The following is a 53229-nucleotide window of genomic DNA, read 5'->3' on the forward strand; positions in this document are numbered from 1 at the left end:
TGCGCCGCGGCATTTCCCGGGCCGGTTGGTCTCGCGTGACACGGCTCGCAAGCGCACGATGGACGCATGGACGGACGCGACGCACGCGACGTACAGGCCGCGCGGGATGAGCAAGCCGAGCGCCAGGCTGAACGCATCGTGCCGCACGACGGCCCCATCGGCGACGCCCACGCAAGCCTCGAGCACGCCGGTGACGCCCACGCCGCTCACGCCACCGACCCGCACATCAGCGCGCTACGAGCCGTCAGCGCACCGGCGCGCGTGGCCGAGCCCGCCGAGGGGATCAGCGCGGAGGAACTCGCTCTCGCGGCCCGCAATCACGGGCTGCCGCTGGAGGCGCTGCGGTACGAGGTCACGCCGCCCGGACTGCACTACGTACTCGTCCACTACGACATCCCCACCGTCGACGCCGCCGGCGCAGAGGACTGGACGCTCGCCGTGCGGGGCCGCGTACGCACACCGCTGACCCTGGACATGGCGACCCTGCGCTCGTTCCCGGCCGTCACGCACCGGGTGACGATGGAGTGCGCGGGCAACGGCCGGGCCCGGCTCACCCCGCGGCCCGTGAGCCAGCCCTGGCTGGTGGAGGCGGTCGGTACCGCCGACTGGACCGGGGTCCCGCTGCGTACGCTGCTCGCCGAGGCCGGAGTCGAGCCGGACGCCGTCGAGGCCGTGTTCACCGGCGCCGACCACGGCGTGGAACGCGGCGTAGAGCAGGACTACCAGCGCAGCCTCCCCCTCTCCGACGCCACCGCCGACGACCCCGAGGTGCTGGTCGCGTACGAGATGAACGGCGCCCCACTGCCACCGCAGCACGGCCACCCCGTACGCCTCGTGGTGCCCGGCTGGTACGGCATGGCCCATGTGAAATGGCTCCGCGACATCACCCTGACCAGCACGCCCTTCACGGGATTCCAGCAGACGGTCGCCTACCGCTACCGCCGGTCGGCCGACAACCCCGACGACCCCGGCGAACCGGTCACCCGGATCGCCCCGCGGGCCCTGATGATCCCGCCGGGCTTCCCGGACTTCATGTCTCGCACCCGCGTCGTACGCCCCGGCCCCGTGCCCCTGGAGGGCCGCGCCTGGTCGGGCCACGCCCAGGTGACGAAGGTCGAGGTGAGCACGGACGACGGCGACACCTGGACCGAGGCCGCTCTCGAGGACGAGCCCGACGACAAAGGGCTCAATGGCAGCGCATGGGCGTGGCGGAGCTGGCGTACGACATGGACCGCCGCCCCCGGCACCCACGTACTGACCGCCCGAGCCACCGACGCCGCGGGCCACACCCAACCCCTCGACCAGCCCTGGAACCGCGGCGGCTTCGGCAACAACCTCGTCCAGCGGATCCCGGTGATCTGCCTGCCGCGGGGCGACTGAAGATCGTGGAACCACAGGAGCTCTGGAGACATGGCCACCAAGACAGGCAACAGCGACAAGGGCACTACGTCACAGAAAGCAGCCCTGGCCGCCCTCGAGGGCGGCCCCGACGACCTGCCCGAGAGGATCGTCCCCGTCACGGCCCCCGCAGGAGAGGACCTGAAGATCCTGCACCGCGGCGGCTACGAACACTTCCGCCCGACGTCACGACGCCAGGACACGGCGGAGGGAAAGCTGCCGGTCTACGAGTGGTGGGAGCGCACGGAGATCGCCGAGTAGACGGTCATAGGCGGGCGGTCAGGCGTCGAGGACCTGGTGCTGTCCGGCGGCCCTCTTCACAACCGGCTCCTGGACGCTCCACGGAAAGTTGATCCACTCATCGGTCCGCCTCCACACGTACTCGCACTTCACCAGCGACTGCGACTTCTCGTAGATCACGGCGGACCGCACCTCGGCGACATGATCGAGGCAGAAGTCGTACACGAGCTTCAGCGTCTTGCCGGTGTCGGCAACGTCATCGGCGATGAGCACTTTCTTATTGGTGAAGTCGACGACATTCGGAACGGGCGCGAGCATGACGGGCATGTCGAGAGTCGTCCCGACTCCCGTATAAAACTCCACATTCACCAGGTGAAGATTTTTGCAGTCGAGCGCGTACGCAAGCCCGCCCGCGACGAAAACACCCCCACGGGCAATGGAGAGGACGAGATCGGGCTCGTACCCGTCATCTGCGATGGCCTGCGCCAACTCCCGTACCGCCGCACCGAACTGCTCGTAGCTGAGATTCTCGCGTACGTCGCTCATGCCGGCCCGCCGCCCTCAGACCTGGGTCCGATGGAAGTTGAGGAAGGACCGCGAGGCGGTGGGCCCGCGCTGGCCCTGGTAACGGGATCCGTACCGCTCGGAGCCGTAAGGGAATTCGGCGGGCGAGCTGAGCCGGAACATGCACAGCTGGCCGATCTTCATTCCCGGCCACAGCTTGATGGGAAGCGTGGCGAGATTGGACAGCTCAAGGGTGACGTGCCCGGAGAACCCAGGGTCGATAAACCCGGCGGTGGAATGAGTGACAAGCCCGAGCCGCCCTAGAGAACTCTTCCCCTCGAGCCTCGACGCGAGATCATCGGGAAGCGATATCACCTCATACGTACTCGCCAGCACGAACTCCCCGGGATGCAGGATGAACGGCTCGTCCCCGTCGGGCTCGACGAGCCGCGTGAGGTCGGCCTGCTCGATGGAGGGGTCGATGTGCGGGTAACGGTGGTTCTCGAACACCCGGAAGTAGCGGTCGAGCCGCACGTCGACGCTCGACGGCTGCACCATGGAATCGTCATACGGATCGATCCGGACCCGCCCGGAGTCGATCTCGGCCCGGATGTCCTTGTCTGAGAGAAGCACGACCTGAGGATACGCAGAGCGTAGGGGCCCGCCACAATCCACGGACTGTCCGAGGACTGTGACGGGCCCCTACGAGGTGTAGCTGCGGTTGCCGCTCACCACTTACCGCTTGCCGTCCGGTTACCGCTTCTCCATGGCCACCGGCACGACGCTGCGGAGCCGGGCACAGCGCGGACAGCGGATCAGCCGGCCGGGGCCGAGCCGCTCGGCCTGCTGCATCGGAAGCGAGGCGGTGCTGAACACGTGCCCTTCGGCACAACGGACGACGGTGCTGCGTTCCATCAAGTCCTCAGAGTCCCTTCCCCAAGAGCCGCGTCTGACTGACGTGAAACGCCACATTACGGGACGAACGGAACGGCCCTCCAGGCGGCACCCCGCTCCCGCCCACACCCTCTCCCACCCCTCCACCGTACGCCCCAACTCCCGCCCCCCGCAGCCCTGTCCACCCCCTGCCCATCCCCTGAAACCACCACAGGCCCCACGGCTTCGGCGCCGGGGGCCTGGCATGAGGTACAGTGAATCCGCGTTTCCGACGCCGCTCAGCTGGCGTCTTACGCGGGTGTAGTTTAATGGTAGAACATCAGCTTCCCAAGCTGAGAGCGCGAGTTCGATTCTCGTCACCCGCTCCAGATTGAAACCCCAGGTCAGCGACCTGGGGTTTGCTTGTTGTCTAGTCCAATTTGGGAGCGGTGCGCCCTCTGCGTGCCCTAAGTCGCGGAAAAGCGGCCACCCCACGGTGCCAATCCCCTCGCGCTCTGCGGGGTGAGCCTGATGTGGCGGATGACCTTTCGGTGGTGTGTGTAGGCGATGTGGAGGGCGCCGTCCGGTGTCTGCGCTATCGAGGGATAGGACAGTTCGCGGTTGAGGCCGTCGCGGGAGTTGTTGGTGAGGCAGTAGCCGTCGCCGGTCACGAGGTCGGCGCGCAGCGGCCAGGTCAGGCCGCCGTCGGACGAGAGGGCGAGGCTGAGCGGCGCGCGGGGGGCACCCCAGAACGCGGTCGAGGGGGTCTGCCGTACCGCCGTCGTCACCGAGCCGTCCGGGGCCTTGCCGTCGGCGAGTGAGCCCGTGTCGTCGATCTCGTCGTAGAGGGAGACTCGGCGGGCGGTCGCGTCGGCGGCGCTGCTGTGGTTGTAGACGAGGGCCAGGCGGCCGTCGGCCAACGGGATGTACTGGATCGAGGAGTTGTTGTTCGGCAGACCGAGCGGCTGCGGCTCGCTCCAGGTGTCGCCGTCGTCCAGCGACACGGACCGGTGCACGGCGTCGGCGCGGCGGCTGCGGTAGAGGGCGAGCAGGGAGCCGTCCGGCAGCCGGTGGACGTTCATGTGGACCAGGCCCGTGGAGCCGGGCACGGGCTGCTCGGACCAGGTTCCGCCGTCGTCGTCGCTGATCATGACGGCGCTGGTGTCGAGGTCGCCCGACCACTTCTCGCCGGGGGCGGTCCGACAGCGGAAGACGGGCAGCAGCAGGCGGCCGGTGGGCAGGACGACAGGTGGCTGGCGGACGAAGACGCCGCCGACGCCCGGGGTCGCGGGGAACAGGGTGCGGGTCGCCTCCCAGGTCGTGCCCTGGTCGTGGCTGACGCGCAGCCGTACCTCGGCGGTGTCCTGGTCTCCGCCGCGCTGGGCGGTGTGCAGCAGCCACAGGGTGCCCGAGGGCATGGGGAAGAGCACGGGGTTCTGCTCGGAGCGTGCCGGGTCGTCCGAGAGGCGGACGGGCTCCGTCCATGTCGTGGTGCCGGGCGCGAGCCTGGAGAACCACACGCTGATGTCCGCCATGCCCTCCTGCGTGCCGCCGAACCAGACGCAGCCGAGGTCCCCGCCGGGCAGCACGGTGAGATTGGCGGCGTGGCTCTGCACGGTCGGTGCGGGCAGCGTGGTGTCGGTGCGGTCGAAGCCGTCGAGGAGCCGGTTCGTCACAGTGCCTCTCCAGAGGTCCGGGCAGCGGCCAAGTGTTGGCGGGCGGTCTGTTCCAGGTGCACCAGGTCGCAGGCGACGGTCGCGAACGTGAAGCCCTCGGCGAGGCGCTTGGCGGCGCTCGCCCCGTCCGGGTTGTGGATGCCCGCGGCGATTCCGGCGGCCGCCGCCGCCTCGCGTACGGTGCCGAGCGCGTCCTCGAAGGCGTCGGCCAGGTTCGGGTCCGTGGAGGAGGCGCCGCCGAGGGCGATGCGCAGGTCGGAGGGGCCGACGTAGACGCCGTCGAGGCCCGGCGTCGCGCAGATCGCCTCGACGTCGGCGAGTCCTTCGGCCGTCTCGATCATGGCGAGGACGACCGTGGTGTCGTGCGTGTCGGCCGGGTCGGGGCCGATCCTCAGCGCCGAGCGCATCGGACCGTAGGAGCGCCGGCCGAGGGGCGGGTAGCGGACCGCGGCCACGGCCTCGGCGGCCTGCGCGGCCGTGTCGACCAGCGGCACGATCACTCCGGTCGCGCCCGCGTCGAGGGCACGGCCGATCGGGGCGGGGTCGTTGGCCTCCACCCGGACCAGGCCGACGGCCGTGGAGCCCCGGCTGTCGATCGCGAGGAGGTTGTTGAGCATGCCGGAGTAGCCGAAGAGGCCGTGCTGGGCGTCCAGGGCGACGTAGTCGTAACCGAGGCGGGCGATGCGTTCGGTGGCCACGGGCGCGTCCATCAGGCACCAGTAGCCGAGCAGTTGCTCGCGGGCGCGCAGGGCGGCGGTGAACTCTGCGGGGGTCATGGGCAGGTGTTCCTTCGCAGGGGGCGGGGGCGGGGCGGGGGCGTCGAAGTCGCGTACGGGCTCAGCGGTTGTAGGCGGGCATGGGGCCGCGCAGGCCGGCGCCGACCTCGTCACAGGCGGCGGTCACGTCGGGGGGCAGCGGTCCGGCCTGCGCGGCGGCGAGGTTGGCGCGCAGGTGCTCGGTGCGGGAACCGCCGAGCAGCAGGGCGTCGGTCGAGTCCCGGTCGAGGAGCCAGCGCAGGGCCAGTTCGGCGAGCGGGACGCCGGCGCCCTCGGCGATACGGGTCAGGTCGGCGACCGCGGCGAACAGGCGCGGATCCCAGTAGCGCTGCCGGTACATGTCCGCGAGCCGGGAGTCGGCGAACCGGCCGGCCTCGGGGGCCTTCTCGTAGCGGTGCCGTCCGGTGAGGAGGCCGCCGCCGAGCGGGTTGTAGACCATGGTGCGCAGACCGGTGACGGCTGCGTACTCGACGTACTCCTCCTCGATCCGGCGGGCGAGCAGATTGTGCAGCTGCTGGGCGACGACCGGGCGTGGGGCACCCACCTCGTCGGCGACGCGCACCAGTTCGGCGATCTGCCAGGCGGCGTAGTTGGAGACGCCGAGCGCGAGGACCTTCCCCTCGGCGACGAACTCGGCGACGGTGGCGAGGGTCTCGGCGAGGGGTGTGGCCCGGTCGGGCTGGTGCAGATAGAACAGGTCGACGCGGTCGGTGCCGAGTCGCTTGAGGCTGCCTTCCAGGGCGGCCCGCAGGCCGGGGGCGGACAGCGGGGCGTGCTCTGCCTGGTCGGGGTGCGGCATGCCGGCCTTGGTGGCGAGCACGATCCGGTCGCGGTGGGCGGGGAGCAGCTCGGCGAGGATGCGTTCGCTCTCGCCGCCGGCGTAGCCGTTCGCGGTGTCCACGCCGGTGATGCCGGCCTCCAGCGCCGTCGCGAGCATGTCCGCGGCGCCGGCCCGGTCGACGGTGTCCCCGAACGTCATGGTGCCGAGGACGAGCCGGGACAGGGGCACGGGTACGTTCGGCAGTTCGATGCCGGTGGTCACTTGCCGGTTCCTTCCGGTGGGGCGGTCAGGGGGGTGTGGGGCGGGCGCGGCTCCGGCGATGGTGTCGTCGAGGCCGCCCGGGTGCGGGGTTTGAGTCCCCTGATCGCCGTGGGGTCCAGGGCGGCGCGGCGCAGCGCGCGGGTGTAGGGCTCGGCGGGGGCGGCGAGGACGTCGGCGGTACGGCCGCGTTCGACGATCTGTCCCGCCTTCAGGACGACGACGTCGGTGCTGATCTCGCGTACCACGCCGAGGTGGTGGGCGATGACGATGTACGTGATGCCGGTCTCCTCCCGCAGTTCGCGCAGCAGATCGAGGACCTGGGCCTGCACGGACACGTCGAGGGCCGAGGTGGCCTCGTCGCACACCAGCAGGTCGGGTTCCGAGGCCAGGGCGCGGGCGATGCCGATGCGCTGGCGCTGTCCGCCGGAGAACTCGGCGGGCCGTCGTTCGAGTGCCGTGGCCGGCAGCCCTACGCGGTCGAGCAGTCCGGTGGCGCGGCGGCGCCGTTCGGTCTTGTCCTTCACACCCGCGACGCGCAGCGGTTCTGCCACGATCTCCAGGGCGGTCAGGTGCGGGGCGAGGGATCCGTAGGGATCCTGGAAGACCATCTGGACGCGGCGCCGCAGCGGCCTCAGGCGCCGCTCGGGCAGCGCGGCGAGGTCGGTGCCGTCCAGCACGATCCGCCCGGAGGCGGGCTTGAGCAGCCGTACGATCGCGCAGGCGATGGTCGACTTGCCGCTGCCCGACTCGCCGACGACGGCGAGTGAGCCGCCGCGGGGCACGCTGAAGCTGACGTGGTCGACGGCGCGCACGGGGCCGGCGGGCGTGGGGTAGTCGACGACGAGGTCCTCGACGGCGAGAAACGCCGACGCGTCGGCGGCGGCCGTGTCGGCCGCGTCCGGTGTCACTGCTGGCCGGCTCATCGGGCGGCCCTGCCTTCCTGCTCGGGCTGGGCGGTGTGGTCGTCGAGCCCGTCCTCGTCCCAGGGCCCGAGGCTCGGGACGGCCGCGAGCAGTTTCCCGGTGTACGGGTGTGCGGGCCGCTCGACGATCTGCTGCGCCGGCCCCGACTCGACGAACCGGCCCTCCTTCATGACGTGGATGCGGTCGGACACCAGCCGGGCGACGCCTAGATCGTGGGTGATCATCAACATGCCCACGCCGGTGCGTTCCTGAAGGTCCATCAGCAGGTCGAGGACGCTCGCCTGGACGGTGGCGTCCAGGGCGGAGGTGGGTTCGTCGGCGACCAGGAGTTGCGGTTCGGCGGCCAGCGCGACGGCGATGAGGATGCGCTGGAGCATGCCGCCGGAGAACTGGTGCGGGTACGCCTTCCAGCGCGTTTCGGGCTTGCTGATCCGTACCTGGTCCAGCAGGTGTGTGCCGCGCTCGCGGGCCTCGGCCCGGGACAGGCCGGGGTGACGCAGCCGGAGGGCCTCGCCGAGCTGCCGACCCACGGTGTGGACGGGGCTGAGCGCGGCCATCGGGTCCTGGGGGATGAGGGACACGGTACGGCCGCGCGCCCGCCGGGCCGCCCCGGGGTCGGTCACGACGTCCTCGCCGCCGATGCGGGCGGTGCCCGACAGCACGGCGAGTCCTTCGGGCAGCAGCCGCAGCACGCCCATCGCCGTGGTGGACTTGCCGGAGCCGGACTCCCCGATGAGCGTGACGGTCTCGCCGCGTCCGACGGTGAAACTCACGCCGTCGACGGCACGGACCACGCCTCGATGGGTGACGAGTTCGATCTGCAGGTCCTCGACCTCCAGCAGGGAGCCGGAGGCCGGCAGCTGGGCGCCGGAGGCCGGCGAGGTGTCGCTGGTCATGGCTCAGGCTCCCTTCGCGGGCTTTGTCGTACGGATGCGGTCGCGCAGGCCGTCGCCCAGGAGGTTGACGCCGACCACGAGGAGGGCGATGACCAGGCCGGGGAGCGTGACCAGCCACCAGGAGGTGGTGATGTAGTCCTGGCCGTCGGAGATGATGCGGCCCCAGGTGGCGAACGGCCGCTGGGGTCCGGCGCCCAGGAAGCTGAGGGCGCTCTCCAGGAGCACGGCCTGGGCGAGCAGCAGCAGGACCACCAGGCTCGCGGGGCGCAGGACGTTGGGGATGATGTGCCGTCCCAGGACCGACCAGCTGCGCATACCGAGCAGACGGGCGGCCGCCACATACGGTTTCTCGCGTTCGACGAGGACCAGGGAGCGGGTCAGCCGGGCCACTTCCGGCCACTGGGCGATCGCGATCACGCAGGTGATGACGGTGACCGACGGGCCGAAGAGGGCCACGACGAGCAGCAGCATCATCAGCAGGGGCAGCGCCATCTGGGCTTCGAGGAGCCGGCTGACGACCGTGTCGATCCAGCCCCCGAAGTAGCCGGCCGCCGAGCCCGCGGCGATCCCGATGAGCCCGGAGACGACGACGGCGAGGATGCCCACGGTCAGCGACACCTGGCCGCCGTGCAGGATGCGGGAGAGCAGATCGCGTCCGAGCTGGTCGGTGCCGAACAGGTGCCCGTCGGTGAGCGGCGGCATCCGGCGCCCCGCGAGGTTCTGGGCGTCCGGGTCCGGCAGCGGCAGCAGGCTCGCGAGGGCCACCGGCAGGGCGACCAGCGCGGTGCACACGGCTCCCGCCCACAGCTTGAAGCGGGCGCTGCGCCGCTGCCTGGTGGCGGTGGCGCGGGCCAGGTGCCGGGCGGTGACGGCACTGGACCGGGTGCTGCCGGCGGACGGTGTGAGTGTGGCGGACATGGTCAGGCCGCCTTTCCGAGTCGGACCCGCGGGTCGAGGAGCGGGTAGGCGAGGTCGACGAGGAGCTGGACGAGGATGGCGAGGGTCGCCGTGACCAGGACGGTTGCCTGGATGAGCGGGTAGTCGCGGGTCTCCAGGGCGCGGACGACGAGGGAACCGACGCCGGGCCAGCCGAAGACGACCTCGACCAGCACGACGCCGTTGAGCAGTGCCGCGAAGCGGGTGCCGACCGCGGTGACCAGCGGGACGGACGAGTTGGCGAGGGCGTACCGCCAGGTGAGGGCCCGTTCGGAGACACCGCGCGAGCGGGCCACGGTGATGTACGGCGAGGCGAGTGCCGTGGTCATCTCGCGGCGTACGAGCCGTGAGACGAGGGCGAGTTGGAGGATCGCGATGGTGAGGGTCGGCAGGACGAGGCCGCTCCAGGAGGTGAAGCCGGAGGCGGGCAGCACCGGCAGCAGCACGGCGAAGACGGTCAGCAGCATCACGCCGGTCCAGAAGTCCGGCATGGACTGTCCGGTGATGGTCAGGACGTTGGCGCCGAGTTCGCGCGAGGTGTCGGCGCGGCGGGCCATCCACACGCCCAGCGGGACCGCGACGGCCACGGTGACGGCGATCGCCGCGAGGGAGAGCGTGATCGTGTACGGCATGCGGTCCAGGACCACGCTGAGGGCGGAGTCGCGGAAGGAGAAGCTGGTGCCGAGATCGCCGTTCAGCAGGTCGCGCAGGAAGATCCCGTACTGGGTGATCAATGGCTTGTCGAGGCCGAACTGGGCGCGGATCCGCTCCAGGTCGGCGGTGGTGGCGCTCGGCGGCGCGTATGCGGCGGCCGGGTCTCCGGGGGCGAGCCGGACCAGCACGAAGACCGTGGAAATGGTCAGGAAGACGGTCAGCAGGCTCTGGCCGAGACGGCGGGCGAGGTACTTCGTCACGGCTCAGCCCTCCAGCCGTACGGCGGTCAGGTCGTAGGAGTTGATCGGCAGCAGCCGGACGCCGTCGACGCGGGCGCGGCGGGCGAGCACGGTCTTCGGCACGAAGGCCCACATGGCCGGCCAGGTGTCCCAGACGGCGTGCTGGGCGGCGGCCAGCTTGCGGTCACGGGTGGCGGGGTCGGTCTCGGTGGCCGCGTCGGACAGCTGTCGGGCGATGGCGGGGATGACGTAGCCCATGAACGCGTCACCGGTGCGCTCGTCCTCGGCCGTGCCCGCGTACATCGCCTGCAGCATGGTGGTGGCCTGGCCGGTGGTGCCGGGGAAGCCGTTGCCGATGACGTCCCAGTCGCCTCCCTTGCCCTGGCGCCACTTGAGGATGTCGCCGCCGGGCTCGAACTGCTGCAGGGTGGCGCGCACACCGACCTCCTTCAGCATCTCCGCGACGGCCTCCATCACGGAGGCGTCCGCGGCGAACTCGCCCGACTCCCAGATGATTTTGATCCGCAGCCTGTCGGCGCCCAGGGACCTGAGCAGCTTCCGCGCCCGTGCGGGGTCGTGGGCGAAGCGGCCGGTGCGTTCGGCGCCCTGGAGACTGAGGGGGACGACTCCCCGGGCCGGCTCGGCCGAGTCGGTGAGCACGTCCCGGACGAGGGACTCGCCGTCGATGGCGTACGTCAGCGCCTGGCGCACCCGGGCGTCGGCGAGCGGGTGCTTCTTCGGCTTGCGGAAGTTGTAGAAGAGCTGGCAGATCCGCACCCCGGCCGTCTGCTCCAGGTGCACGCCTGGCAGCCCGGTGAGCTGTTCGGCGGAGTCGGGGGTGATGGTGTCGATGACGTCCAGTTCGCCGCTGCGCAGGGCGACGACCCGGCTCGACTCCTCCGGTACGAAGCGGACCCGGACCCGTTCGACGGGCGGCCGCCCGCCCCAGTACTCCGGGACGCGGGCCAGGGTGTACTCGCCCGCGCCGCTGTTGGCGCCGGTCACCCGGTAGGGGCCGGTGCCGACGCCGGAGCGGAGTTCCTCGGGCCGGTTGTCCTTCGCCGGGGTGATGAGGATGTTGGCCATCAGCCGGTCCAGGATGGGCACCGGTTCGCGGGTGTGGAGCAGGAAGGTGCGTTCGCCCGTCGCCTCGACCTCGGGGAGTTCGGGGAACAGGCCGAGGATGAACGAGCCGGCGACGTCTCCGTACAGCCGCACCGCGGTGGCCACGTCGTCGACGGTCACGGGCCGGCCGTCGGAGTAGCGGATCCCGTCGCGCAGCCGGACGCTCCAGGTGGTCGGCGCGGTCATCTCGAACCGGTCGGCGAGGACCCGTGTGAGTCGCATGTCCGGACCGATGGCCGTGAGGGCCTGACGCACGGCCCGCTGCACGGTCACCGCGGCGTCGAACTGGTTGAGCTTGTTGTCCAGGCTGACCAGCGAGCGGTTCAGCCCGAGCGTGAGGGTGCCGGGGCCGGGGGCGCCGGTGGGTCCGGCGCAGGCGGCCAGCGGGGAGAGAGCGAGACCGGCGCCGCCCGCGGCGCCCCAGCGCAGCAGGGTGCGACGGCTGGGCGTCTCACTCGGAGGAGTTCGGGTCATCGTCGACCTCTCGGGGTTTCTGTGCGGCGACCGGCTCGGGACGGCGTCCGGTCCCGCAGGAGGCCGTCGGTTGCCGTCGGTTTCTGTCGCGCCGGAAACCGTTCCACGGTTGCGCGGATCACGCAAGAGGTCTCGCGCACATCGCGCAAGATGTGCCATCATCGAGCGCCGAGGCCGCCCCGCGTGTCTCTCTCCGACCACCGGCCCAGGAGGATGATGTGCCCTTCCCCTCCCCCGCCCCCCGCCGAGACGAGCGGGTCGCGCGACGTGTCCTCGCGCTCGCCGACGACCTGTCCGGGGCGGCGGAGACCGCGGTGGCGCTCGGCCTGCCGGGCCGGATCGTGCTCGGTCCCGCACCATGGGACCCGCCGCAGGACGGCAAGGCCGTCGTGGTCGACCTCGACTGCCGGTGCCTGCCCGCGGCCGACGCGGCCCGGCGCGTACGCGAGGCGCTGCGAGCCGTGCCCCCGGACGTTCTGGTGCTGAAGAAGGCCGACTCACTGCTGCGGGGCAACCTCGCCGCCGAGACGGTCGCCTGCGTGGACGGCGCCGAGGGCGTCGTCGTCGCCACCGCCCTGCCCGCCCTCGGCCGCACGGTCCGCGGCGGTGTCGTCCATCTCGACGGCGTCCCCCTGCACACCACGGACGCCTGGCGGGCGGAGAGCACCGCGCCCCCGCCCTCGATCTCCGCCGCGCTCGGGGACGCCCGTACGACGCTCGTCCCGCTGGAAGCGGTACGGGGCGACGCGTTGCCCGCCGTGCTGCGCGCGGCGATCACCGCCGGACACCTTCCGGTGTGCGACGCCGAGACGGACGCCGACCTGGACCTGATCGCCGAGGCGGCGCTCGCATGCGGGCCCGGCGTCCGCCTGACGGGCACGAGCGGCCTCGCCGCCGCGGTCGGCCGCCTGCTGAGACGTACCGAGGGGACGCCGGCCGCAACCACGGCGGGACAAGCGGCTCCGGCTCCGGCCGGGGGACGCCGGCAACGGCCCCTTCTGGTCGTCGTCGGCACCGCCGATCCCTCCGCGCCTGCGCAGATCGCGCAACTCACGGAGCGCGGCGCCCGCCATGTATCCGTGAACCCCGACGTCCTGGACTCCGGCGTCATGAACTCCGACGTTCTGTCGCCCCCGGCCGTACCGCATTCATTTGACGACGTGTCAGACGATGTCACCGTCCTCAGCATCGACAGCGGCCCGGGCATCCGGCCCGGTTCGGCACGCCGTCTGGTGTCCGCACTCGCTCGCCTCGCCGCCGCCCGCGCGGGCGAGGCCGACCTCGTCCTGACGGGTGGCGAGACCGCCCGCCGCGTGCTCGACGCGCTCGGCGTTGCGCACCTGGCGCCGCTCGGCCAGATCCACCACGGCGCCGTCCACGCACTCACACCCGACGGACGCCATGTCGTCACCCGGCCCGGCAGCTTCGGCGACACCGACTCCCTGCTGCGGATCGCCACGGCGCTCCGGCCGGGCCTCCCCCACGTCCCCCACCTCCCACCGCAAGGAGACCTCCCGGTGAACGCGATCCCGACCGCCGACAACCACCGTTCGCTGCCGCTCATCGCGGTGACCATGGGAGACGGCGCGGGCATCGGCCCCGAGGTGATCGTCCCGGCGCTGCTGCACCCGGACACCCTCGCCCGCTGCCGTCCCGTCGTCATCGGTGATGCCGGGCGGCTGCGGCAGGCCGCCGCGATCCTGGGTGTCGACTGCGACATCGTCTCCGTGACCGGCCCGGGCGAGGCCGAGTTCCCACCGGGCCGCGTCAACGTCGTGGACCTGGACCTGCTCCCCGCCGACCTGCCCTGGGGCGAATTGTCCGCCCTCGCCGGCGAGGCCGCCTACCAGTACGTACGGGTGGCCGCGGACCTCGCGTTGAAGGGCGCCGTGCACGGCATCTGCACCGCGCCGCTCAACAAGGAGGCCCTGCACTCCGCCGGGCATGTCTACCCGGGCCACACCGAGTTGCTGGCCCACCTCACCGGCGTGGACGAGGTGTCGATGATGCTGTCGACACCGCGGGTGAAGGTCATTCACGTCACCACCCACATCGGCCTGATCGACGCCGTACGGCGCATCGAGCCGGGCCTGGTCGAGCGCACGGTGCGCCGCGGTCACGACGCGATGGTGCGGGCCGGTGTCGCGAAGCCGGTGATCGGCGTCTGCGGCATCAACCCGCACGCGGGTGAGAACGGACTGTTCGGCTACGGCGAGGAGGAGGAGAAGATCGTCCCCGCCCTCGACGTGCTGCGCGCGGACGGCATCGACGCCCGCGGCCCCCTCCCGGCCGACACGGCCTTCTTCCTCGCCGGGCGCGGCGACTACGACCTGATCGTCGCGATGTACCACGACCAGGGGCACGGCCCGGTGAAGGTGCTGGGCATCGAGGCGGGCGTCAACCTGACCGTGGGACTGCCCGTCATCCGCACCTCGGTGGACCATGGAACGGCCTTCGACATCGCGGGCAAGGGCGTGGCCGAGGCCGGTAGCATGGTCGAGGCCGTGCGCCAGGCAGCCGAGATGTCGTCCGTAGCGGTCCGCTGAGACCGCCGCCCGCAGTCCGCGCAGAGAAGGACTCCACGACAGATGCCTCCCCTCGGATCCAAGGCCCGGCGCGAACGGATCCTGTACGTGGCCACCACGACCGGCCTCACCAGCGTGGAGGAGTTGTCGCGACGCTTCGGTGTCACACCCTCCACGATCCGCCGCGACCTCGCCAAGCTGACCGCCGACGGCCGGCTGGCTCGCACCTACGGCGGCGCCATGGCCCTGACCGCCCATCCCGAGGCGTCGCTCCGGCAGCGTACGGGCGAGGCGTTCGAGGCGAAGCGGGCCATCGCGCGCCGCGCCGCCCTCGAGGTGCGCGCCGGTGAGACGGTGCTGCTGGACGCTGGATCGACCGTGGGCGCCCTCGCCCACGAACTGCGCTCCGCGAAGGAACTGACGGTCGCGACCACGGGGCTGACGGCCCTACAGGAACTCTCCGACGTCGAGACGGTGCACGTCGAGTGTCTCGGCGGCACTCTGCGGCCGCTGAGCCAGGGCTTCGTCGGTCCGCTGACCGAGGCCGCACTGGAACGGATGACCTTCGACCGGGTCTTCCTCGGTACCGACGGCATCTCGCCCGAGCACGGCATCTGCGAGGCCGACCTGCGCCAGACGCGGCTGAAGGAACTGATGGCCCGCCGCGCCGACCATGTGTACGTCCTCGCGCACGCGGCGAAGCTCGGCCGCCGCCCCTTCCACGCCTGGGCGAAGCTCCCGGCCGGCTGGACCCTCGTCACCGACGACGGCGCCGACCCGTCGATCGTGGCCGAGTTGCGCGGGCGCGGCATCGAGGTCGTACTGACCGAGGTGCCGCCGTCCACCGAGCCGGAGCACAGGACGTCGCCCTCATGACCTTGACGGAGAGCGCCGAGCACGCTGGCACGTGGGCCGGGCGGGTGTGCCATGACTGAGACACGGCACGCCCTGGTCACCGGGGTCAGTTCGGGGATCGGTGCCGCGATCTGCGGTCGCCTGCTGCGGGAGGGATGGCGGATCACCGGGATCAGCCGCCGCCGTCCGGCGCCACATACCGGGCTGACCTGGCTCCCAGCGGATCTGGCCGAGCCCACCGCGCTGGTCCGGATCCTCGACGGCGTACCCGCCCCTGACGCCATCGTGCACGCCGCCGGGCTCCAGCGCTCGGCACCGCTGGGCGAACTGTCCGCCGACGACGGCGAACTGATGTGGCGGGTACACGTCCATGCCGCCACGATCCTCGTCGACACTCTCGCCGACCGGCTGCCCGACGGGGCCCGCGTGGTCCTCGTCGGCAGCCGCACCGCGACCGGCGTGCCCGGCAAGAGCCAGTACGCCGCGACCAAGGCCGCCCTGCCCGCGCTCGCGCGCTCCTGGGCCGCGGAACTGGCCGTCCGTGGCATCACCGTCAACGTGATCGCCCCCGGCCCGACCGACACTCCGATGCTGTCCGACCCCGGCCGCGCCCGCACGCCCCCGGCACACCCGCCCCTCGGTCGGTTCGTCTCTCCCGACGAGGTCGCCGGCCTGACCGCGTTCCTCCTCGGCCCGGACGGCGGAGCGATCACCGGGCAGCAACTCGTCCAGTGCGCCGGGGCCTCACTTTGACATCTGCGCGCCGGGATGTTGCTGCTGGGCGACCGGAACGTCGCCGCCGACCTGCTGAACCGCTTTGCTGCCACCGGCGCCAGGCCGAAACGCCCGGTTTCCATGCCGAGCCGGAAGACGGCGGTGTCTCCGTAGCCGCCGTCGGCCACGGCGAAGGGGACTTCGACGTCCCAGGACCGGGTCTCGTCGATCATGTCCAGGGCCAGTTGCCACTTCTCGACATGGCCCACGTCCAGCGGGATGCCGCACCGTTCACGGCGGGCCGCCTTGGCGGGATCGGCCTGCGGCGAGGTGGGATCCCAGCTCTTGGGGAGGAACAAGCGCCAGTCGATCGCCGCCGAGACGGTGTCCGAGGCCAGGTGCAAGGACACGCCCGCCTGGCAGTCGGTCACCTTGCCGGCGGTGCCGGCGTATTGCCGCGACACACCGGCCGACGCGTCGCCGTCCTGGATGTGGTGTCTCATGAATTGGTTCCACGGCGTCCTCGAACGTCAGCTGCGCTCCGGCGTCGGCCGAGTTCTTGATGTCGACATGGATCAGGTCGCCGACGCGGTCGTGCTCGTAGCGGATGACGTCGCGCAGTTGCTCGCCGGTCGGCGGGTCGAGGTCACGCAGGCGGTTGAGTCCTCGCCGCACGAGAATGCGGTACACGGTGGCTGGCGCGACCGTGACGCCATGCAGCCGCTTGAGGTCGGCGGCAAGGCGAGTGGGCCCGTGCTTGGTCTGCCGCCGCAGCGCTTGCCAGGTCCGCGATGTCCTCTGGGCTTCGGCTGGGGCTGCTGGCCGGCCGGGAGAAGTGATCCAGCAGACCGTCTTCGCCGTGCGCTTGCCAGCGGGCGTACCACTTCGCCAGGCAGCGGCGGGACATCCCGGCCTCAGCGGCGACGTGCGCGATCGGACGCCCAGCGGCCACACGTTCGTGTAATCGGCGACGCCCTTCCGGCGTCAGCGGGAAATTGGGATGCCCCGCCATATCAGCCCGTCCTGGTCCCAGATGTGGCACTCATCCGTTTCAGCATGCACCTGGGCACTGGCAATGACCCCGCACCGAGGGCGCGCGACGGTCAACGTGCATCGTGATCATTCTCAGGCGCGAGCCGATCGAGTCGCACGCTGATCCCCGGCCCGTGGCTGTCCGGGGGTCATCCGGTTGAATTTGCGCACGAGCTTGTCGAAGGTCCGGGCGGGGAGGATGCGGCGCAGCACTTTGAGGCGTGGGGCAAGCGAGCCGGCGGGATAGCTCAGTTTCGGCTTCCGGTCGGTCGCTGCCGCGACGACCACCTTGGCGATGACGGCGGGATCGTCGCCGCCCCTCAGCCCCTCCTGTATCACCTCGTCGTAGATGGCCCGTTGGTGGGCGTATACCGGCACAGGGGTGTCGGCCTGCACCGAATTCGCGTCGAACGGGGTGTTGAGGGGGCCGGGCTGGACGCGCAGGACCCGAACGCCATGCTCGCGGATCTCGTGGTCCAGGGACTCGGTATAGCCCTCGACCGCATGCTTGGTCGCGATGTAGACGGACATGAAGGGGTTGCCGACGAACCCGCCCAAGGAGGAGATGTTGATGATGCGTCCGCGGCCCCGGCCGCGCATGTGCGGCAGGACGGCCTTGGTCATGCGCATGAGGCCGAAGACGTTCACATCGAACACGCGCTGCGCCTGGGCGACGGAGATTTCCTCGGCGGCGCCGTCGATGCCGAGCCCGGCGTTGTTGACCAGGACGTCGATCCGCCCGAACCGCTCGATCACCTGCTGGACGACGCTGCTCACCGAGTCGTCGCTGGTCACGTCGAGGGCGAGGAACGTCACACCGCCGCTGGAAGTGCTCCCCGACGTCTTCCGGCTCGTCCCGACCACGTCGAACCCCGCCTCGGCGAGTGCGTGCGCTGTCGCCTTGCCGAGCCCCGAGGACGCGCCCGTCACGAGTGCCACCGGCCGATTTGCTGTCATGACTACCTCCCGAAGCTTTCACATTACGATCATAATGTCATGGAGGCCTGCTCGGGACAACCCTGATCGCGATCGCCGACATCCCCGCACCTGCTTCAGCCGTGTACGCCCCTGGCCGCTGCGCACTCGCACCCACGGCCGTCGACCCCGTACTCGTCCCGGACCGCACCCCCGCCGTCCACAAGGAGAGGCGAGGGAGGTGATCCGTACGCCGCGCAAAATCGGTCGTCGCTGAACTTGCGCCCGCAGTCCGCGCAGACGGGGCGCCGGGCTTCGCGTGCCGCGGCTTCCTGTTCTTCGCGGCGCCGTTGCTCTTCCCTGGCGGCCTGGCGGCGGTGGGCGAGAGCGGCGTCCCGGCGGAGGGTTGCCGATCGCGTCCAGCAGCCGCTCGCGGTGGTCGCGGCCGAAGCGCCAGAACGCGGGCCCGGCCGGGCCGTGCTCGCGCAGCCGCTCCAGCGCGGTCGCCACGATCGGGATACAGCCGTCGTAGGAGTGGAAGCCGTCCTCGCGGTCCCAGCTGCCTTGCCAGTGCGGACGGGTGAGTTCGGCGACCTTCGCCATCTGGCTCTTGGCGGAACGCTTGCCGACCTGGTGGAAGACGAGCAGGACAGGCGGGTGCACACGCTCGTACGGCAGGACCAGGCACGGGCGGCGTGGGCACAGTGTCCTCGCATTTCTCCGGCACCAGGGCCGGGGTGGGCGGCTGTTCGCCCATCCCGCGCGCATCCGGCGCGTGCGGGACGGGTGCCACCCTGCGGGATCACTCCTTGTCCGCGACCTGTTCACTCCGGCCTGCGGTGTCCGTTTTACCCCTTGACCACCCCTTAACCGGATGGTTCGTGCCAGGGAGCACAACGCCACCCCAGCCCAACTCGCTCTGGCCTGGCTGCTGCGCAGCGCGCCGAACATGCTGCCCATCCCCGGTACTTCACAAGTGGCCCACCTAGGAGAACGTCGCCGCCGGGACGATCAACCTCAGTGACACTGCTTACGAAGCGCTAACCGAAGCAGTCGGCCGACTCGCCCCAGGCTCCGGCCGGGCCGAGGCCCCAGGTCCGCACCTGTCCGGAGACCAACTCGACGCCCGGCAGAGGTGAGTGGGACATGGTCGAGCCTCCTCTATGCCTTCCCAGTCCCCTCCACGGTCAGCACGATCTTGCCAGTGGTGCGACCGGTCTCACCCAGGGCGTGGGCCTTGGCGGCCTCGGCGAGCGGGAAGGTGGCCTCGATGCGGGCGCGCAGGGCGCCGGTCTCGACGAGGTCGGCAATGGCCTGCATGCCGGCGCGGTCGGCCTCGACGACTCCGGAGACGTCCCAGCCCAGGATCAGGGGCAGGCCGTTGGCGCTCATGGGCTGGGCGCGGTTCCACCAGTCGGTCGGGTTGACGCCGGCCGCGCGGACGGCGACCAGGATCTCACTCAACCCCGGTACGGGCCGGGGAAGTTCGATCTCCTTGAGCACCTCGGGGAACCGTGGGTGTCCTGGCGGATGGCGCGCATGGTGGCGGTATTGGGGTTCGTCATGGGTCCAGCGTCGCGGTCGGCCACTCCCAGGTGTCATGGCGTGAATGACAACTTCCAACGGGATCACGCCATAGCGCCAGGACGGAGGCAGGCGATCTAGCGGACGATCTCGTACCCGCCCTGGTCCAGGACCGCGACTGAGGCGAACCACGCGGGATCGTCCTGGTCGGGCTGGATGACGACGAACGTGTTGTCCTGGGCACCCTCGGGGAACGGTTCAAGCCGGCCGTGCCCCTGCGCAATCTGGTTGCGGCCGGACGCCTGGGCCGCAAGACCGGCCACGGCATCTACCGGTACGACGAGGCCGGGAAGTGCCTCGACGACGGCTCGGTCTGACCGTGATGGACTCAGTGTTCCCCACTCCTGCTGAAGGGGCCGGGCCCGCGTTCCCTCAGCGCTCCGCCGCATCGCCTGCGAGAACGGGGCGCCGAGCGTGAAGCGCTCGGCGCCCCGGGCACGTTCACGCATTCAGCAGTTCGTGGTCGGCTAGGCGTCGCAGGCGCCGTCGTGGGTGGTGCGGACACGGGCCAGGAGTGAGCGCAGGGTGTCGCGCTCCTGCGGGGTGAGGTCGGCGAAGAGCTCGTCCTCGACGCGGCCGATGGCGGCGTCGAGCTTGGTGACGGCGGCCGTGCCCGCTTCGGTGATCTCGACGATGTGACGGCGGCGGTCGGCCGGATCACGGCGCCGTCGTACCAGATCGCGGTCCTCCAGCGCGTTGAGGAGAGCGACCAGGACGCTGGGGTCCACGCCCAGCCGGGCACCGAGGTCGCGCTGGCCGAACCGACCGCCGTCGAGGTACATCAGCACGACGGCTTGGCGGGGCGTAACCCCGGAGGCGGTGAGTGCCTCACGGATCCAGGTGTCGGTGGCGCCACCGTGCCGCGCCAGGAGCAGGGCGAGGCGGGAGTCGGGACCGGCGGATCCGGGGGTGTCGTCGCCGATGGGGGAGCTGACGGGAGCGCTGGTGGCGGGGGCGGTGCCCCCGGATCGTTCGCTGGCCATGGTCCGACCGTAGCAAGTCAGGAAACAGTCGGTTGCAGTAAATCATTGAAGCACTTACATTATTTTCCGCGGCTCATCGCTTGCCGCCCTGTACTCCCGGACCGATCGACGGTCCCCTTCTCCCTCCGGAGTTCTCCGTGTTCATCGCCTATGTCGTCCTCGCTGTCGTGCTGTCCCTGGTGCTGGTCTTCTCTGCCGTTCCCGACATCACCCGCGACCCGAAGATCACAGACGGACTCAAGGCGCTCGGGGTGCCCGACAGCTGGTTCGTGCCGCTCGGCCTGGTCAAGATCGCGGGCGCTCTGGGGCTGCTCGCCGGCATCGCCTACCGACCGCTGGGCATCGCGGCGGCGATCGGTGTCGTCCTGTACTTCCTGGGCGCCGTGATCACGCACCTCCGTGGAGGCGACAAGAAGGGAAGCGGCATCCCGGCCACCATCCTGCTCGTTTCCGTGGCGCCGCTGGTGCTGGGCGTCGCGACGGTCTGATCCTGCTCCACGATCGCGATCAGACCAGCTCACGATCACACGCCGCAGCCACTGCCGGACACTTGCCTCCAGCGCCCGGGCTGGAGGCAAGTCGCTCCGGGACGGCCGACGCCGGCAGTGTCCGGGACGGCCCACGCCGGCCGCCCCGGACACTGCCCAGCCTCGGACTTGCGGGCGGCTACGGCGCACAGTCCGGGTCGGGGCGCCAGCAGTGCCGATCAGGTGGCCGACCATCAGCTTCGGGGAACTGATCGGCACCAGCGTCGGCGGCCCGGCCGAACACCTGGCGCACCCTGACGCTCTCCAGCCGATCTCCTCCGGTTGTGCTCCCGGTCGCTTCAAGACCGCTGGACTGTTTCGCTCTTCGGGATCAGCATCGTCGACAGTCCTCCGATCAGGACCAGGCCGGCACAGGTGAACGCCGCCGCCTCGAAGGCCCGCTCGGTCGCCGCGCCCCGTGCGCGGTCGCACTCGCGGTCAGGATCGCCGCGAGCACCTGGGTGAGGACCGATCCGTCGACGAGCCGCAGGTGTAGTTCGCCGACATGGCGATCGCGGTCAGGGACGGCTCGACGCCTCGTATCACCAGGTTGGCGACGGACGCGCTGCACATCCCGACCCCGATCCCACCGAGGAAGAGCGCCACCGGAACGACCTGGTGCGTGCCGTGGAACAGGGCGATCGCCAGGTACTCCACCAGGAAGAGGCCGAAGCCGGCCGCGAGCAGGGTCCGAGGGTCGGCGATGTTCTTGAGGAAGGTGGTCAGCGTCCCGCCGATCAGGATGCCCATGCTGCACGCGAGCAGCAGCAGCCGCCCGGCGTCGGTGGCCGTCTCTCCCCAGTTCCATGAGGTCTTCACGGCACCGAGGACCACGAGCTGGGGAATCAGGAAGTTGGCCCCTAGCCCAGCTAGCCGATCACCGTGCCCCGCCGGGGCAGAGCCGCCTTCGCGACCGGGCGGTTGCCGGCGGAATTGTGCGGAACAGGATGGGCTGGCAGAGAGGTGTGCGGTGTCGACGGGGACGGCCTCCAAGCGGCCTTCGCCACCACCGGCACCCCCGGCTGGCCCGAGTACGAGACCGAGCAGCGCCTCACCCAGCTCATCGACACCGAACCCCGCGTCACGCCCTACCCGGCGGAAGCCACCCGCCGCGTCTGGGCGGACCACACCTTCAACGCCCTTCCACTACGCCCGGCCTGACCATCCGCCGACGGAAGAGCGAGGCCTGGCCGGCTCCGCCCTTCCGTCGGCGGCTCTCCGCCAAGGTTCCGGCGCGGGGGCCTTTCGCCTTGCCGGTGATACCGCCACCACCACGCGTGCGCGCCTCTCCCAGGGACAACACCTGTGGCGCTGTGGTCGGAGCACGGCGTCGATGTGCATTCGCGACGGCACCCTGACGCCGACCTGCCCGCCGAGGCGTTCCGAGCCAGGAAGGGGCGATACGGAGGCTGTGCCCCTGAACTCCACGGCGCCGTGCCCACGGCGTGCCCATATGGGCGGACAACCATGGTCAACAAGGGTGCGATCCGGCCCGTACGACCACTCCAAGGACAAAGCACCTTCGCAGGTCAGCGCCATGAAGGCCGCGCAAGCGCCATCGCTTCCCAAGCTGAGAGCGCGAGTTCGATTCTCGTCACCCGCTCTATGTGAAACCCCCAGGTCAGAGACCCGGGGGTTCTTTGTTGTCTAGACCGGTGGGCGGGTGGCGCACCACAACCGCACCATAAGGGCTGGGCTATGGCTCAATCGGACGGCGTGACCGGGGACCGCATGCCGAGCCACTGCTCAGCGTTCCAGGCCCGGAACCGCTCTACCTCGGTGAACCCCAGCTTTGCCGCGAGGCGCATCGAGCCGACGTTGGCGGTCTGGGTGGCGAGCACCACCGGCTCGCCGGGAAGGACGCCGTCGAACCAGTCGAGTGCCGCCGCGCACGCCTCGGCGGCGTATCCGAATCCCCATGCTCGCGGCAGGAACAGGTAGCCGAGATCGGCCTTCCCCGCGGCAGCCGGGCGATGGTGCTCCGGTGCTCTCCTGAGCAGGATCTGGCCGATCATCGCCCCGTCGAGATCGACGACGAAACTCCCCGGCCACCGCTCGGGCACCTCGGGCATCTCGCGCTCAAGCTCGTCACGCGGCCGGGGGCCTCCGAGGTAGGTGTGCACCTCCGGCGAGGCGAGCAGCTCGATGAACGCCGCCCGGTCTCGGGCCTCGGGCTCGCGGAGCACGAGCCGTCCGGTTCTGATCGGGGCAGGTGGCCAGGCCACGGGTCCGAGTTCAGTCATGGCGGGCAACCTATCCCTCGCCCATGAGAACGATCCGAAAGAGAAGGCCCAGTGCCGTTGTCCGGATAGGTTCACCGGTTGCCTCCCGATCGCTCCAGAGAGTCGCCGGGTACGCTCCTTCAGTCCTTGATCGAGAGGAGTTGCTGAGTGGCCCGGTTAAGTGGACCCGTTCTGCGCACCCAGAGGCTTGTGATGGAGCCGATCCGCCGCGGGGACAGCGACGATCTCTTTGAGGCCGTGGTCAGTCAGGACAGCGTCATGCGATGGCTGGCGACCGGCCGGGCGGACAGTCGATCCGCGGCCGAGGCCATGTGCGACGGCCACGTCGCCCACTGGAGCAGACACGGCTACGGCGACTTTGCGGTCAGGGATGCGGCGACGCACGCGTTTCTCGGCCGGGTGGGACTGCGTAATCGGGCCCAGCACGGAGTCGACCTCGGTTTCGCCCTGCACCCACGGGCCCAAGGCCATGGGATCGCCGGCGAGGCCGGCCGCGCGTGCCTGGACCTGGCATTTCGCCACCTCTCGCTCCCCGCCGTTTTCGCCTTCGTCCGCCCCGGCGGATGCCCTTCTCGCTGCGGATGCGGGCGCGCTCGCGGCATTGGGCAGCCAGCACGTCGGGCTGGCGGGCATTGACGGCGCGCCCCCGGCACCGCGCCGCAGCGGGCGCCGTCCACAGGCGAGCGTGTGTCGGAGCTCCACCGGGGCGGGGCTTCAGGCGACGGTCTGTTCGGCCTCGATCCTGCCCACCGCCTGACGGACCGCCTGCACGACGTCCCAGAAGATCTGCGTCGTGGTGTTCTTGCGGCCCGCCCGGGTGTTGGTGCCGAACATGGCGGTACGCAGCGGCGTGGTGATCTCCAGTTGGGCGCCCTGGCCGAGCAGTGTGCGGTTCACGATGTTGGCCGGGTTCACCCCGCCCAGTCCCTCGCTGCCGGAGGCGTCCTCGGCCTGGACGCCAGCTGCTGTGAGGCTCTCCAGCAGATATTGCTTCAGCGTGGTGTTGAGCCCGCCGACCAACACCGCCTGGGTGCCGTCCGGGAGGCTGGCCTGAGACGTGGTACAGCCGTGCAGGGAGACCGCGTTGAGGGCGCCCGCGCACAGCGAGCGCGCAATCCGGTCGTCGCAGTGGGTTGAGGTGACGTGCAACTCGGCGTTGTTGCTGGAGCGCAGCCCCTCGAACATCCAGTAGTCGTGAACCGCCCCACCGATCGGCGTGACCTCCAGGGTCGCCGGGTGGTACCCGGCGATGGCCAGGCACAGTTCGGAAGTGCCGGTCTCGATGCCACCGCCGTGCGGGGCGATGACCACGGTCTTGGTGAGCGACTGGCCAGTGGCCAGGCTGTCGTCGAAGACCGGTTGACGGCGGTAGCGGCGTCCGTAGTCGGTGCCCTCGACGAGGGAGGGGTCGGCGTACAACTCGGTGTTGGAGCCGTGCAGATCCGCGGTGTCGGCGGCATGGGCCGTGGCGAAGACGGACTCCAGGATCAACGGTCCCGCCGTGGCGGCGGCAGCGACTGCGGCCAGGATCGATCTTCGGTTCGCGTAAGTCATGGGCGCATGATCGCCACAACTGGTGCCGCACACAAGTTCCTTCCGGTGGGGCTCCAGGCCTGGATCACGAAGCATGATCGGCCCAGAGCCGTCGGCGCAGCCCAGGACGGGGCCCAAGGCCCCCGTCCGAGCCCCGCCCCAATGCGCGCCCGGCCGCACGTCCGCTCAGGTCAGGACGCGGCGCATGGCATCGGCAACGACTTCACCTGAGGAAGGAGGGCGGTGGATGCCGGGCCTCGCAGCGGGGGGCAAGAGAACAGACAGGCGTATCCGTGTGCAGTCGCGACGGACCCACTCGGCCGACCTGCGAGTCGGTGCCGCCCCAGGCTCTGCCGGGACCGCGCGGACACCCTGGTCTCCCCTCTAGGCAGCGTCGTGCCCATAGCGTGCCCAAGAGAGCGGACAGCCACGGTCAACAACAGTGCGATCCAGCACCACGACCATCTCAGCGAGAAGGCATCTGCGCAGGTCAGAACCATAGAGCCCGCCCAAGCGCCGTAGCTTGCCGTTCCCTTGGCGAAGAGGGCCGGATGTTCGGAGTACCGCGGGCTCGACAGCCTCCCGAACCATCACCTTGTTTCACTTGTTGCGTTTACTTCGATTGTTTCGGATAATGGGTATACGCAGACTCAACGCCTGCCTCCCGCACCGACAGGGGCGCACCATGACCAAGACAGACATCCGGCCCGTGAAGCTGCCACCCGAGAAGGCCGCGGCTGCAGCTCACGCGCTCGCACAGGTCCGCAGCTACCTGGCGGCACACCAAGACCTCGCAGAGATCACCGTGACGGTCGAGGACGGAGAGCGTGAGCCCCTCGCCCTACCCCGCGAGGCCGTGGAACTGCTCGCCGGCATGCTGGCCCACCTGGGGGCCGGCCGCGCCGTCTCGATCGTCCCGTCCGACGCCGAGCTCACCACACAGCAGGCAGCGGACATGCTCAACGTGTCGCGGCCATTCCTCATCGGCCTGCTCGAGGCCGGAGAAATCGAGTACCGAACCGTCGGCACACACCGGCGGATCACCGCGTCCTCGCTCCTTCAGTACATGCGCAAGGACGACCAGCGTCGCCGCAAAGCCGCCGACGAGCTCACCCAGCTCGGCCAGGAAATGGGAATGATCTAGCACATGGCCTTCGTCGCCATCTACGAAGCCAACGTCCTCTACCCCAACACCCTGCGCGACGTCCTCATCCGAATCGCGCAGAGCGGCCTCGTCCAAGCCAAGTGAACCGATCAGATCCTCGACGAGACATTCCGTAACATCCTCAAGAACCGCCCGGACATCCCGCCCGAGAAGCTCGACCGCGTCCGCGCCTTGATGAACGCTGCAATCCGGGACTGCCTGGTCAAGGGACACGAACCACTGATCGATGCCGTGGAACTGCCAGACCCGGACGACCGGCACGTACTGGCCGCGGCGATCCGGGCCAAAGCACAGGCCGTCGTCACCTTCAACCTGAAGGACTTCCCGACCGATGCCCTGGCTCCCTGGGACGTCGAAGCTGTGCATCCGGACTCCTTCCTGGAGGCACAGATCGATCTGGCCCCGCAGGTCGTCTACGGCGCGGTGCAGAGGATCGCGGACAGCTGGCGAAGCCGCCAGGCACAGTGGCGGACGTGATCACCAGACTGGAGCGGCAGGGCCTGGTCGCCTCGGCGGCGGCCCTACGAACGCTTGCGATCACGCCCTGACTGCGCTCCCATGCGTGCAGCGGGCGGTGGCCGATTCCTGCCCGAGCGGACGCGGACCAGCTCACCCCGCAGGCAAAATGGATGGCCGGTATACAGCACTGCGGCCAGGTTCTTGCCGCGCCGGAAGCACCCGGCGGCTCGGTCTTGGCACACGCGGCATCCTCGCCAGAAACGTCGTCTTCCACTGGAGCCGCATGGCTTTACCAGCGTCAGCAAGCTATCTGGGCACGAGGTGGTCTGCCTGCGTGAAGGCGGCGATCGGTCGCCTGCGCGGCGAGGACGAGGAGTTCTTCCGCAAGCGCGGCGATCTGATGAAGCGCATCGGGCCGACGCCGGACGACGTCACCGCAGACTTGGAGATGACAAAGAAGGCGCTGCTGAACGCACCCTGGGAACTGGGCGCTGAGGTTCTCAACTGGTTCGCCTGGAACCCGATCCTGAGGGTGTCGACGCTCCGTGAACCGTGACCCTCTATCGGTCGATGAAAAGTGACCCCTTCCGGGATCAAGTGATCAGTCTGGCTCCATGGGAGTCAGGTGGAAGAGGTGATCGGTGTGGAGGACTGGGCCGAGATCCGGCGACTGCACCGTGCGGAGGGCATGTCGATCAAGGGAATCGCGCGGCATCTGGGGATTGCCCGGAACACCGTGCGGCGGGCGGTGGCCAGCGACGATCCGCCGAAGTACCGGCGGGCGCCGAAGGGCTCGATCGTGGACGCGGTGGAGCCCCCTTTCGGATGCCCTCGATGCTGCGCAGCTGGTGGCTCAGCGCGGCGACGAGGCATCGAGTCCCATCGCCTCTCGCAGATCGCGCCAGTCCCCAATGGCCTGGAAACGGGCGTGGAGTGCCTTGGTCAGGGTTGAGCGAAAGGTTCGCAGGAGATCGTGGCTCGGCCCCGCGCTTCGGACGGCTGCCCGTGCGGCAGTGACCGCTTCGTCCAGGTCGACGGTTGCGGCTCGGCTGCCCAGTCGCTGGTGGCGGCGACACAGGTAGCGGCTGAGATTGTTCTGGAACATCGGAAGGTACTTGTGACCGTCGGCGACGGCCGCGCAGGCAGCGCGGGCCGTGCTCACGGCCTCGTCCAGGTCGGCCTGGCGGCCTTGCGACTGGAAGCGCCTCTCCAGAGTGCCGCTCAGCCGGTGGAGGTAGAGACCGTGCTCGGGGGTGCCGGGATTTGCGGACTGCGCCGCGTCCCGCCAGGCGCGTATGTCCGGTTCCAGATCGGCCAGGTCGCCGGGCAGTTTCTCCCTGGTCTCCAGGGCCAGGGAGAGGTCGTGGAGACGCTCGGCGCGTTCCGCGGGCGCCGCAGAGGGGTCGTCGAGAGAGTGGCGGAACAGCTCGATGGCGTGCAGCAGTTCCGGCGCGTCGGCGGACGTCGGCTTGCACTTCTTCATGATGTCCCGGGCGCACATGGCCTTGAACCTGCCGAAGGTCATGCCCGGGGTGCGTAGTTCCTCACGCAGGCCGGCCGGCAGCAGCTCGGGGGCCGTCTGCGCGACGCTCTTGAGCAGGTGCCGCACCTCGGGGTCCCAGCGCGCGTAGGGCACGAGCAGCCCGACGGCCCTCACCAGTGACGTCCGGCCCTCGGCTGCCGGGAGGGCCCCGAACCGCAGGTGGAGGACCCCGGCCACGATGACGGCGACCAGCAGCTCCTCAGGCCTGCCACGTGCCGCCGTGAGGACCAGGGCGATCTCGTCGTCGGCCTCGGGCGCGAGACAGGGTGCCGGATCAAACACGTTGTCCATCCGCCTTCCCAGGCTCTCCAGGGCCTGGGCGGCAAGAGGGTCGTGCGGGAAGGGGATCATTGCTCGCTCGTGTCCTCAGACGATCTGGGGTCCGGCCAGGTGGAGCTGGCGCTGGATGTCCCGCACACGGGCCAGCAGGGGGATGGCGGGCCGGCCCTGGAGCGAGGCCTTTACCCGGACGGTGAGGTCGGCCTGGACCGGGGTCGCGGCCGGCGCGCTCACCAAGAGGTGCAGTTCCTGGTCGGTGTGGAGATAGCCGGACCGGGGATGAAAGTCCCAGCACGCCTTGCGGAAGCCCACCCCGGACGTGGTGAGGGTGGGGACGTACACGGTGCGCGTCGTCGCCTGCTCGGACTGGGCGGTCAGGTCGGCGACGCGCGCCACGGTCTTGAAGGACAGACCGACGACCCGGCGGCTCTCGACTTCCATGGGCAGTTCCTGCACCTCGCGCGGCGACATGTCGATGACGGTGGTGCCCGGTGTGAGGCCGAGGTCGACCTGGACGCGCCCCCACGAGAACGTGCATTCCGGATGCGCGTGCAGGATGAACAGCAGCGGTACGTGGTAGGCGGCTGACTCGACCGGCAGCTCGGCGCTCTCCACGGTCTCCGCCGTGCCGCGTGCGATGGCGATGCGGTTTCCGCGCCGCAAGATCCTCAGCTCCTCGTCGCTGAGGACCGCGGGTGGCCGCGTCCCGCCCGGATCTGCGCGCGTGGCGAGTTCGGGGTCCCATGCGTCCGGATCGATCTCGAATTCCAGGTCGACGCTTTGCTGGAATTCGTTGTCCGTCAACTTCACTCTGTCTACTCCGTGCTCTTCCCCGTACGGCGCTGTCAGCGCCAGTCGCCGATCAGTTGGAATCCCGCCCAACGGTCGAAGCGGTTACGGCCGTTGTTCTCCCGGGCCGTCAGGACGGCTTCGCGCAACGCGTCGGTTCTGCTCAGGCCGCGTCGGCCGATGCCGTCGTAGAAGGCTCCCATGATCTCGGCCGTGGGGCCGTCCGGCACCTTCCACAGGCTGACGAGCATGGAGTCCGCACCGGCGAAGAGCAACGCGCGGGTGAGACCGGCGAGTTCGTCGGCGTCGTCGGTCGCGCTCACTCCCGTCTCGCAGGCCGACAGCGTCACGAGGGACAGGTCCGGCGCCCTGAGCTGGATGATGTCCCGCGCGGTGAGCAGCCCGTCGGCGAGGACAAGACCGGAGTCCAGCGGGTCAGTGGCGTCGAAGCGGGCGTGCCCGGCGACGTGCAGAACCGAGGTCCGGGTGAGCGCGTCGAGGACGGCGCTCACAGTCGCGTCCCGCCCCAGCACGGGCCGGACACCGAACTCCGCGGCGAGACGCAGCGCCTCCGCACGCGTGCCGTGCAGATCACCGGTCGGGTCGCCGAAGACCTCGGCGTGGCGGTCGGCGGAGCCGGAGCGCGCGGACCCCACCACCCGCAGGAAGGAGCCGCTGGGCAGCAGGCTCACCGGGTTGCGCTCCAGCAAGGTCCGCCCGCCGGTGTTGACCGCCCCCAGCGGAACGTGGTGCAGGAAGCCGGTCGGACAGACGAGCAGCACGTCCTCCGGATCGGAGACCGAAGCCAACAGGTCGGCGACGGGGGCCAGTTGGTGCTGGAAGAGGTCCTCCATGTCGGCCGCCAGCGGCCGTACCCGGTCACTGGCACCGAAGTTCTGCCGTACAAATCGGGCCAGTTCCCCCACATCGGTCGGCAGGCTGCGGATCCGTGGGCTGGAGCCGTCGGAGCGCAGCGCGATCACGCCCAGCCTCCTGTCGTCGAGCAGTACCAGGCTCGCCAGCACTACGGTCCGGCCGTTCGCCAGAATCCTCAGGGTTTTCGCGATGTGGTCCGGGTCGGCCGGCCGGCCCTGCCGTACCTCGACGTAGGCCGCGGCAGCCGGGGCCTCCTGCCGTATGGCCGCCCAGATGTCGTCGAGCTCACCCTGGACTTCGCGGTACGACTCCCAGAACTCCGGGCTGCGCTCGCCCGTCCAGGCACGCAGGCCCGCGCGCCGGGCGAGCAGCGCCGCCTCGCGTCGTACGAGCCCGGCCGGCACGTCGGTGGGCATGGTGAGTTCGGCCTCGCCCAGCGCGTCGAGGAACGTCCTGGCCCGCATCGCCTCGTGGGCGGCCCAGGCCTGCCGGAACGCGTCCGCGTCCCCGTCACCGTCGGCGCGACGGAAGTGAATGCGGGTCAACTCGGCGAAGGATCCAATCTGTTCGTTCTGGATCGCGATCCGCTGATCGGCGTCGGCCGCGTTCGCCCGCAGCAGGTCGGCGACGTGCGTGACCATCATCAGCAGACGTACGGCGGTGTCGTCCTCGCCCGACTCCTCGAGCAGCCCGGCGAGTTCCAGCAGCGCCGGCCCGGCCTCCTCGGCCTTGGTCACTCGGTACCGGACGCCGTCCGACGCCGTCCAGCACAGCGGGTCCCCGCCCCCGGCGCCGGTCTCGTCACGCACGCTCGCGAGGAGAAGCTCCTGCTCCGCGTGGTGCCGTGCGTCGCCGCCCAGGGCCTCGGCGATGTCGGGGCGGGCGCGGAGCACACGGGCGATGTCCAGATGGCAGCCGGTCGCCCGGCGGGACATGCCGGTCTGCTCCTCCAGCTGCCGGGCCCGCGCGAAGCACGCCAGTGCGCTGCGGTGCATCCCCATGACATGCCGCGCCCGGCCCAGCGCGACGATCGCGTTGATCTGCGTGACGGGCACGATGAGATGGGGGTTCTCGTCCTCCGCGAGGCGCACGGCTTCCTGGAACGCGCCCATGCCGAAGTCCGACTTGCCCTGCCGCAGGGCGCGGCGCCCCGCGGCGACGTACTTCTCGACCTCCGTGCGGGTCGTGGGCCGGTCCTCTTGCGCGCGTTGTGCCTCGTGGGCGTAGGTCAGCGCGGCCATCCGGTCACCCAGCCGTCGGCACACCGTCGCGAGCCGGCGCAGCATTGAGGCGAGGACGCTGCGCGGGGCGAACAGCCGGTCGTACTCGGCCACGCCCTCACCGGTCCTGCGACGCTCGGCCTCGTCCGCGAGCAGCAGGTCCCGGGCCCGCTGCAGACACGCCTGCGCCTCCGGCAACTGGTGGTCGGCGATCCGGACGTCGGCGACCGCGGAGAAGGCGTAGGCGAGCAGCCGGTCACGGCCGAGGCCGAGCCGGCTCGGGTGCGGGGCGAGGTCCTCGGGCAGGGCCTGGGCGAGCCGCAGCATCCGCTGGGTCCAGAGCTTCCAGCGGTCGACGTCCCGGTCCTTGTGTCGATAGTGCTCCGCGATGAAATACGCCTGCAGGGTCGCCCTGACGAGGCGGTGCGGGTCGGCCGCGGCGATCCAGGCGGCCGCACGCAGTTCGTCGTCGGCGACGTGAACGAAGCCTCCTGGCTCGTTGTTCCGGACCGCGGCCAGCAGGGCGTCCCCGCATCCGGCCAGGTCCGGGGGCGGGGCCGAGGGCCGACGGGACGGGTCGACGGGTGCGACGGGGCCGAGGAACATCGCCAGGCCGAGTATGTAGTCCTGGCGGTCCGGGGTGGCGTCAAGACTGCCCGGGCGGCTGAACGGCCAGGCCGGTTGCTGCTCGTCGAGCTTGGCCAGCGCCTCCCGTATCAGTCCCTCGGCCGGATCGAGTTCAAGGGCCTTCGCAAACTGCTCCCGGGCCCGCCGCGGTCCCGCCCCGGTGCTCAGCAGGCATTGGGCGAGCAGCCCGTGCCCGTGGGCAGTGGGCTCGATGGCCAGGGACTCCTCGCTGTGCGCCTGGGCGAGGTGGTGCTGCCCGCGGTAACGGAGAACGACACCCAGACAGCACCAGGCATCCGCGTGATCGGGGTCCTGCTCGATGGCCGTCTCGTACTCCCGCTGCGCCTGGTCGAGCCTGCCCGCCTCGAAGTGCCGTTCGCCCCTGCGGAAGTGTTCCTCGGCCACGTTCCGCTTCGCCAGGGACGCCACTTCGGCGGTCCCGTCCGGGTCACGCTTGGCAAAGTCCCGGAGCAGGCCGGCACGTTCTCGTTCGGGCAACCAGGCGGCGATGGCCGCCATGAGGTGGGCCTGGTGCTCCTTCTCCGACAGGGCCCTGAAGTCGACTCCGGGGTTGAAGCCGAGATACCCGTCGGCTCCGCGCCGTTCCATGTGCACGGCCGTGCGTGGTTTACGCGGTGTCCTTCGCTCGGGGCCACCCTCGAACATGGCGGTGAACGGAACGCCCACCTCCAACTCCTTGACCCACTTCTCCCATTCGGGACCGTGGTCGTGGCCGAGGGCGACCGCCAGGTCGCACAACACCTGGAGGGTGGCCATGTGCTGGATGCCCACGCGCTTGCCGGCGCGGTATCCCATCAGCTCCGTCAGCAGCTCCCTGGCCTTGGGCCAGTCGCCGAGTTGTGCGTGGCACCGGGCCATGCGGTGGACTATCTCCTTGTCCTGCGGGGCAGCACGGTGCTGATCGTCCAGCACCCGCAGGGCGTCCCGCCACGCTTCGCGCCGGGTCAGCTCGCCCACGAGCGCCGTCATCGCGGTGGGCGGCCTGTCGAGCCCGGCCAGCAGTCGGTCGGCCTCGCGGGCCCTCTCGACGGCCCGTTCGAGGCTGTCGGCCAGCCGCAGAGCCTCCTTCTGGAGGTGCTCAGCCCTCTCCAGAGTGGTTCTCCCCGGCGGACCCGCGGCCGAGCCTCCGACCACATCCTCACGATCGGCCGTGTCCGTGCGCGCCGAGTGCTTCCGTACAGCGCTCGCGCGCCCCGCTCCCAGAATCTTCCCGGTCTCCGCCAAAGCCCGCTCGAGCTCTGCCGCGGCCTCGGGCTCCACTTCGGCCAGTCGGTCGAAGGCCGGCCTGACGTCTTTCGTCCCGCCGGCGTCACTTCCGGCGACGGCGGCAGCGAACGAGGCGAGGACCGCGAGACCCCGGGCTCGGCCGGAGCGGCCGGCGGCGTATTCGTCGGCGGCCAGCCGATATGCGCGGTGGGCCTGCCATCGCGCCGTCGGGGGCTGTGCGGCTCCGACAATGAAGTGCCCATGCGCCTTGAACAGGTCCCATCCGTGCACTATGCCCTGCGCCGCCCTCCAGCCCTTCTCGCCGTCGGAGGTCGCAAGGACGGTGAGGAGCAGCTCCCCGGCCCCCTGGACCGGCGGTCCGGTCTCGTCCCCCCGAGCCATGCCGTCCCGCACGCTGTGCAGCAGAGCGAGCGTCCCTGTCACACGTAAACCCGGATGCGTACGACGAACGCGTTCGTGCACCGCCGCCGGGCTGTCCAGCAGCGTGAGCTCGGCGACCCAGCCTCTGGCGGCCGAGAGGCCCTCCTCGGCCAGGCCGGGTAACCGGACCATGCCCGCCCATGTGCTGGCCAGAGTCTTGAGAAACGTGTACACCCGTTGCGCCCGTCTGTGCGGTCCCGCCGTTGCCGCGCATATTGCCATCCGTGAACAGCGCAAGCGCTAAAACTGGGCAATTACCCGTCCCTACGACCGAGTTGGCTTGCTCACACTGAATACAGCACCCGCACGCCGTAACGGGTCTGGCCGCTAGGCGGACGGGTTGTCCGCGCAGGACTCACTCTTCGTGGTGTGCGCGGTCGACGCGGAACCCGGACTCGCGTAGTCGGTCACGACATCGACGACACCGTGCGGGGCGTCGATCTGCAGCCGCTGTTCACATGTCACCGCATTACGCGTGCAACATCATCCGTGAGCACGTCGCTTGACTCGCGTCCGATTAACCTCTCCGCAAGCATGACCGTGCTGCGGTACGACACAAACCGTGGCCGTGCCCTGTCCGTGCCCGTAAAAGCGGACAACCACGGTCAACAACGGTGCGAGCAGGCCGCACAACCACGTCGGCAGGACGACATCCACCCAGGTCAGAGGTTATTCGGCTACGCAAGCGCCGTAGCTTCAAGCTGAGAGCGCGAGTTCGATTCTCGTCACCCGCTCTGCGATGAAACCCCAGGTCAGCGACCTGGGGTTTGTTTGTTGTCTAGGCCAATTTGGGGGGCGTGCCCTGCGTGCCCAGAGTCGAGGTGAAGTGCCCTTTCGGAGGGCCTACGGGCTCGGATTCGGGCATTGAGGCGCCAGGGTATCGGGCCCCCTGAGCTCCGCCGAAGGGATGTGAGGACGTGGAGATCGTCGTCACCGTAGCCGCGATCATGGCCATGATCATGCTGGGCGTGCTGCTGATCCATGGCTTGAACGTCAGGCACAACCAAAGGATCGCGGCATCCCACTACAGTGATGTCCTGCCGGGGATCGGCCGACGAAGCCGGAAGACCCGGCAGTCGGTGGGCCTGCAGGATCTCCCGGCGGCACCACTCACCGCGAACCCCGCGACGGGGACGGCCAATGATGTAGGGCTTCCTTCTCGCTGGAGGCGGTGGGGTGTGCGCGACGGACTTATGCCCATCGTCACGTCGTTTTGAAGGACGAGATCACCATGGAACCACTGGAAGTCCCCCCTGCCGGGCACGCCGAAGTACGCATCGTGGCCGCGTCCCCCGAAGTCTCCCGTACGGTTGCGGAGGTTCTCCGTCGTTGCTTCGCCTCCGTCGAGCAGCGCAGCTACCCGGCGGGCAGCGAGGGCGGGACCCGTCTCCACCTCACCGTGGACACCACCCGCCCGGCGGAGCCGGCCCGGTCCTGGCTGGTGACCAGTCAGTCCTCGGAGGATGACCGCAAGCAGACGGACGAGGTCTGAAGCGTTCTCCTCATCGAGGTCGGCATGGCCCCGTAGTCCTGCCTCCTTGGACTTCGGGTCGTCCCTTGGTCTCCTGGTCGGTTCGCGGCACTCTTTCTCTGCTCCCGCGGAGGGTGGCGGCACTCATCAGAGGTGTGCAGGGCAGTGTTCACAACCCGCGCCTCACCGGGGCCCGTTCGACGTCCCAGCGGAGTAGCGTGGAGGCATCAAGAGTATTTCGCACACCGGCCTCCACGTCGGTGTCGTTCTCGGCGAGTGACGACACCGGGCCGAGCCTGTGACAGCGGTCTGGAGACGGGTTCGCGCGATGCCCGCGACCACCGACCTTGCCCCGCTGCGGATGGTGCCCTTCAGGGTTCCGAGCACCCGCCTCGCGCTGAAGCCCATGAGCACGTCCTGACGGGGCCTGGACGGCGCCTGGTGGCCCCGCTCCCGGGACCTGCCAGGCGAACTCTCCGCTCTGGCCGACGTGCTGGATCCTCTGTGGGGACGGATCACCCGGATCGCCGTCAACCCTCAGTACTGGCCGGTCATCCCGCGCAAGGTGCCCGTCAACGGTCATGTGGTGAAGGTCGGTTGGTTCGCGCGGGAGCTGGACCCGTACAAGATCATGCTGCTGTCCTACACCGCCGGCCGGTGGAACCTGCTGGTGATACCGCCGGAGGTCAGCCCCCCGGCAGCCGCCCGACTGATGGCCGCCGCAAGCGACGGCTCCGGCCCTCCGATGACCGCGAGCGAGCTCATGGCGGCGGAACAAGCCCTCCACGGCAGCCCGACGGGTTATCGGGCACAGGTTCCTGAGGAGGCGTGAGAGGGCAGGGAGGGCACTTCCTCGTGTTACCCGGCCACCCCGACCGGGCCGAGGCGACTGATCACAGGGATGTGACCGTGATCCTGATCGTTGCCGCACTCCGGCCCCCGGCGCGACAACCGGACGGCGGCCGGGCCCGATTACGCCCCACCGCCGCAGAACGGGCTGTTGGGACGACCCTGGCGGGTGAAGCTGCCGTATGGTGCTCCGTCTCAGCAAGGATGACCAGCAGCGACCGGTGCTGTCTCAGGCAACCACAGCTGGCCAGGGTGGGCGAGGCCCATCGCGCAGCTTCGCCATACGGACGGCACTCCCCGCGCACCGCTCACGATCAGATGGTGTCGTCGCCCACGGCAGCGGCCATGAGCGGCTCGGCCGTATCGGGCGGGGTGTCGGGCGGTACGACCAGCAGGTCCCAGCGCCCCCGGCTGGGGGCAAGGAGGCAGACCGTGTCCGGGGCGGACATAGTGGTGGACCTGCGCAGGCGCACGACCTGGTTGAAGACGAGCATCCGGCCGGGGGTCGCGGACCACGTCGCCCCGTTGACCGTGACACTGCTGATGTGTCCCCAGGCCTGCGGCAACCCGGCGAGCAGCCGCGGGAGTTCCACCAGCAGGTCGTACGAGCGGGGCCACCACACTCCGTCGATGCGGCGCGGCATGCCGGCGCGGGGTGCGAGACGCAGACGGAGGAGGGGGTACGAGGGAAGCGGGGGCTGCAGTGCGGTCGTCATGAAGGCTCCTGTCAACTGCCATGAGAAACGCGAGAAAAGGGGAAGGCCGGGTTCACACGCGGCGGGCGGCGACGCGGTCCGGTGCCGGCCAGCGCACGTCGTACACCCAGCCGAGGCGTTCGAGGAGGCGGATGACGGCAGCGGAGGGGTCGATCTGGCCGCGGTCCACGCCATGGCGGGCGCTGGTGGGGCCCGCCCGGTAGCTGCTGTCTTCGTCGAAGGCGAAGAACCAGCGGAGCGCATCGGCGGCTTGTCGTGTCACTTCCGGGTACGGGGAGACGAATCGGACCTCGGCCGACGGCCCGTCGGGCAACGGAAGGGCTTCGGCGGTCATGGGGGCGGAACCTGCCTCGAGCGCGAGCACCCGCTGTCGTGGAACCGCGAGGCCGAAACCGGCATGGCACCGGCATACGAAGGGGCCTCGCTTGCTCCACCGTACTCCTGCCTGCCGCGAAAGGAGGCGGACCCGGCTCGCGCGGCCGATCGCCGGGCGTCTCGCACCGCATCACCGGGCGCCGCACACGGCATACGGGTCGTGGTGATCCTGGCCGGGCTATGGGGCTTCCGTGGCGATCGGGAGCACTCGACCGGTACCGGTGTCGATGAGGATCTGCGCCGCCTGTGTGAGGTTGTCGGCGCGGACGGCCCTGGCCATCGCGTCGCGCGCCGCGTCGGGTGTCGCGTGCGGCGGTACCACAAGCAGGGAGAAGAGATCTCGATCGCCCCGGCTGACGAGGACGGTGTCGTCGCCGACCGGAGAGGAGTCGATGTGCACGACACGATCGTCGATGATCAACCGCGTCGGCAGTTCTTCCCAGGCGCTGGAGTCCAGGCCGACGCGCGTGACAGGCCCGAGGTGTTCGGTCAGCGCGGCGATCAGGCCGGGAAGCTCGGCGCCGATGTCGCGGGACCGTGGCCACCACGCACCGTCGAGGATTCCCGTACGTTCGTGTGTCGTCTGCAGCCGCAGGATGGCTGTCCCGGGCCGGACGGCCTGGTGAATCGCGTCCGGCAGGAGCTTCGCCTCACGTGACGGGTCGGGGTCGGGCATCGTCATCGCCTGTCTGCGGCTTCGGCGGCTCGCCGACCGCCTGGAGCGATGTCGGCGTCACCGCCGGGGAAGCAGAGACGCTTCCTGGGTCCACGATACTCCGCACCGGCCACGACGAAGCTCGCCCAAGCGCTGCCGCCCAATGCTCCGGTACCCGAGAAAACCGCTGGTCAACGCAGGTGCTCGGAGCCCGGCCCGGAGTACAGTGAACACCAGGAGTTCCTCGTACCCCAGCTGACTTTTCGTCGGTGCTCGGCACGAGTGGCGGCAATCATGGCAACACTGCACGAGCGGAAGAACTACCGCGAAGCGATCATGAAAACCCTGTACGAGGCCACGGAAGGCAATCGCCTCCTTGGCGTCACCGGGGCGAAGCTGCGTGACGACTTGGGGATCCCCGAGCAGGATCTGGCCGCGGCCTGCACATATTTGGTGGGCGAAGGGCTTATCACGGCCGACTGGACCCGGGGAAATGCACCCGCGATGGTCACGCTGACGCATCAGGGGATTCGGCTCATGGAGGCCGATGAGGAGGAGCGCGACTGACGCGACAGTGCCACTTCAGGACACCGGAGCCAGGGGCCGAATTGCCCGAAACCGCCTATGCCAGAAGGGCGTTTCGGTCATACTATGACAAGTAGGTCGGCGCACTCTCACGTGCAATGGCCCGGAAGGGCGGCCCCGGTGTGTATACGCCGGGGCCGTTGCACAACCGGTGGCGCGCAGGCAGGGAGCAGGACATGATCCGTTCAGCCGACATCCGCGAGTGGCGCAACCATGACGTGGTCGACCCGAAGCAGCACAAGATCGGCATGCTCGAAGCCGTCTATGTGGACACGACCACCGACGAACCGGCCGTGGCCACCGTCAGGACCGGGCTTCCCACCCGCCAGCGGCTGGTCTTCGTCCCCCTCGACGAGGCAGTCCTCGGGCCGGACTACGTCAAGGTCTCCTACACCAAGGGACAGGTACGGAACGCCCCATCGATCGGGACGGACGACGTACTGCCCGCCGAGCAGGAAGAAGCGATCTTCCGGCATTACGGCATGGCGTACCAGCCGGGCGCCAACGGCGAACGCAAGCTCGCACGCCGCTGACCGTCCAACACGTAGCACGCAGTACGAGGAGGTGGTTCGGGTGATGGTGCTCTTCCTGCTGCTCGTCCTTGTGGCTGTCGTACTGGGAATCATCGGCTCGGCAGCGGACGGTCTGGGCTATCTGCTGGTCATCGGCATCGTGCTCTTCGTGGTCGCTGTGGCCGTCGTCGCGGTGCGAGGGTTCCGGCGCGCCGGGCGGCGTCCCGTCCGCTGACGACGGCGGCGGTGCCTGAGCTCTTCGGCAGGTCCTCACGACTGGCAGGTGTCCTCGCGACGGTAGCCGGTGTCCTCACAACGGTCCGTCGGGCACCGGCCAGGAGTAGCCTGGACTTACCGAGAGCACTTCGTACACCGGCTTCGATGCCTGTGTCGTTCTCGGCTGATTCACGACGCCGGGCCGGCTCAGACCAGCCCAGGGCAGGGTTCGCGTCATGACCGCAACCATGTTGGACAAGCAGGCGGTCGAGGACCGGGCCTCCTCTTCGTTGCCGCTCCGCCTCATGCTGGCGCCGGCCGGCACCGCTCCCTCCCTGATCGACGGTGCGTGGTGGCCACGCTCCCGCGACCTGACGACGGAACTCCCGGCGCTCATCGCAGTACTCGACCCGCTGTGGGGGCGGATCACCCGTGTCACGGTGAACCCCACGTTCTGGCCGGTCGTCCCACGGAAAGTGCCCGTCCACGGGCATGTGGTGCGGGTCGGCTGGTTCAAGGCCGAGCAGGACCCGCACAAGCTGCTGCTGCTCTCCTACACCGCCGGCCGCTGGGATCTGCTGGTGATCCCGCCGGAGACGAGTGCGGCCACAGCTGCCCGGCTGATGACCGCTGCCAGTGATCCGTCGCGATCTCTCACCGCGAGCGGCCTGATCCGGGAGGCCGAGCTCTTCCGGATCGCGGCGCAGGCCGACTGGGATGTGGCCCGGGAACGGGTCTGGGACTCCGAAGGCGGGCATGAAGCCCCCCGCACGGCGTCTCGGGGCCCGGTCGGGGCAGCCATCGACCACATGTCGGCTCCGGCGCAAGGAAGGTGAGAAGCATGGATACCTTCGCGACGGTGGTCGTGATCCTGGCGATGATCGCCCTGGGCGCGCTCGCGATTCAGCTCTTCACGACGAGCCACGACGATCGCATCGCGACCTTGCCCCTGGCCGTTCCCGGCCGAAGGGCAAGGGTCCGCGGCGGGCCGCGGAAACACGCACCGCGACCGGCGAACTGTGGCGACTGCGGGCGTGGCGCCGTACTCGGAAGTGAGCCACCTCCTCCGAGAAAGGGCCGTCCCCGCATCCTTGTCCCGCCGCCCGGCTCAGCCTGAGGCGGGCGAACTCCCCTCGCTCACCGATCTGTTCGACTCCACGCGCGGCCGTGTAACTCGCATCGCGGGCAGCCGCCGTTCCTGGCCCGGAGCCCCGCTCCTGCTGCCGGCGACCGGCCACACGGTGAAGGCCGCCTGGTTCGTGACCGGACTGGACCCGTTCAAGACCCGGCTGTTCTCCTACGGCGTCGGTCACCGGGACCTCCTGGTGATCCCGCCGGCCACCGATGCCGCCTCGGCCGCCCGGTTCATCGCCGCGGCCACCGACCCGCGGCACCGCGAGCCGCCGAGGACCACCGGACCGCCGCCGAGCACGACGACGCGTACGAACGGAGCTGTGAAGAAGGGTGGGAGTACGAGGGCGGTGCCCTGCCGAGCCGTCTGCGGCAACAGCGCCAAGGCGTAAGCGGCAGGGCGTCACACTCCTGATCCCGACACTCGGTCGACCCCCCTGTCCTGACGCCCGGTTTACCTCGTCGGCTCCTGCTGTCACCATGCCGAATCCGGGGATGTTCGTCCCACGGCCGGGAGAGGCTCGTATGACAGACGTGTACTTGCGCAGACTGTCCCGTTGGCAGGCCGAGCAGCAGCGGGACGTCGTCGCGGACGTCCACGTCACGGCGTACCGCGGTGCCGCGGGTGCCGAATACCGTGACCGCCAGAGCTTTCTGAACCGGTTCGAGCAGGATGTGCAACGCACCGACTTCGACATGGTGGTCGCCGACGCGGCGGGCTTGGTCGGCTGCGCCTACGGGTTCCGCGTGGCTCGTACCGGCGAGTGGTGGTCGGGCTTCCGGGACGAGCTGCCGACGGAGATCGAGGAACTCACGGCCTCGGGCCGGACCTTCCTGCTGGCCGAACTGATGGTGCTGCCGTCCCAACGGCGCCGCGGCATCGCGACCCGCCTCGGCGAGCGGTTACTGGCCCGCCTCGACGCCGATCTGGTCGTCGCGGCCGTGGACCGGCCCGGCGAAGGCGGCCGCAAGACCGCGGCGGAGGAGACCTTGCGCGCCTGGGGATGGTCGAAACTCGGCGAACTCGGCCCTCGAATCGCTTCAGACGTTGGTTCCGGTTCGGATTACGGTGCCGGTGCTGGTGCCGACCGGGAGACGGCTGCCCGGGATGTGTGGATCCGCAGGCCGCTGCGATGATCCCGCGGCGTCCCGGGAGGCGAGGCCCCACCCAACAGCGCTCCTCACCGAGGCGAGCGGTCGGTGTCCGTACGACTAGCTCGGCCGGCGCCTCGGCCAGGGCTGGGCGGACGGAATCGCCCGCGCCCTCGGGTTCGATGTCGAGTGGCCGCCGGGCCGCCGCGCAGAGCGCGGTAAGTCCGCGCTGGGCACACCCGACGGGGCCCTTGCCCTCGGGCCGAGGAAGTTGAGGACCACTCAGACCGCTCACCGTGGCGGTGATCCTCGCCATGATCGCGTCCCGGTCGCCCTGCCGGAATCGCCCTGATCCGCCGGCTCAGCACTGGCATGACGCATGGATCGCGGACCTTGGCCGCAACGACGCCATGCCGGGGATCGGACACCGGAACCGCAGGTACCGCCGACCGGCCGGCGGTCGGACATGCCGAGGACGAGGGCTTGGCAAGCCGTGGCCGGGATGCGCATCGCGTTGCATACGTGTCCACACCGGCGCCGCGAGGTCGTCGTCAGTGCGGGCGGATCAGCCGCCGGCTCGCCAGGGTCATGCCCGTCGGGGAAGGAGCAACCCGGCTTGCCGATCGTCCACGGCTGCGTGAGCGTAGGTGGTCGGAGAGTGACGAGGAACGGAGAGGCGGAATGGTCGGTGTGCTCCGGCATCTGGCGCGGCCCGTCTGGCAGGGCGCCGGGCGGCTGACCACCCCGTTGCTGCCTGACGACTTTCTGGCCGTCGTCGATCCCCTGTGGTCGGCCAGGTGGCCGGCGGGCCGGGTGGAGCTGGTACGGGCGGAGACGGCGGACGCGACGACGCTCGTGGTGCGGGCAGGGCGCGGCTGGTCGGGGCATCGCGCGGCCGGGCAGTACGTGCCGGTGGGAGTGGACATCGACGGCGCACTGCACTGGCGGACGTACTCGATCACGACCCCGCCGGACGGCTCCGGGCGTTTCGCGATCACCGTACGGGCAGTCCCGGACGGGCGGGTGTCCCCGCACCTGGCCCGCCGGGTCCGGCTCGGGGAGAGACTGCGCCTCGGTCCTGTCCAGGGGGATTTCGTGCTGCCCGGCCCGCCGCCTCCGCGCCTGCTGTTCCTGACCGGCGGTATCGGCATCACTCCCGTGGTGGCCATGCTGCGCGCGCTCGCCAGGCGCACGGGCCACCGTCCGGACACCGTGCTGGTGCACAGCGCGCCGGACGCCGACCGGGTCGTCTTCGGCGGTGAACTGCGTGCGATGGCCACCCGCGAAAGCTGGTTGACGCTGCATGAACACCACACCCGCCAAGAAGGGCGGCTGGATCGGGTACGCCTGGGCGCTCTGTGCCCTGGCTGGGAGAAGCGCGAGAGCTGGGCCTGCGGGCCGGAAGGGCTGCTCGCGTTCGCCGAGCGGGCCTGGCGCGACGCGGATGCCCGGCACCGGCTGCACCTGGAACGGTTCCGGCCGCCGTCACCGGCCGTGCCCGGCAGGGGATCGGGCGGGCACGGCGGGCGGGTGCGCTTCACCCGCAGCGGTGTCGAGACAGACGCCGGCCCGGCCACGTCCTTGCTGAATGTCGGTGAGGCGGCGGGTGTCGTCATGCCCAGCGGCTGCCGTATAGGCATCTGCCGCAGCTGCCTCAGCCCGCTGTCCGCCGGCCGGGTCCGCGACCTGCGGACCGGCGACGTACACGGCGAACCGGGCGATGTGATCCAGACCTGCGTGTCGGCCGCCTGCGGCCCCGTGCACCTCGACCTGTAGAGACCACCCGCGCACATAGACCTGTAAAGACCATCTGTCGAGCCTCGATGCCTGTCGGGCCTCGAGCCTTTAGGAAGGGAGAACCAGTGGCCGCTGCGCTTACTCTTGCGCCGTCCGAAGCCGACGCCTTCGGGCAGGAACTGGACCGCATCCGCGCCGAGGTGCTGGCCGAGCGCGGCGCCGAGGACGCCCGCTACATCCGTACCCTCATCACCGTGCACCGCGCCCTGGAGGCCGGCGGCCGGGCCTCACTGGCGGTTTCCCTGCTGCCGCCCGCCTGGATGGCCGGGACGGCGATGCTCACCACCGCCAAGATCCTGGAGAACATGGAGCTGGGCCACAACATCCTGCACGGTCAGTGGGACTGGATGCGGGATCCGGCGATCCACTCCACCACCTGGGAGTGGGACTTCCCCACCCCGGCCGCCGCCTGGAAGCACACCCACAACGACCTGCACCACACCTGGACCAACGTGGTGGGACGCGACCGCGACCTCGGCTACGTGGCCATGCGGATGAGCCAGGACCAGCCCTGGCGCCCCGTCCATCTCCTCCAACCGCTGTACGGCGGGCCGCTGCTGGCACCGGTCTTCGAGTGGGCCATCGCGCTGTACGACCTGGAGCCCGAGACCGTCGTCCAGGGCCGCAAGTCCGTGCGCGCGTTCCTGGGCGACCTCGCCGGGATGGCCCGCAAGGGGGCGCGGCAGTTCGCCAAGGACTACGTCCTCTTCCCGCTGCTGGCCGGCCCGTCCGCCCTGCCCTGCCTGCTCGGCAACCTCACCGCCAACGTCAGCCGCAACATCTGGGCGCACACCGTGATCTTCTGCGGCCACTTCCCCGCCGGTGCGGAATCCTTCACCGAGGACCAGATCGAGGGCGAGTCGCGCGGCGAGTGGTACGTACGGCAGGCACTCGGTTCGGCGAACATCGACGGCGGCCCTCTCCTGCACATCCTCACCGGCAACCTCAGCCACCAGATCGAGCACCATCTCTTCCCCGACCTGCCCAGCAACCGCTACGCCGAGATCGCTCCCCAGGTGCGCAAGCTGTGCGAGAAATACGGCATCCCCTACACCACTGGCCCGCTGCTGCGGCAGTACGCCTCCACCTGGGCGCGTATCTGGCGCATGGCGCTCCCGTAACACCCCCGTACCAGCCGGTTCGCCGACGCACGTAGCTGACGGTCACGGTGGCAGTCCTGCCGAGTCTCAACGCAGGCCTGTTGCGGACATGGGTGCTCGATCGGGGCGACCGGGGAGCACAGGACGAGGAGGGTCCCTGGATGGGCGTGCGCGGCGCCGCGGCGCGGGCCGACCGCCTCAGCCGCACAGCCCGTCCAGTCTGCGCCGGGCCGGAGATCCAGGATCGGTCCCTACGACGTTACTCCACGTGCCGGCGAGCGTCGGTCCCCCCGGGTATCACCGTGACGCCAGTGCCCGGTTCGGTGGGCAGGGACCACAGGACCGGGCATACGCTGCAGGAGGGGGCGTATGTGAAAGCGCTGCGCTGCGCTTCGACCCCAGACGTCTGAAGCGGCGACCTCGTTCATCCTCAGCGCGCCGCCCTGCAGGAGGTACGCCATGGATCATGAGCCCTTGCCCTCCGCGGACCGCGCCGAGGTCCGTATCATCGCGGCGACGCCGGAGGCCGCTCGTCGCGTCGCCGAAGTGCTCCACCGCTGCTTCTCCTCGACCGAGCAGCGCAGCTACCCCGCTGGCGGCGAGGGCGCAACCCGTCTCCATCTCACCGTCGACACGACGCACGCCGCGGAGCCTGCACGGTCCTGGCTGGCAACCAGCCAGTCGTCCTTCGAGGACCACCAATATTCGGACGAAGTGTGACAGGACAGTGAAGGCCACAGAAGCCCAGCCGCACATCCGCGCCCGCACCGCCAGCCAGCACCCGGAGAACAACAGCCATGGCGACACTGCGTGAACGCAAGACCTACCGGAAGAGGGTCATGAATTCTGTGTATGAGGCCGTCGAACGCAATCGCCCGGAGGTCAGCGGAGCCACACTCCGCGACAAGCTTCGTATACCCGACGAGGACCTGTCCGCAGCCTGTGCCTACCTGGCCGGCGAGGGCCTGATCACCGTCGACTGGACATCGCACAAGACACCCGCGACCGTCTCGCTGACCCATGAGGGCATTCGGTTCATGGAAGAGCAGGAAGAACTCGACTGAAACACAGGGAAAGCATCCTGCCGTCACGGCCGCCCGCTCAATGGCACCAACGGCGATTTCGCACGCCGCAGTAGCAGCAGAAGCCAAGTCCCTTTGGCAGCGGACGCTTCGGCGCGGGGAACCTCGCCTCAGAGGGGAGGTCGTCGGGCAGCAGCCGGAATGCCTTGTGGCGGCCCAACGGGCATACGGCGCGGAAGTCGCGGCGGTCGAGTGTGCGGATCGCGTCCGTGTCGCAGCCGGAGGCCCCGTGTGGGGGCGCTTGGACGTGGTGGTCAACAACGCCGGCGCCACCAAGCTGATGCCGCTGGGTGAGACCACCCCCGACGGCATTGCGGCGTTGTTCGGCCTCAATGTCACCGCACCCAGCCTGCTCGCCCACGCCGCCCTGCCGCACCTGCGCCGGACCAAGGGCTCGATCGTGAACGTCTCCAGCACTTACGGCCACCGACCGATGCCCGGCGCCGCGCACTACGCCGCCTCCAAGGCCGCGCTGGAACAGCTCACCCGCAGCTGGGCAGTGGAACTGGCCACCGACGGCATCCGCGTCAACGCACTGGCCCCCGGCCCCACCGAAAGCCAGGCGCTCACCGCCGCCGGGCTGCCTGAGACGACCGTCGAACAGATCAAGCGGGAGGAGACCACCCGCATCCCCCTCGGCCGCCGTGGCGAGCCCGACGAGGTCGCCACCTGGATCCTGCGCTTGGCCGATCCGGCCACGACCTGGCTCACCGGCCAAATCCTCACCATCGACGGCGGCCTGGAACTCACTTGACCAAGACCGACCGCAGAGCACGATGACGACCGTCCTCCCCCGCTACGTCCGTGTTCGGGGAAGGGCGGCCGGTCCGGTCAGTGACTGCCGGTCAGCTGGCCGGCGAGGCGCCCGTGCATGTCGGCGCTGGGTTTGTTCAGGCCGACGATCGTGACCTTCTTGCCACGCTGGGCGTACTTGGTCTCGATCGCGTCCAGGGCGGCCACCGTGGAGGCGTCCCAGATGTGGGCGTCGGACAGGTCGATGACCACGTCGTCCGGGTCGTCCTTGTAGTTGAACTGGTAGACGAGGTCGTTGGAGGAGGCGAAGAACAGCTCGCCGGTGACCGCGTAGACGACCTGGTTGCCGTCGGGGTCGACGACACCGGAGACGTTGACCATGTGCGCGACGCGCTTGGCGAAGATCACCATGGCGGTGATGCAGCCCGCTACGACGCCGATGGCGAGGTTGTGGGTGGCGACCACGCAGGCGACCGTGATGACCATGACAGTCATCTCACCGAGCGGCATCCGCTTGACGGTCTTCGGGGCGATGGAGTGCCAGTCGAAGGTGGCCACCGAGACCATGATCATGACGGCCACCAGGGCCGCCATGGGGATGTCGGAGACGATCGGCCCGAAGACGATGCAGAGCACCATCAGGAAGGAACCGGCCAGGAACGTCGACAGGCGGGTGCGGGCCCCGGAGACCCGTACGTTGATCATGGTCTGGCCGATCATGGCGCAGCCGCCCATGCCGCCGAAGAAGCCGGTGACGATGTTGGCAACGCCCTGACCGAGGGACTCGCGGGTCTTGTTGGAATGGGTGTCGGTGATGTCGTCGACCAGCTTGGCCGTCATCAGCGACTCCATCAGGCCGACCAGCGCCATGGCGAACGCGTACGGGGCGATGGTGGTCAGTGTGTCCATCGTGAAGGGCACGTCGGGCAGGCCCGGCACGGGGAGGGAGGACGGCAGTGCGCCCTTGTCGCCGACGGTCGGCACGGCGATCCCGGCCGCCACGGTGATCACGGTCAGGATGATGATGGAGACCAGCGGGGCCGGGACGACCGTGGTGACCTTCGGGAAGAACACCATCAGCGCCAAGCCGCCGATGACCAGCGGGTAGACCATCCACGGCACGTCGTGCAGCTCCGGCACCTGCGCCATGAAGATGAGGATGGCCAGGGCGTTGACGAAGCCGACCATGACGCTGCGCGGCACGAACCGCATGAGCTTGGCCACACCGAGCGCGCCCAGGATCATCTGGAAGACACCGCCGAGGATGACGGCCGCGATGAGGTAGCCGAGCCCGTGCTCCCGGTTGAGCGGGGCGATGACCAGGGCGATCGCGCCGGTCGCGGCGGAGATCATGGCCTTGCGGCCGCCGACGACCGAGATGACGACGGCCATGGTGAAGGAGGCGAAGAGGCCGACCGCCGGGTCGACCCCGGCGATGATCGAGAAGGAGATCGCCTCGGGGATCAGGGCCAGGGCGACGACCAGGCCGGCCAGCACCTCGGTGCGCAGGACCTTCGGGGAGTCGAGCCAGTCGGGTTTGACTGTGTTCTTTGAAAAGCGGGCGCGGAACTTGGGGGCTGCGGGCAGCGGTGAGGACATGCAACCGTTTCTGTTCAGGCGCACGCGTCACCGGTGGGGACACGTCCGCGTCGTACACGACTCCGCGCACAGGAGGGGCGGAGTCCCTCGGCGGCCCGGCCACTTCAGCGGGGCCCAGCCGATCTGTGTGACAGCCGTCCGGCTGCCGGTCGGGCATCATGGCCCGGAAGTCTTCGGATGCCATCGGGGCCCGCGCCATGGCGGTTCACTGGTGCCGTCCTCTCGACGGCAGCGGCGAACAGGTAGAGACTCTACCCTGACGTGAGGGCAGAGTGCGACGGTCGGCATGTGAAACGCAGGTAAACGCCTATCAAGATCCTGTGATTCATCTCACGCAAGCGGTAGTGCTTTTCGGATTCGAAACTCGAAGGAAACAACGAAGGGGATCATGAGGCGATGACGGATCAGCGGCAGATGCAGATCGGTGAGGTGGCCGAACGGACCGGTTTGTCGCTGCGCACCATCCGGCACTACGAGGAAGTGGGCCTGGTGATCCCCTCGGCCCGCAGCAAGGGCGGCTTCCGGCTGTACACGGAGTCCGACGTCGAGCGGCTGATGGTGATCCGCCGGATGAAGCCGCTGGACTTCTCCCTGGAGGAGATGCGCGACCTGCTGGACATCACCGACAGGCTCGCCGTCGTCGAGAACCCGCCCGTCGGCGAGGAGCTGCAGCGCCTGCGGGAACGGCTGGACTCCTACCGGAAGGTGGCCGACGCCCGCTGCGAGACCCTGCGGGCCCGCCTGGAGATGGCCGAGGACTTCGCCTCCACCCTGCGCCGGCGGCTTCAGGCGGACGCCCACTCGGGCACCTGAGCCGCTCTGGTCGCGAAGCACGTGCGCCGGGCTGAGGTCTGGGTCAGTCGCCCACCAGCGCCCGGCAGACGACTGAGGCACCCTGCGGGCCACACCGTCCTCGCCCCTCGCCGGTCCGGCGGGCCCAGGCGGCCTTCACCGGGCCGCACTCGATGAGGCTTGCGACCCGTGCCGCACGGTTCAATCGTGGGCGGCGATGAGGTGATCGAGCCGGGCGTCGGGGAACTCCCGCTCGAAGGAGCCCGCCTGCCAGCGATCGGGGAAGAGAGCGAGCTGGGCCTTGTCCCGTACACGGGTGAGGGCCTCGCCCTTGACGATGCGGGAGCGGTTGAGGGCCTCCCCGCCGGACGTGTCAGTGGAGCGGGCCACGTGATACGGCAGCATCTCCAGTCTCACGGCGGCGGAGAACTCCCCGGCCATCCGCGCGCTGACGACGTCGAACTGCATCGGCCCCACGGCCGCGAGCACGGGCGCCTGGTCCCCTCGCAGATCGGAGACGAGAACCTGGACCACGCCCTCCTCGTCCAACTGCGCGATGCCGCGCCGGAACTGCTTGGAGCGGGAGAGGTCGACGGGGCGGGCCACGGCGAAGTGCTCCGGCGCGAAGGTCGGCATCGGCGGGAAGACGGCCGCCTGGTCGGCGTAGAGGGTGTCGCCGACGCGCAGGGCGGTGGCGTTGACGAGGCCGACGACGTCGCCGGGGTAGGCGATGTCGACCATGGAGCGGTCCTGGCCGAAGACGCTGTGCGCGTACTTGGTGGCGAACGGCTTGCCGGAGGCGGCGCGGGTGACGGTCATGCCGCGCTCGAAGATCCCCGAGCACACCCGCATGAAGGCGATCCGGTCGCGGTGGGCGGGGTCCATGTTGGCCTGTACCTTGAACACCAGCCCGGAGAACGGCGCGTCCACCGGCCGGGCCCCACCGCCCTCCAGCTCGCGCGGACCGGGCGGCGGGGCCAGGTCGACGACGGCGTCCAGTACCTGCCGTACGCCGATGTTGGAGATCGCCGCGCCGAAGAACACCGGCGTGGTCCGGCCCGTCAGGAACCCCTCCTGGTCGTGCTCGGCGCCGTCGGCACCCAGCAGCTCCAGTTCCTCGGCGGCCTTGTCCCAGTCCGCGCCGTCCTCTGTGGCGGCCTGCTCGGCGGGGACGGGTTCCTCGATCGCCTCGTGGGCGCCGCCGGGGGTACGGGTGTAGCGCAGCATCCGCTCCGGTTCGCGTACGTCGATCAGGCCACGCAGGTATCCGGCGTCACCCACCGGCCAGGTGACGGGGGTGGGCCTGAGGCGGAACTCGCGCTCGATCTCGTCCAGCAGCTCCAGCGCCTCACGGCCGGGCCGATCCCACTTGTTGACGAACGTGATCACCGGAATGCCGCGGTGCCGGCAGACGTCGAAGAGCTTGCGGGTCTGCTCCTCCAGGCCCTTGGCCGCGTCGATGAGCATCACCGCACAGTCCACCGCGGCCAGCACCCGGTAGGTGTCCTCGGAGAAGTCCGCGTGACCGGGGGTGTCCAGCAGGTTCAGCACGCAGTCGCGGTGGGCGAACTGGAGGACGGCTGAGGTGACGGAGATGCCGCGGGCCTTCTCCATCTCCATCCAGTCCGAGGCCACCCCGCGCCGCCCGGCCTTGCCGTGCACCGCGCCCGCCTCGGTGATCGCCTGGGCGTGCAGCGCGAGGGCCTCGGTCAGGGTGGACTTGCCCGCGTCCGGGTGGCTGATCACCGCGAACGTCCGCCGCCGCGCCGCCTCCGACGCCGCCCAGTCACTGGTGGAGCTCATCGCACCGCCTCCGCGTCCGCCGCGGCAGCAGCATCCACGAGGCGGGCCAAGTGACCGTGCAGGGAGCGGGCGAAGTCCTCCGCCTTTCCCAGCTGCCGGCGCAGGTCCTCACACCGTGCGTCGGCCTTCACCCAGTACGTACGCAACCGTTCCACCAGTTCCTCGTGTGCTTGCTCGTCGTTCTCCGGCAACGGCCGGCCGTCGTCGGGGAGCTGCTCCAGTACCTCCAGCAGGGCGCGGATGTCCTCAAGGCAGAAGCCGAGCGGTCGCATCCGCCGCACCAGCGCCAGACGGCGCACCTCGGCCTCGGTGTAGAGGCGGAAGCCACCCATGCTGCGCTCACTGGGCACGACCACACCCACGTCCTCGTAGCGGCGGATCGTGCGCAGGGACAGCCCCGTACGTTCGGACACCTCGCCGATCTGCATCAGCCTTCCGGTCACGGCCTCACCGCCTCGCCTCGTCGTCCGGCGCCCTTGCCGGACTGAAACCTACCCTCTCGTTAAGGTAGGTTTGCAAGCGAGTGGAACCGGCGGCGCTTTCACCGCCCTGACTGCCGCCGCCGTCCAGGGCAGCGCCATCCCCGCTCCCCCTCGGGGTGGTGCTGCCCTCCCCTCGTTCTCCCTTTGACCGCGCTGCGCGGGAGCGGCATCGTGACGGTGTCGCCGGCCGAGGCCGTGGAGACGCTGAAGACGGTTCCGCAGGAGCGGCACGGCAGGGCGGCGGGTGTGCTGCTGGGCGCGCGGCTCCTGCCGGGCGGACGCGACGGCGAGGCCGGGCCACGCCTCGACGTCCCGGGGGCCGCGCTCGCGACCGCCGGGATCGCCGCGCTCACCTACGGGCTGGCGCAGGCGGAGTCACGCGGCTGGAGCGATGCCCTGACCGTAGGTGTGACGACGGCCGGGTTGCTGGTGGTGGCGAGCTTCGTCTGGGTGGAAGTTCGGGTGGCGCCGACGCCTTTGGTGCCCTTACGGCTCTTCCGGATCCGTTCCGTGGGCGTGGGCAACCTGATCCTGCTGCTGACCGGGGCCTGCCTCACCCCCATGTGGTACTTCCTCTCCCTGTACATGCAACAGGTCCTGCACTACGGGCCGTTGCGCACGGCGGTCGGCTTCCTGCCGCACACCCTGGTGACGATGGCTGTCGGTGCCCGCCTCGCGCCCCGCCTGCTGAAGTACGCCGATCCGCGCACGCTGATCATCACCAGCGCCGCCGTCTCGGCGGCCGGCTTCTGGTGGCAGAGCCGCATCACCCCGGACAGCGGCTACCTCGACGGGGTACTGGGCCCGGCGCTCCTGATCTCCGTCGGCAGCGGGCTCCTGCTCACCCCGATCACCACCGCGGTCACCAGCGGCGTCGACTCCGCCGACGCGGGGGCCGCCTCCGGGCTGATGAACACCACCAAGCAGGTCGGCGGCGCGCTCGGCCTCGCCCTGCTCTCCACGGTCGCCGCCGCCGACGTCCCCGGCGTGCGGGCGCTCACTACCGGATACGCGCGGGCGTTCCTGGCCATCGCCGGGGTCCTGGCCGTCGTCGCCGTCGTGTCGCTCGCCCTGCCGCACCGCCAGGAGGAGACCCGTTAGGCGGGGAGCGTCGCCGCCTGGGCGAACTGGGCCTCGTACAGGCGCGCGTACGCCCCACCGGCCGCCAACAGCTCCTCGTGCGTGCCCTGTTCGACGATGCGGCCCGCTTCCATGACCAGGATGGTGTCGGCGTCGCGGATGGTGGAGAGCCGGTGGGCGATGACGAAGCTGGTGCGGCCGGTGCGCAGGTCGGCCATGGCGTGTTGGACGAGGGCTTCGGTGCGGGTGTCGACGGAGGAGGTGGCCTCGTCGAGGACGAGGATCGACGGCTGGGCGAGGAAGGCGCGGGCGATGGTGAGGAGTTGGCGTTCGCCGGCGCTGAGACCCTCGCCGTTCTCGTCGAGGACGGTGTCGTAGCCGTCGGGGAGGGTGCGGATGAAGTGGTCGGCGCGGGCCGCCTTCGCCGCCGTCACGATCTCCTCGTGCGTGGCGCCGTCACGACCGTAGGCGATGTTGGCGGCGATGGTGCCCTCGAAGAGCCAGGTGTCCTGGAGCACCATGCCGATGCGGGCGCGCAGTTCGGCGCGGGGCAGGGCGGCGATGTCGGTGCCGTCGAGGGTGATGCGGCCGGCGGTGGGTTCGTAGAAGCGCAGCAGCAGGTTGACCAGGGTGGTCTTGCCGGCACCGGTGGTGCCGACGATCGCGACGGTCTGGTGCGGGGCGACGACGAGATCCAGGTTCTCGATCAGCGGCTCGGCCGGCTCGTAGCGGAAGGAGATCTGCTCGAACTCCACCTTGCCCGTGACCTGTTGGAGTCGCTGCGGCACCGTGGGGTCGGGGGCCTGCTCGTCGGCGTCGACGAGTTGGAAGAGGCGTTCCGCCGATGCGATGCCGGACTGGACGATGTTGACCAGGGCGGCGGCCTGGGTGATGGGGTTGTTGAACTGCAGGGTGTAGGTGATGAACGCCTGGATCTCGCCGACCGTCATCGCGCCGGACGCCACCCGCAGCCCACCGAACACGGTGACGGCCACGAACGTGAGGTGGCCGAGGAAGGCCAGGGCGGGTTCGATGACGCCGGAGAAGAACTGGGCGCGGCGGCCGGCCTCGAACGCGGCGTGGTTGCGCCGGTCGAAGTCGCGCTGGGCGTCCTCGCTGCGGCCGAAGAGCAGTACTTGGTCGTGCCCGGTGAACATCTCCTCGACGTGGGCGCCGAGGTCGCCGGTGGCCCGCCACCCTGCACACACGTCACCGCGCTCATCGACCAGCACCTCGCCGACATCGACCGGCGTCTGACCGAACTGCGCCAGACCCGCACCACGTTGCGCGCACTCGCCGGACGGGCGGCCACGACCGACCCGGCCGAGTGCACGGACGCCGACATCTGCCGCATCCTGGTCGGGACGAACAGTGAGCGCCGTTACTGAGCCGCGCCTTCGCCCGGGCATAGCTTTCCGGAGGTGAGAAACCTCCATCGCGCATGACGAGGAGAACGGTAATGCTGCGCGCAGTATGGAACGGCACCGTGATCGCGGAAGCCCCGCGCACCGTGATCGTCGAGGGCAACCACTACTTCCCGCCGGAAACACTGCACGGCGAGTACTTCACCGAGACCCGCAGCCGGTCGCTGTGCTTCTGGAAGGGGCTCGCCCGCTACTACACCGTCACGGTCGACGGGCGGACCAACCGGAACGCGGCCTGGTACTACCCCCACCCGAGCCCGCTCGCCCGCCGGATCAAGAACCACGTCGCGTTCTGGCAGGGCGTACGGATCGAGGGCGAACCGGGGGGCACGCCATGAGCGGCCGCCGGCTGGTCCGGACGGCAGCCTGGACGGCGACCGCGGCGGCCGTGGCCGTCGGCGGATACGCCGGGCTGGTCAGCG

Annotated in this window: 59 protein-coding genes, 1 tRNA gene and 6 pseudogenes (1 of these 66 cut by a window edge); 33 read left to right on the top strand and 33 right to left on the bottom strand. The window is 70.0% G+C overall.

What is annotated here, in order from left to right; genetic code table 11:
• Positions 1-66 precede the first annotated feature (66 nt).
• Positions 67-1380 (top strand): sulfite oxidase, encoded by a 1314-nt coding sequence (locus ACYVO6_RS08415; RefSeq protein WP_461058868.1) that lies wholly within the window; start codon positions 67-69, stop codon positions 1378-1380.
• A gap of 30 nt (positions 1381-1410) precedes the next feature.
• Entirely contained in the window at positions 1411-1659 is a 249-nt protein-coding gene (locus ACYVO6_RS08420) for a DUF5988 family protein (RefSeq protein WP_461058869.1), read from the top strand.
• Between the two features lie 18 nt (positions 1660-1677).
• Here ACYVO6_RS08420 and ACYVO6_RS08425 read toward each other — a convergent pair whose 3' ends face one another.
• From ACYVO6_RS08425 to ACYVO6_RS08435, 3 genes are all read right to left on the bottom strand, one after another.
• A complete protein-coding gene (locus ACYVO6_RS08425) occupies positions 1678-2184 on the bottom strand; it encodes a phosphoribosyltransferase (protein ID WP_461058871.1) in 507 nt (168 codons plus the stop codon).
• Positions 2185-2199: 15 nt separating this feature from the next.
• Complete coding sequence (dcd, locus tag ACYVO6_RS08430) at positions 2200-2775, bottom strand: dCTP deaminase (protein ID WP_165343999.1); 576 nt, start codon at positions 2773-2775, stop codon at positions 2200-2202.
• A gap of 120 nt (positions 2776-2895) precedes the next feature.
• Positions 2896-3057, bottom strand: a complete 162-nt coding sequence (locus tag ACYVO6_RS08435; RefSeq protein ID WP_169786253.1) for a hypothetical protein — start codon at positions 3055-3057, stop codon at positions 2896-2898.
• A gap of 273 nt (positions 3058-3330) precedes the next feature.
• On the opposite strand from ACYVO6_RS08435, the gene ACYVO6_RS08440 reads away from it, so the two are divergent.
• Positions 3331-3404: transfer RNA gene (locus ACYVO6_RS08440), tRNA-Gly, on the top strand.
• Between the two features lie 78 nt (positions 3405-3482).
• Here the strand turns inward: ACYVO6_RS08440 and ACYVO6_RS08445 are convergent.
• From ACYVO6_RS08445 to ACYVO6_RS08480, 8 genes are all read right to left on the bottom strand, one after another.
• Positions 3483-4691, bottom strand: a complete 1209-nt coding sequence (locus tag ACYVO6_RS08445) for a sialidase family protein (protein WP_461058874.1) — start codon at positions 4689-4691, stop codon at positions 3483-3485.
• Entirely contained in the window at positions 4688-5467 is a 780-nt protein-coding gene (locus ACYVO6_RS08450; RefSeq protein WP_461058876.1) for an HpcH/HpaI aldolase family protein, read from the bottom strand. Before ACYVO6_RS08450 ends, ACYVO6_RS08445 begins: the two co-directional genes overlap by 4 nt.
• Positions 5468-5528: 61 nt before the next feature.
• Positions 5529-6509, bottom strand: a complete 981-nt coding sequence (locus tag ACYVO6_RS08455; protein WP_461058879.1) for an aldo/keto reductase — start codon at positions 6507-6509, stop codon at positions 5529-5531.
• Positions 6506-7432, bottom strand: coding sequence for an ABC transporter ATP-binding protein (locus tag ACYVO6_RS08460; protein ID WP_461058880.1), 927 nt, complete (start codon positions 7430-7432; stop codon positions 6506-6508). Before ACYVO6_RS08460 ends, ACYVO6_RS08455 begins: the two co-directional genes overlap by 4 nt.
• Positions 7429-8328 carry an ABC transporter ATP-binding protein gene (locus ACYVO6_RS08465; RefSeq protein ID WP_461058882.1) on the bottom strand — a complete coding sequence of 300 codons (900 nt, stop codon included), beginning with the start codon at positions 8326-8328 and terminating at the stop codon, positions 7429-7431. Before ACYVO6_RS08465 ends, ACYVO6_RS08460 begins: the two co-directional genes overlap by 4 nt.
• Before the next feature lie 3 nt (positions 8329-8331).
• Positions 8332-9246 (bottom strand): ABC transporter permease, encoded by a 915-nt coding sequence (locus ACYVO6_RS08470; RefSeq protein ID WP_461058884.1) that lies wholly within the window; start codon positions 9244-9246, stop codon positions 8332-8334.
• 2 nt (positions 9247-9248) lie between these two features.
• Positions 9249-10178 (bottom strand): ABC transporter permease, encoded by a 930-nt coding sequence (locus ACYVO6_RS08475; RefSeq protein WP_461058886.1) that lies wholly within the window; start codon positions 10176-10178, stop codon positions 9249-9251.
• Positions 10179-10181: 3 nt separating this feature from the next.
• Positions 10182-11756, bottom strand: coding sequence for an ABC transporter substrate-binding protein (locus tag ACYVO6_RS08480; RefSeq protein ID WP_461058888.1), 1575 nt, complete (start codon positions 11754-11756; stop codon positions 10182-10184).
• A gap of 218 nt (positions 11757-11974) precedes the next feature.
• Here ACYVO6_RS08480 and pdxA point away from each other — a divergent pair, with 218 nt between their 5' ends.
• Genes pdxA through ACYVO6_RS08495 form a run of 3 tightly spaced genes read left to right on the top strand, consistent with a single transcriptional unit; the run spans position 11975 to position 15889 of the window.
• Entirely contained in the window at positions 11975-14302 is a 2328-nt protein-coding gene (gene pdxA, locus ACYVO6_RS08485; RefSeq protein WP_461058891.1) for a 4-hydroxythreonine-4-phosphate dehydrogenase PdxA, read from the top strand.
• A gap of 42 nt (positions 14303-14344) precedes the next feature.
• Positions 14345-15157, top strand: a complete 813-nt coding sequence (locus ACYVO6_RS08490; protein WP_461058893.1) for a DeoR/GlpR family DNA-binding transcription regulator — start codon at positions 14345-14347, stop codon at positions 15155-15157.
• A gap of 51 nt (positions 15158-15208) precedes the next feature.
• Positions 15209-15889 (top strand): SDR family NAD(P)-dependent oxidoreductase, encoded by a 681-nt coding sequence (locus ACYVO6_RS08495; protein ID WP_461058896.1) that lies wholly within the window; start codon positions 15209-15211, stop codon positions 15887-15889.
• Positions 15890-15987: 98 nt separating this feature from the next.
• Here the strand turns inward: ACYVO6_RS08495 and ACYVO6_RS08500 are convergent.
• The 3 genes and pseudogenes from ACYVO6_RS08500 to ACYVO6_RS08510 form a co-directional block, all read right to left on the bottom strand.
• A pseudogene (locus ACYVO6_RS08500) lies at positions 15988-16341 on the bottom strand (transposase); the annotation flags it as partial.
• Positions 16342-16496: 155 nt separating this feature from the next.
• A complete protein-coding gene (locus ACYVO6_RS08505; RefSeq protein WP_461058898.1) occupies positions 16497-16862 on the bottom strand; it encodes a helix-turn-helix domain-containing protein in 366 nt (121 codons plus the stop codon).
• Positions 16863-16975: 113 nt separating this feature from the next.
• A complete protein-coding gene (locus ACYVO6_RS08510; protein ID WP_461058900.1) occupies positions 16976-17839 on the bottom strand; it encodes an oxidoreductase in 864 nt (287 codons plus the stop codon).
• A gap of 832 nt (positions 17840-18671) precedes the next feature.
• Between ACYVO6_RS08510 and ACYVO6_RS08515 the strand changes: the two genes are divergently transcribed.
• On the top strand, positions 18672-18821 hold the full coding sequence (locus ACYVO6_RS08515) for an aldo/keto reductase (RefSeq protein ID WP_461058902.1): 150 nt from the start codon (positions 18672-18674) through the stop codon (positions 18819-18821).
• 137 nt (positions 18822-18958) lie between these two features.
• Here the strand turns inward: ACYVO6_RS08515 and ACYVO6_RS08520 are convergent, their stop codons facing one another.
• The 4 genes and pseudogenes from ACYVO6_RS08520 to ACYVO6_RS08535 form a co-directional block, all read right to left on the bottom strand.
• Complete coding sequence (locus ACYVO6_RS08520; RefSeq protein WP_461059339.1) at positions 18959-19117, bottom strand: zinc-binding dehydrogenase; 159 nt, start codon at positions 19115-19117, stop codon at positions 18959-18961.
• Positions 19115-19338 (bottom strand): annotated as a pseudogene (locus tag ACYVO6_RS08525) (alcohol dehydrogenase catalytic domain-containing protein); the annotation flags it as partial. The pseudogene ACYVO6_RS08525 and the gene ACYVO6_RS08520, both read right to left, overlap by 3 nt.
• A 120-nt stretch (positions 19339-19458) precedes the next feature.
• Entirely contained in the window at positions 19459-19830 is a 372-nt protein-coding gene (locus ACYVO6_RS08530; RefSeq protein WP_461059369.1) for a hypothetical protein, read from the bottom strand.
• Positions 19831-19848: 18 nt separating this feature from the next.
• Positions 19849-20364 carry a MarR family winged helix-turn-helix transcriptional regulator gene (locus tag ACYVO6_RS08535; protein ID WP_461058904.1) on the bottom strand — a complete coding sequence of 172 codons (516 nt, stop codon included), beginning with the start codon at positions 20362-20364 and terminating at the stop codon, positions 19849-19851.
• A 137-nt stretch (positions 20365-20501) separates the two neighbouring features.
• On the opposite strand from ACYVO6_RS08535, the gene ACYVO6_RS08540 reads away from it, so the two are divergent.
• Entirely contained in the window at positions 20502-20852 is a 351-nt protein-coding gene (locus ACYVO6_RS08540) for a DoxX family protein (protein ID WP_461058906.1), read from the top strand.
• A 477-nt stretch (positions 20853-21329) separates the two neighbouring features.
• Here the strand turns inward: ACYVO6_RS08540 and ACYVO6_RS08545 are convergent, their stop codons facing one another.
• Positions 21330-21710, bottom strand: coding sequence for a hypothetical protein (locus ACYVO6_RS08545; protein WP_461058908.1), 381 nt, complete (start codon positions 21708-21710; stop codon positions 21330-21332).
• 144 nt (positions 21711-21854) lie between these two features.
• On the opposite strand from ACYVO6_RS08545, the gene ACYVO6_RS08550 reads away from it, so the two are divergent.
• Complete coding sequence (locus ACYVO6_RS08550; protein WP_461058910.1) at positions 21855-22052, top strand: hypothetical protein; 198 nt, start codon at positions 21855-21857, stop codon at positions 22050-22052.
• 542 nt (positions 22053-22594) lie between these two features.
• On the opposite strand, the gene ACYVO6_RS08555 is transcribed toward ACYVO6_RS08550, so the two are convergent.
• A complete protein-coding gene (locus ACYVO6_RS08555; protein ID WP_461058912.1) occupies positions 22595-23134 on the bottom strand; it encodes a GNAT family N-acetyltransferase in 540 nt (179 codons plus the stop codon).
• Positions 23135-23326: 192 nt separating this feature from the next.
• On the opposite strand from ACYVO6_RS08555, the gene ACYVO6_RS08560 reads away from it, so the two are divergent.
• Positions 23327-23770, top strand: coding sequence for a GNAT family N-acetyltransferase (locus ACYVO6_RS08560; RefSeq protein WP_461059341.1), 444 nt, complete (start codon positions 23327-23329; stop codon positions 23768-23770).
• 78 nt (positions 23771-23848) lie between these two features.
• Here ACYVO6_RS08560 and ACYVO6_RS08565 read toward each other — a convergent pair whose 3' ends face one another.
• Positions 23849-24688: a poly-gamma-glutamate hydrolase family protein gene (locus tag ACYVO6_RS08565; RefSeq protein ID WP_461058914.1), complete on the bottom strand. Its 840-nt coding sequence runs from the start codon at positions 24686-24688 to the stop codon at positions 23849-23851.
• Positions 24689-25352: 664 nt separating this feature from the next.
• Here ACYVO6_RS08565 and ACYVO6_RS08570 point away from each other — a divergent pair.
• The 4 genes and pseudogenes from ACYVO6_RS08570 to ACYVO6_RS08585 form a co-directional block, all read left to right on the top strand.
• Positions 25353-25811, top strand: a complete 459-nt coding sequence (locus ACYVO6_RS08570) for a helix-turn-helix domain-containing protein (protein ID WP_461058916.1) — start codon at positions 25353-25355, stop codon at positions 25809-25811.
• 159 nt (positions 25812-25970) lie between these two features.
• Positions 25971-26309, top strand: a complete 339-nt coding sequence (locus ACYVO6_RS08575) for a hypothetical protein (RefSeq protein ID WP_461059343.1) — start codon at positions 25971-25973, stop codon at positions 26307-26309.
• 316 nt (positions 26310-26625) lie between these two features.
• Positions 26626-26847, top strand: coding sequence for a hypothetical protein (locus ACYVO6_RS08580; RefSeq protein WP_461058918.1), 222 nt, complete (start codon positions 26626-26628; stop codon positions 26845-26847).
• A gap of 78 nt (positions 26848-26925) precedes the next feature.
• Positions 26926-27105, top strand: a pseudogene (locus ACYVO6_RS08585) (helix-turn-helix domain-containing protein); the annotation flags it as partial.
• 39 nt (positions 27106-27144) lie between these two features.
• Here ACYVO6_RS08585 and ACYVO6_RS08590 read toward each other — a convergent pair.
• The 4 genes from ACYVO6_RS08590 to ACYVO6_RS08605 all read right to left on the bottom strand — a co-directional run bounded on the left by ACYVO6_RS08590 (position 27145) and on the right by ACYVO6_RS08605 (position 33758).
• A complete protein-coding gene (locus tag ACYVO6_RS08590; protein ID WP_461058920.1) occupies positions 27145-28185 on the bottom strand; it encodes a hypothetical protein in 1041 nt (346 codons plus the stop codon).
• 15 nt (positions 28186-28200) lie between these two features.
• Positions 28201-28923 carry a hypothetical protein gene (locus ACYVO6_RS08595; protein WP_461058922.1) on the bottom strand — a complete coding sequence of 241 codons (723 nt, stop codon included), beginning with the start codon at positions 28921-28923 and terminating at the stop codon, positions 28201-28203.
• Between the two features lie 35 nt (positions 28924-28958).
• Positions 28959-33425: a CHAT domain-containing protein gene (locus ACYVO6_RS08600; RefSeq protein ID WP_461058924.1), complete on the bottom strand. Its 4467-nt coding sequence runs from the start codon at positions 33423-33425 to the stop codon at positions 28959-28961.
• 195 nt (positions 33426-33620) lie between these two features.
• Complete coding sequence (locus ACYVO6_RS08605; RefSeq protein WP_461058926.1) at positions 33621-33758, bottom strand: hypothetical protein; 138 nt, start codon at positions 33756-33758, stop codon at positions 33621-33623.
• Positions 33759-34210: 452 nt separating this feature from the next.
• Between ACYVO6_RS08605 and ACYVO6_RS08610 the strand changes: the two genes are divergently transcribed.
• The 3 genes from ACYVO6_RS08610 (at position 34211) to ACYVO6_RS08620 (ending at position 35596) form a co-directional block, all read left to right on the top strand.
• Entirely contained in the window at positions 34211-34510 is a 300-nt protein-coding gene (locus tag ACYVO6_RS08610; RefSeq protein WP_461058928.1) for a hypothetical protein, read from the top strand.
• Between the two features lie 14 nt (positions 34511-34524).
• Positions 34525-34785: a hypothetical protein gene (locus ACYVO6_RS08615; protein WP_461058930.1), complete on the top strand. Its 261-nt coding sequence runs from the start codon at positions 34525-34527 to the stop codon at positions 34783-34785.
• 406 nt (positions 34786-35191) lie between these two features.
• Positions 35192-35596 (top strand): DUF5994 family protein, encoded by a 405-nt coding sequence (locus ACYVO6_RS08620; RefSeq protein ID WP_461059345.1) that lies wholly within the window; start codon positions 35192-35194, stop codon positions 35594-35596.
• Positions 35597-35927: 331 nt separating this feature from the next.
• Here the strand turns inward: ACYVO6_RS08620 and ACYVO6_RS08625 are convergent, their stop codons facing one another.
• From ACYVO6_RS08625 to ACYVO6_RS08635, 3 genes and pseudogenes are all read right to left on the bottom strand, one after another.
• Positions 35928-36329, bottom strand: a complete 402-nt coding sequence (locus tag ACYVO6_RS08625; protein WP_461058932.1) for a DUF5994 family protein — start codon at positions 36327-36329, stop codon at positions 35928-35930.
• A gap of 52 nt (positions 36330-36381) precedes the next feature.
• A pseudogene (locus ACYVO6_RS08630) lies at positions 36382-36531 on the bottom strand (acyl-CoA desaturase); the annotation flags it as partial.
• A 351-nt stretch (positions 36532-36882) separates the two neighbouring features.
• The gene (locus ACYVO6_RS08635) at positions 36883-37380 is read right to left on the bottom strand and encodes a DUF5994 family protein (RefSeq protein ID WP_461058934.1); all 498 of its coding nucleotides are present in this window, start codon (positions 37378-37380) and stop codon (positions 36883-36885) included.
• 273 nt (positions 37381-37653) lie between these two features.
• On the opposite strand from ACYVO6_RS08635, the gene ACYVO6_RS08640 reads away from it, so the two are divergent.
• The 10 genes from ACYVO6_RS08640 to ACYVO6_RS08685 all read left to right on the top strand — a co-directional run bounded on the left by ACYVO6_RS08640 (position 37654) and on the right by ACYVO6_RS08685 (position 44856).
• A complete protein-coding gene (locus ACYVO6_RS08640; RefSeq protein ID WP_461058936.1) occupies positions 37654-37926 on the top strand; it encodes a hypothetical protein in 273 nt (90 codons plus the stop codon).
• Positions 37927-38120: 194 nt separating this feature from the next.
• Positions 38121-38477 (top strand): PRC-barrel domain-containing protein, encoded by a 357-nt coding sequence (locus ACYVO6_RS08645; protein ID WP_461058939.1) that lies wholly within the window; start codon positions 38121-38123, stop codon positions 38475-38477.
• Between the two features lie 40 nt (positions 38478-38517).
• Positions 38518-38691 carry a hypothetical protein gene (locus ACYVO6_RS08650; protein ID WP_461059371.1) on the top strand — a complete coding sequence of 58 codons (174 nt, stop codon included), beginning with the start codon at positions 38518-38520 and terminating at the stop codon, positions 38689-38691.
• A 217-nt stretch (positions 38692-38908) separates the two neighbouring features.
• Positions 38909-39508 (top strand): DUF5994 family protein, encoded by a 600-nt coding sequence (locus tag ACYVO6_RS08655; protein ID WP_461058941.1) that lies wholly within the window; start codon positions 38909-38911, stop codon positions 39506-39508.
• A 255-nt stretch (positions 39509-39763) separates the two neighbouring features.
• Entirely contained in the window at positions 39764-40195 is a 432-nt protein-coding gene (locus ACYVO6_RS08660) for a DUF5994 family protein (protein WP_461058943.1), read from the top strand.
• 133 nt (positions 40196-40328) lie between these two features.
• The gene (locus ACYVO6_RS08665; RefSeq protein ID WP_461058945.1) at positions 40329-40940 is read left to right on the top strand and encodes a GNAT family N-acetyltransferase; all 612 of its coding nucleotides are present in this window, start codon (positions 40329-40331) and stop codon (positions 40938-40940) included.
• 636 nt (positions 40941-41576) lie between these two features.
• Positions 41577-42671: a ferredoxin reductase gene (locus ACYVO6_RS08670; protein ID WP_461058947.1), complete on the top strand. Its 1095-nt coding sequence runs from the start codon at positions 41577-41579 to the stop codon at positions 42669-42671.
• Positions 42672-42757: 86 nt separating this feature from the next.
• Positions 42758-43813: a fatty acid desaturase family protein gene (locus ACYVO6_RS08675; RefSeq protein WP_461058949.1), complete on the top strand. Its 1056-nt coding sequence runs from the start codon at positions 42758-42760 to the stop codon at positions 43811-43813.
• 438 nt (positions 43814-44251) lie between these two features.
• The gene (locus tag ACYVO6_RS08680; protein ID WP_461058951.1) at positions 44252-44512 is read left to right on the top strand and encodes a hypothetical protein; all 261 of its coding nucleotides are present in this window, start codon (positions 44252-44254) and stop codon (positions 44510-44512) included.
• A 77-nt stretch (positions 44513-44589) separates the two neighbouring features.
• A complete protein-coding gene (locus ACYVO6_RS08685) occupies positions 44590-44856 on the top strand; it encodes a hypothetical protein (RefSeq protein WP_461058953.1) in 267 nt (88 codons plus the stop codon).
• Positions 44857-44989: 133 nt separating this feature from the next.
• Here the strand turns inward: ACYVO6_RS08685 and ACYVO6_RS08690 are convergent.
• Positions 44990-45100 (bottom strand): annotated as a pseudogene (locus ACYVO6_RS08690) (VapC toxin family PIN domain ribonuclease); the annotation flags it as partial.
• A gap of 3 nt (positions 45101-45103) precedes the next feature.
• Here ACYVO6_RS08690 and ACYVO6_RS08695 point away from each other — a divergent pair.
• Positions 45104-45628, top strand: a complete 525-nt coding sequence (locus ACYVO6_RS08695; RefSeq protein WP_461058955.1) for an SDR family NAD(P)-dependent oxidoreductase — start codon at positions 45104-45106, stop codon at positions 45626-45628.
• A 77-nt stretch (positions 45629-45705) separates the two neighbouring features.
• Here ACYVO6_RS08695 and ACYVO6_RS08700 read toward each other — a convergent pair whose 3' ends face one another.
• A complete protein-coding gene (locus ACYVO6_RS08700) occupies positions 45706-47226 on the bottom strand; it encodes a SulP family inorganic anion transporter (RefSeq protein ID WP_461058957.1) in 1521 nt (506 codons plus the stop codon).
• Between the two features lie 396 nt (positions 47227-47622).
• On the opposite strand from ACYVO6_RS08700, the gene ACYVO6_RS08705 reads away from it, so the two are divergent.
• Entirely contained in the window at positions 47623-48039 is a 417-nt protein-coding gene (locus ACYVO6_RS08705) for a MerR family transcriptional regulator (RefSeq protein ID WP_461058959.1), read from the top strand.
• A 180-nt stretch (positions 48040-48219) separates the two neighbouring features.
• Here the strand turns inward: ACYVO6_RS08705 and ACYVO6_RS08710 are convergent, their stop codons facing one another.
• On the bottom strand, positions 48220-49821 hold the full coding sequence (locus tag ACYVO6_RS08710; RefSeq protein ID WP_461058961.1) for a peptide chain release factor 3: 1602 nt from the start codon (positions 49819-49821) through the stop codon (positions 48220-48222).
• Positions 49818-50264, bottom strand: a complete 447-nt coding sequence (locus tag ACYVO6_RS08715) for a MerR family transcriptional regulator (protein WP_461058963.1) — start codon at positions 50262-50264, stop codon at positions 49818-49820. The genes ACYVO6_RS08710 and ACYVO6_RS08715 overlap by 4 nt, the downstream gene beginning before the upstream one ends.
• A gap of 210 nt (positions 50265-50474) precedes the next feature.
• On the opposite strand from ACYVO6_RS08715, the gene ACYVO6_RS08720 reads away from it, so the two are divergent.
• The gene (locus ACYVO6_RS08720) at positions 50475-51404 is read left to right on the top strand and encodes an MFS transporter (RefSeq protein ID WP_461058965.1); all 930 of its coding nucleotides are present in this window, start codon (positions 50475-50477) and stop codon (positions 51402-51404) included.
• On the opposite strand, the pseudogene ACYVO6_RS08725 reads toward ACYVO6_RS08720, so the two are convergent.
• Positions 51401-52579: pseudogene (locus tag ACYVO6_RS08725) on the bottom strand (ABC transporter ATP-binding protein); the annotation flags it as partial. The gene ACYVO6_RS08720 and the pseudogene ACYVO6_RS08725 sit on opposite strands and share 4 nt — an antisense overlap.
• On the opposite strand from ACYVO6_RS08725, the gene ACYVO6_RS08730 reads away from it, so the two are divergent.
• The 3 genes from ACYVO6_RS08730 to ACYVO6_RS08740 form a co-directional block, all read left to right on the top strand.
• The gene (locus ACYVO6_RS08730; RefSeq protein ID WP_461059373.1) at positions 52526-52771 is read left to right on the top strand and encodes a MerR family DNA-binding protein; all 246 of its coding nucleotides are present in this window, start codon (positions 52526-52528) and stop codon (positions 52769-52771) included. The pseudogene ACYVO6_RS08725 and the gene ACYVO6_RS08730 sit on opposite strands and share 54 nt — an antisense overlap.
• A 71-nt stretch (positions 52772-52842) precedes the next feature.
• A complete protein-coding gene (locus ACYVO6_RS08735; RefSeq protein WP_461058967.1) occupies positions 52843-53145 on the top strand; it encodes a DUF427 domain-containing protein in 303 nt (100 codons plus the stop codon).
• Positions 53142-53229: the 5' end (the start) of an SRPBCC family protein gene (locus ACYVO6_RS08740; protein WP_461058969.1), read on the top strand. Its footprint extends 485 nt past the window's final position; only the first 88 of its 573 coding nucleotides appear in the window; it begins with the start codon at positions 53142-53144; its stop codon lies off the right edge, out of view. Before ACYVO6_RS08735 ends, ACYVO6_RS08740 begins: the two co-directional genes overlap by 4 nt.

Source organism: Streptomyces pseudoechinosporeus (assembly GCF_054783935.1).

What these genes read in the sequence shown, in the direction of transcription:
- ACYVO6_RS08415 (WP_461058868.1), top strand. Translation starts at nt 67, where the DNA reads ATGGACGGACGCGACGCACGCGACGTACAGGCCGCGCGGGATGAGCAA.
- ACYVO6_RS08420 (WP_461058869.1), top strand. Translation starts at nt 1,411, where the DNA reads ATGGCCACCAAGACAGGCAACAGCGACAAGGGCACTACGTCACAGAAA.
- ACYVO6_RS08425 (WP_461058871.1), bottom strand. Translation starts at nt 2,184, where the DNA reads ATGAGCGACGTACGCGAGAATCTCAGCTACGAGCAGTTCGGTGCGGCG.
- ACYVO6_RS08435 (WP_169786253.1), bottom strand. Translation starts at nt 3,057, where the DNA reads ATGGAACGCAGCACCGTCGTCCGTTGTGCCGAAGGGCACGTGTTCAGC.
- ACYVO6_RS08450 (WP_461058876.1), bottom strand. Translation starts at nt 5,467, where the DNA reads ATGACCCCCGCAGAGTTCACCGCCGCCCTGCGCGCCCGCGAGCAACTG.
- ACYVO6_RS08460 (WP_461058880.1), bottom strand. Translation starts at nt 7,432, where the DNA reads ATGAGCCGGCCAGCAGTGACACCGGACGCGGCCGACACGGCCGCCGCC.
- ACYVO6_RS08465 (WP_461058882.1), bottom strand. Translation starts at nt 8,328, where the DNA reads ATGACCAGCGACACCTCGCCGGCCTCCGGCGCCCAGCTGCCGGCCTCC.
- ACYVO6_RS08470 (WP_461058884.1), bottom strand. Translation starts at nt 9,246, where the DNA reads ATGTCCGCCACACTCACACCGTCCGCCGGCAGCACCCGGTCCAGTGCC.
- ACYVO6_RS08480 (WP_461058888.1), bottom strand. Translation starts at nt 11,756, where the DNA reads ATGACCCGAACTCCTCCGAGTGAGACGCCCAGCCGTCGCACCCTGCTG.
- ACYVO6_RS08490 (WP_461058893.1), top strand. Translation starts at nt 14,345, where the DNA reads ATGCCTCCCCTCGGATCCAAGGCCCGGCGCGAACGGATCCTGTACGTG.
- ACYVO6_RS08495 (WP_461058896.1), top strand. Translation starts at nt 15,209, where the DNA reads ATGACTGAGACACGGCACGCCCTGGTCACCGGGGTCAGTTCGGGGATC.
- ACYVO6_RS08505 (WP_461058898.1), bottom strand. Translation starts at nt 16,862, where the DNA reads ATGGCGGGGCATCCCAATTTCCCGCTGACGCCGGAAGGGCGTCGCCGA.
- ACYVO6_RS08510 (WP_461058900.1), bottom strand. Translation starts at nt 17,839, where the DNA reads ATGACAGCAAATCGGCCGGTGGCACTCGTGACGGGCGCGTCCTCGGGG.
- ACYVO6_RS08515 (WP_461058902.1), top strand. Translation starts at nt 18,672, where the DNA reads ATGGTTCGTGCCAGGGAGCACAACGCCACCCCAGCCCAACTCGCTCTG.
- ACYVO6_RS08520 (WP_461059339.1), bottom strand. Translation starts at nt 19,117, where the DNA reads ATGCAGGCCATTGCCGACCTCGTCGAGACCGGCGCCCTGCGCGCCCGC.
- ACYVO6_RS08530 (WP_461059369.1), bottom strand. Translation starts at nt 19,830, where the DNA reads ATGCGTGAACGTGCCCGGGGCGCCGAGCGCTTCACGCTCGGCGCCCCG.
- ACYVO6_RS08535 (WP_461058904.1), bottom strand. Translation starts at nt 20,364, where the DNA reads ATGGCCAGCGAACGATCCGGGGGCACCGCCCCCGCCACCAGCGCTCCC.
- ACYVO6_RS08555 (WP_461058912.1), bottom strand. Translation starts at nt 23,134, where the DNA reads ATGACTGAACTCGGACCCGTGGCCTGGCCACCTGCCCCGATCAGAACC.
- ACYVO6_RS08560 (WP_461059341.1), top strand. Translation starts at nt 23,327, where the DNA reads ATGGAGCCGATCCGCCGCGGGGACAGCGACGATCTCTTTGAGGCCGTG.
- ACYVO6_RS08565 (WP_461058914.1), bottom strand. Translation starts at nt 24,688, where the DNA reads ATGACTTACGCGAACCGAAGATCGATCCTGGCCGCAGTCGCTGCCGCC.
- ACYVO6_RS08570 (WP_461058916.1), top strand. Translation starts at nt 25,353, where the DNA reads ATGACCAAGACAGACATCCGGCCCGTGAAGCTGCCACCCGAGAAGGCC.
- ACYVO6_RS08590 (WP_461058920.1), bottom strand. Translation starts at nt 28,185, where the DNA reads ATGATCCCCTTCCCGCACGACCCTCTTGCCGCCCAGGCCCTGGAGAGC.
- ACYVO6_RS08600 (WP_461058924.1), bottom strand. Translation starts at nt 33,425, where the DNA reads ATGGTCCGGTTACCCGGCCTGGCCGAGGAGGGCCTCTCGGCCGCCAGA.
- ACYVO6_RS08615 (WP_461058930.1), top strand. Translation starts at nt 34,525, where the DNA reads ATGGAACCACTGGAAGTCCCCCCTGCCGGGCACGCCGAAGTACGCATC.
- ACYVO6_RS08625 (WP_461058932.1), bottom strand. Translation starts at nt 36,329, where the DNA reads ATGACGACCGCACTGCAGCCCCCGCTTCCCTCGTACCCCCTCCTCCGT.
- ACYVO6_RS08635 (WP_461058934.1), bottom strand. Translation starts at nt 37,380, where the DNA reads ATGCCCGACCCCGACCCGTCACGTGAGGCGAAGCTCCTGCCGGACGCG.
- ACYVO6_RS08640 (WP_461058936.1), top strand. Translation starts at nt 37,654, where the DNA reads ATGGCAACACTGCACGAGCGGAAGAACTACCGCGAAGCGATCATGAAA.
- ACYVO6_RS08645 (WP_461058939.1), top strand. Translation starts at nt 38,121, where the DNA reads ATGATCCGTTCAGCCGACATCCGCGAGTGGCGCAACCATGACGTGGTC.
- ACYVO6_RS08655 (WP_461058941.1), top strand. Translation starts at nt 38,909, where the DNA reads ATGACCGCAACCATGTTGGACAAGCAGGCGGTCGAGGACCGGGCCTCC.
- ACYVO6_RS08665 (WP_461058945.1), top strand. Translation starts at nt 40,329, where the DNA reads ATGACAGACGTGTACTTGCGCAGACTGTCCCGTTGGCAGGCCGAGCAG.
- ACYVO6_RS08670 (WP_461058947.1), top strand. Translation starts at nt 41,577, where the DNA reads ATGGTCGGTGTGCTCCGGCATCTGGCGCGGCCCGTCTGGCAGGGCGCC.
- ACYVO6_RS08680 (WP_461058951.1), top strand. Translation starts at nt 44,252, where the DNA reads ATGGATCATGAGCCCTTGCCCTCCGCGGACCGCGCCGAGGTCCGTATC.
- ACYVO6_RS08685 (WP_461058953.1), top strand. Translation starts at nt 44,590, where the DNA reads ATGGCGACACTGCGTGAACGCAAGACCTACCGGAAGAGGGTCATGAAT.
- ACYVO6_RS08700 (WP_461058957.1), bottom strand. Translation starts at nt 47,226, where the DNA reads ATGTCCTCACCGCTGCCCGCAGCCCCCAAGTTCCGCGCCCGCTTTTCA.
- ACYVO6_RS08705 (WP_461058959.1), top strand. Translation starts at nt 47,623, where the DNA reads ATGACGGATCAGCGGCAGATGCAGATCGGTGAGGTGGCCGAACGGACC.
- ACYVO6_RS08710 (WP_461058961.1), bottom strand. Translation starts at nt 49,821, where the DNA reads ATGAGCTCCACCAGTGACTGGGCGGCGTCGGAGGCGGCGCGGCGGCGG.
- ACYVO6_RS08735 (WP_461058967.1), top strand. Translation starts at nt 52,843, where the DNA reads ATGCTGCGCGCAGTATGGAACGGCACCGTGATCGCGGAAGCCCCGCGC.